Consider the following 42024-nt stretch of genomic DNA (forward strand, 5'->3'; position numbering starts at 1 on the left):
TCGTCAGGTCATTGTCAAGTTTCTGCGTGGTTATCTTCGCATAGATTTGAGTCGTGACAATGTTCGTGTGTCCCAGAACACGGCTCACGCTTTCAATGGGCATCCCCTTGCTAAGAGCCAGTGTTCCAAACGTATGACGTGCGCAATGGTAGGAGATATGCTTCTCTATTCCGCATTCCGCCATTACCTTTTTCAGCTGTTTGCACATCGTCCAATAGTTGATTTTCCCGAAAACCAGCTTGTCTTCCGACAGATACTTGTACCGTTCGATTATCTGCAAGGGAATATCCAGCAACTTCACTTGGAACGGGACATTTGTCTTGTGCCGTTTCGACAATATCCATTTCTCACCGTTCACCTCCACTATTTCATCCGTTGTGAGTTCTTTCATATCCACGAAAGACAAGGCGGTGAAGCAGGCGAAAATGAACAGGTCTCGCACCAATGCGAGGGTGGGGTTGTCAAACTCGTGCGCCATGATTCTTTTGATTTCGTCCTCTGTCAGATACTCCCGTTCCTTAACATTCGGGCTGATATGGAACTGCGCAAACGGATTTCTCGGTATCAGTCCGTTATAGTGCGCACGCATGACCACGCCTTTCAGCCACATGCAGTTCAGCCAGATGGTGGCGTTTTTCAGTCCCCGTTCAGCCGTAAGATAAGCCGCAAACTCCTTGATGAAGTCGGGTGTAAGTTCCAGCATGGACATGTCCGTCCGTCTGTAGAATGACTTGATAAAGGCTGCGACATAGTTCCTTGCCCTTACCATTACCTTGTATGTGCCGATGCTGCGGTCTTTGCCGACACGTTTCAGGAAGTTGGCGCAATCCTTGTCAAAAGCCTTTATCAGTGTCTCATACTCGCTTCCTACCCCTTGGTAGGCATTGCGCACCATTTCAGCCGTTACGTATGCCTCTCGGTCGGATATGCGCTGATAGTGCTTGATGATTTGCGCCTTGATGTTGTCCAATGCCAGATTGATGTTCCGTGCTTCGGCACTCTTGCCTTTGGCTCGGTTGCCTTTCGCATCCCAAAGGGTTTTCGGGATGGTCTGCTTGCAACTGAACTGCGCCACAGTACCGTTGATTGTCACTCGTCCCATGATGGGGACAATACCGTCTTTCTCCTTGCTGCCGTTCACGTAGAACAGCACTTTGAATGTACTTCTTGCCATACTCGTTTTTTGTTTGCAAAGTTAAATATCAACGAGTTAGACCTTGATACGCAAATCGGTGACAAACGGTGCAATAGCATCTCTCATATGTTAAATCTTACTCTTTCACGGGTAATGATTTGCAAACCATTCTTCTTCTTAAATCCGCTTTTCTTTGCGTTTTCCGATTTTTCGGCTTGTCATCATTTGACACCGTAACAACTCTGATATTAAGTCGTTTAGCGTCATTTCTCCCGCTTTTCGAGGTTATTCCAGAGATTTTGTGTAACTTTGTGAGCAAATTGCAACTATTAAATATAATGCTCTTAAAGAAATTGACTTTACCGGAACTCCTTTCTAACAGCTGTTCCAAATTCAAGAACAATTTATCTTTGAACTTTGTTCAAAGTGGCAAACGAACTTACCAGGACTTCTATAACGAAGTAACTTCGATAGCTAATTATCTTCTTTCATCCGGCATTCAAAAAGGTGATAAAATAGCAATTTTAAGTGCTAACATGCCGAATTGGGGTATTACTCAATTTGCTATTGCCCGGATCGGCGCTATTGCAGTACCGGTTCTTCCGGGTTTCAGCAGTATAGAAATACAAAATATTTTAGAACATTCGGAATCTAAAATCATCTTTGTATCTAAATTGCTTTATAAATTAGTCGCCGATATAAAGACGAGTTATCTGGAACAAAAGATTCTGATGAATACTTTCGCCCGGATTCCGGAAGACTATCCGGTAGAAGCGATCGACAAACTGGAGAACAATATCGGTCTGGATAACCTGACTCCCCTTCCTGCAATACAAGTAGAAGAAGAAGATACGGCTTCGATCATCTATACGTCAGGAACTACAGGTTTTTCCAAAGGGGTGGAATTAACTCACCGTAATCTGGTCTGGAATGCGCGGCAATGTGCTACGATCCAACCTGTAAGTATCCAAGACCGTTTTCTCAGCATTTTACCTTTGGCCCATACCTACGAAAATACCCTGGGCCTGTTACTACCGGTGATGTTCGGAGCTCAGATTTATTATCTGGACCGTGTACCGACACCTAAATTATTGGTACCTGCCATGCAGAAGATAAGGCCTACGGTTATGTTATCCGTACCTTTGATCATCGAAAAAATATATAAAACCCAGGTATTGCCTAAATTTACTTCGTCTGCCTTGATGAAGACCTTATACAATTTCGGGCCTACCCGGAAATTATTCAATCGGCTGGCCGGAAAAAAACTGATGCAGACTTTCGGGGGAAAAATCGTTTTCTTCGGTATCGGTGGTTCGAAAATAGATCCTGTAGTAGAACGTTTTCTCAGAGAGGCTAAATTCCCTTATGCCATCGGTTATGGTTTGACAGAGACTTCTCCGATGTCCGCAGGTTCTGCTCCCCGGGGAACCTTCTTACAGGGCGTAGGTCCTGCCATGGAAGGGGTGCAAATCAAAATCAACGAACCGGATAAAACCGGCCAGGGAGAGATCTGGATCAAAGGTCCCCATGTTATGAAAGGCTATTATAAAAAACCGGAATTAACTCAGGAAGTATTCAGCGAAGACGGCTGGTTTAAGACCGGAGATTTGGGTTCTTTCGACCGCAAAGGGCGGCTTTCGATCCGCGGACGAATCAAAACCATGATATTAGGTTCTTCCGGTGAAAACATCTATCCCGAAGAAATCGAATCGATCATCAATAATTTCCGTTTTGTCAATGAATCGCTGGTTGTAGAATCCAAAGGGAAATTAGTGGCTATGGTACATTTCAATATGGAAGAACTGGAAAAACAAGTCCAAAAAATAAAAAGCCAGGCCGGAAATTACAAAACCGCTATCAATGACTATATAGAAGAGCAGAAAAAAGAATTATTCGAATATGTAAATTCAAGGGTAAACAATTTTTCCAAGCTTCAATTAGTGCTGGTACAGCATGAACCCTTTGAAAAAACACCGACACATAAGATTAAACGTTTCCTCTACAATAACATCAATATCAAGTAAGGGTTTACGGTTAAAACAGTAATAACGGTGACAGCAGTTAAAACGGTTTAAGACTGTATTGTCACCGTTTCCTTTTGATTAATTTTGGGGGTTATTATTCATTCGGCTAAATACAAACTTAATCTAAAAAACGATCTATGAATCTTACATTCAAACTGGCATTAGTTTTTTTTCTATTGCTTACCTTATCTTGTAAAGAGCAGCATTTATTCTCGGATCAATCGGAATTGGCAACAGTGACCCGTGATTTCGAAGACAAACAAAAAGCCCTCCCCCACGGGGACCTGTTCCGGATATTTACGACCTCATTGACTACCGAAGAACGTGAAGCCCTGATGTTTCTCTATGCCTACATGCCCATCGGAGATATCACCGACTATAGCGGGGATTATTATCTGATGAATGTCAGATATGCATTGAAAACCAGACAGGAAATGCCTTGGGGTAACCGGATTCCTGAACGGGAATTCCGCCACTTTGTTTTACCGGTGCGGGTCAATAACGAAAACCTGGACGAATCGCGGAAAGTATTTTACGAGGAATTGAAAGAGCGGGTAAAAAATCTTTCACTTTACGATGCGATACTCGAAGTCAACCACTGGTGTCACGAGAAAGTGATCTATACTCCTTCTGATTCCCGCACCAGTTCGCCCTTAGCATCGGTTAAAACCGCCTATGGACGTTGTGGTGAAGAATCGACCTTTCTGGTTGCCGCTCTCCGTTCTGTAGGAATCCCGGCACGTCAGGTTTATACCCCCCGCTGGGCGCATACCGACGATAACCATGCCTGGGTAGAAGCCTGGGTAGACGGACAATGGCATTTTTTGGGAGCTTGCGAACCGGAACCGGTATTGGATTTAGGCTGGTTCAATGCACCGGCGAGCCGGGGGATGCTGATGCACACCAAAGTATTCGGTCGCTACAACGGCCCGGAAGAAGTCATGAGTCGAACCTCCGGTTATACCGAAATCAATGTTATCGGCAATTATGCCCCGACGACACAGGCAACAGTTACCGTCACAACGCCGGATAACCAACCGGTAAAAAATGCACAAGTCGATTTTAAACTATATAATTACGCAGAGTTTTACACCGTAGCATCTAAAACGACAAATGACCAAGGCAAAGCCTCTTTATCAGCCGGAAAAGGAGATATGCTGGTCTGGGCTACCGACGGCGAACGATTCGGATACGGCAAACTCTCTTTTGCAAAAGATGCTGCAATCACCATCATCCTGGATAAACAAGCCGGGGAGGTAAGTACCCTAGCACTCGACATCGTACCTCCGGCCGAGCATGTCAACCCGGTTACCGTTACCCCGGAACAACGGGCAGAGAACACCCGCCGGATGGCAATGGAAGATTCGATCCGCAATGCCTATACAGCCACTTTTATAAATGCCGGACAAGCTGACGACATCGCCGACGAGTTAGGTTTACCTTCAGCCCCTTTGACGAAACTTCTTATTGCCAGCCGGGGTAACCACGACCAGATACTCGGTTTCCTGCGCCATACACCGAAAGCTCAGCGAGTTCAGGCGTTGCAATTATTGCAAGTGATTTCTGACAAAGACCTGCGTGATACTCCCGAAGCCGTACTCAAAGACCACCTGCAACACACGCCGGTATCTGAAAATCCCTTATTCGACGCGTATATCCTGAATCCACGAATAGCCAATGAAATGCTTACAGCCTATAAAGACTTTTTTCAAAAAGCGATATCTCCCGGGTTAGCCGAAAAAATCAGGGAAAACCCTTCCTTCTGGACCCAATGGTGTATTAAAAATATTTCAATCCGGGACGAACTGAATCCGCAGCATATTCCGATGATGCCTCAAGGAGTCTGGAATTCCCGGATTGCCGACCAGCATTCCAGAGCTATTTTTTATGTAGCAGTTTTGAGGAGTCTGGGTATAGCCTCACGTATCGACGAAGTAACCGGTAAAACCCAATATGCCGGAACCGACAGTAAATGGCAGGACGTCGATTTCACTGCCACAACCGAAGCAAATATTCCACAAGGGAAATTGGTTGCCACTTACAAGCCTGTAAAAGCACTCACCAATCCCTTATATTATTCTCATTTCACCCTTTCGAAATATCATAACGGAACATTTCAACTATTGACTTTTCCCGAAGACAACAGTAGTAATTGGGAGAACCTCTTAAAGCACCCGATGTCCCTGGACACCGGATACTATATGCTGGTTACCGGTACCCGATTAGCCAGCGGCGGTGTACTGAGTAATACGACATTTTTCAATATCGAAGAAGGAAAAACGACCACAACCGAACTCATCATGCGGGAAAATCCGGATGAAGTGAAAGTGATCGGCAGTTTGAATTCGGAAGCTTTCTTCCTTCCGGCAAATAGCTCTACCCCTCAGAGTATCCTGCAAACCACCGGACGCGGATATTTCATTATCGGTATACTAGGGGCCGGTCAGGAACCGACGAACCACGCCTTACGGGATATAGCGGCTTTAAAACAGGATTTCGAGACATGGGGACGAGGCATGGTATTGCTTTTCCCGGATGAAAAACAGTTAAAAAGTTTTCATCCCACAGAATTTCCGAATCTCCCCGGTACTATTACTTTAGGAGTAGACCAAAATCAGACGATACAAAAAATGATTCAGGAAAATATGAAACTATCGCATGACAATCTGCCGATTTTCGTCATCGCCGATACGTTCAACCGGATCGTTTTTATCTCCCAAGGCTATACAATCGGATTAGGAGAACAATTGATGAAAACGATACATAAATTATAGTTAAAACACAGGTTTATATTTTTCTTTCTATTCGATTCCAGGTTTTATACCGTCAGACCGGTTCGCCTGGAACGATCCGGTAAGGCCTTCCTTCACTGACCGGCGGAACTCCTCGCAAACTCGTCAGACACCACCGGTCGGACGTTCGGAAAACCTAACCGGATCCTCGTTCCTGCTCCAATGGTCTTCCGGCATAAAACCCTTCATCTAACGGCAGAGCAAACCGGCAAAGAAAGGAGAAGGAAAAGATTAGCTTTCCACGCAGTGATAACGGGAGTCGGAGGTGTTCGTGTTCGGGGACCATTGGAGCTCTGGCGAGTGTCGTCTTGCTTTTTCTGACCGACCGGTGGTGTCTGACGGAAACGTAACGTAAAGTTTTTTGCGAAGTGAGGAGTTCCGCCGGTCAGTGAAAGAAAAAGCCAGATGACCGACAGAAGCGACCGGTCTCCGAACACGAACACCTCCGACGAATAAGTAACGAACCTACATTATCTCAGGCCTTCAAGTCGTCAGTACTCCAGCCTCCGGATCACTTCCTCCACCTTCTCGCTACTACTTACCTCACGTCCGTACTCATCCACTTGCACCGTACCTCCCATTGAAACAGCCGGATTGCGATAAACCATATCGCTCCCGAGGCGGATACGGGCAGAAAGATGGAATTCGAAGGCACCGGTGCTTTCGGCAATCTTCCGCACATTAGCCGCATTGACCCCGCACCCGGGCATAATAATTACGTTCCGGGCCCGGGCCACCAATTCTTTCAGCAAAGGCACTCCGGTTTCAGCAGAATTACTTTGTCCGGAAGTCAGAATTCGTGCACACCCGAGCTTTTCGATCGTCTGCAAAGCCTGAAAAGGATCACGGCACATATCGAAAGCCCGGTGAAACGTCACCGACATTTCTCCGCAAGCAGCCATTAATTTTCTCATAACGCCTTCGTCCACTTCTCCTTCACGGGTCAGACAACCCAAAACGACTCCATCGACACCCAGTTTTCGTGCCATTTCTATATCCCTGTACATCACTTCAAGTTCATCCTCCCGGTATAGGAAATCGCCCCCTCGTGGACGCACGATCACATGCATCCCTGCAGGCATCAACTCTCTTACTAAACAAATCTCACCATACGAAGGAGTCGTTCCTCCCTCCGGCATTCCGGCACAAAGCTCTATCCGATCCGCCCCACCTGCAAGAGCAGCTCTCACACTCTCCACAGAATTAGTACAAACCTCTATTTTAAAATCCTGACGTCGCATACAACTATCTGTCTATTATTTTATGGTCAATTCGATCACGTAATCCAGCTCGGCAGGCACTTCAGCCAACTCCAAAACTACCCCATTCTTATCTTGTGAGAACTTCACCGGTTTCCGGTCTTTAAATACGACAGCACTTTTCACTTTCCCTGTCGTCAAAGGCAAAAACAATCCTTTATCAGGCAAATTCAGAATATGTACATACAGCTTATCTCCTTTGCGGGTTGTTACCCCCCAATCTCTGGGACTGATATCTCCCCCCCGTGTTCCATAAATCGTCTCTCCATATTGCTTCGTCCACTCTCCGATTGCTTTCAGTCTTTCGAGTGCAGCAGCAGGCAATTCCCCGTTAGGCTGCGGTCCGATATTCATCAGGAGGTTTGCATTTCTACCGGCAGCTTTCACCAGATAATGGATCAAGGTTTTCACCGATTTATAATTCTGGTCTACAATTTTATACCCCCACATGCCATTCATCGTCTCGCAAGTCTCTAACGGCAAACGGCTGATGTCCTGTCCGGACAATCCGGCATTATTCTCTCCGGGCAAATCCCGTTCAAAAATCTGAATATCTTCACCGGCAAAAGGTACCTGGTGATGGTTATTACCGATCAGACAAGCCGGTTGTAACCGATGGATCATGGCATATTGCTCAGGCAACTGCCAATCGAATCCGGGATCCTGATCATGGTCCCACCAACCGTCGAACCATATGGCACCGATCGGTCCGTAATTGGTCAGTAACTCAGTAATCTGATCGTTCATAAACTGATAATACGTTTTCCATTCTCCATGGGTCGTACGTCCCGTACCACGTCCGGTCCGCCCCAACGGATAATAATCGTCCCGGTCCCAATCCAGATGAGAATAATAAAGATGCAATTTTATCCCTTGTTTATGACATTCTTCTGCCAATTCCTTCAAAACATCCCTGCCGAAAGGTGTCGCCTTGACGATGTTGTAATCCGTAAACCGGGAATCGAACATAGAAAACCCCTCATGATGCCGGGTAGTAAAACAAATATATTTCGCACCGGCCGCTTTTATTGCAGCCACCCATTCAGCCGCATCGAAACGGGAAGGATAAAAAGCAGAAGCCAACTTGCGATATTCCATGTGGTCCAGGTTCTGGTTCGTCATCACCCATTCTCCCTGAGCCAACATACTATACAACCCCCAATGTAAAAAAATACCGAATTTACTATCCTGAAATTCTTTCCGGGCTTCCAGATTTTCAGGAGACGGTACATAAGCATCCTGAGCCTTTCCACCCAAACAGAGCAGAAGTAATCCTAATACAACAAATCTTTTTTTCATAATTATGGTTATTTATTTAATTCTAAAATCCAGCATCGTCTTTCCATCCAATGTCATTTGCACTTTATCGCCCGGTCTGAGTCCCCGGAAACGGAAGGGGTGTCCGCAAAACAGATAATCACCGATTTTCAATGTATGAAACTCAGACGCAAAAGCAATCAATTTTTCAATACCCACCGGTAAATGCTGTCTATTCCCGAAAGTAACGGCTTCACCGTTGACCTTCATTTCATAGTTTGCCTCCCTGGCTTCCTCTATACCCAACAAAGCACTGATAGCACAAGAGCTGTCAAAAGAGGCTGCCATGATCCCGGGTAATTTTTTTGCAATCAGCTGTTCCTCCAGCGAATCGGCATAAAACCGGACTCCGACTCCGATCTCTTCAAAATAACGGCCGGCAAACCGTTCTCCCACACTTTTTCCCAACTTACAAATTCTGACAACCAACTGAGGCACACCGCTCACTTGTTGTGTATAATCCGGTATATAAAAATCCCCGTTATTCCTCAACAGCACATCATCCCCCACCGGTACGACAGCCACCTCTCCGGCGTCGTTATATTCCGCACACAGTATTTTCATACTTCAATCTTATAAATCAAACTACCGGCTTCCCGTTTAGGTACGTGATGGCCACCTTCAGCATCCCTCCAATACCGATAATCCTCCCCTTTCATTTGTTCCAGCACCACCTTTTCTTTCGGTTTTCCCAAAGCAATCACGTAGTTGATTTTCAGCTCTTCGGGTAAGTGAAACAGACGACGTAAATCTTCATTCCGGAAAGCCTTGATTATACAGCCTCCCCACCCCTTTTCTACCGCTCCCAATAAAATCGTCTGGGCCTGAATGCCGTCATCGCACAAACAATTTTCAACAATCCGGGTATCTAACAACTGGATCAGGTAAGCAGCCGGACGTTCTCCTTCTTCAGGTCCGTCCCAATCTTTCAGATATCCCGCCCAAGCCAGCTGAGGAAAAACCTCCGCACACTTTTCCTCCTCATGAACAATTACATATTTCAAGGCTTGTGCATTCCGGGCGGAAGCACACAAACAAGTCAAACCGACCAATTCTGTCAATTCTTCCTCTGAAATCCGTACCTCTTGCTCAAACCGCCGATAGCTACGATTTCTCAATAATAAATCTTTCAACATATCTGTTTACTTTCAGGTTTATCCTATTTTTGCTGTTTTAATCACTATAAATTGTAAATTTGCCGATATCAGTAGTCCCTACTGACTATTCAACAAAAATAACAACAAAATACAATAAGCCCAAATAACCCTTTAACTTTTAATTCGATATATGGCTTCTTTTCTTCAGTTACTGGCAAAGGATATTATCCGGAAATACGGTACGGATTTCGCCGATCTGACTATTATTTTTCCTAATAAAAGAGCCGGTCTCTTTTTGGCCGAAGAACTCTCCCGCCAAATCGACCGTCCGGTGTGGATGCCGGAGATCCTGACCTTGACAGAATACATCGAAAAGCATTCGGGTCTGAAAAAAGCCGAAACACTTTCTTTAATTATCAAACTCTACAAATCTTATACGGCCGTATCGGGCTCTTCCGAGAAATTCGAAGATTTCTATTTTTGGGGAAATATGCTACTGGCTGATTTCGACGATATCGACAAATACCTGGTAGATGCCAAAGATCTTTTTTCTAATCTGATAGCACTCAAAGAATTGGATTTGAACTTTCCGTATCTGACCGAAGAACAAATCAAGGCCATACACCGATTCTGGAAGAGCTTCAATCCGGAAAAATTCAGCCGGGAACAACAAGAATTCCTAAAAGTGTGGGATAAATTATATGCCACCTATACTCATTTCAAAACTCACCTGGCTGAAACCGGAATCTGCTATGAAGGAATGAACGAACGGTATTTTTGCGAACATATAGAAACCTATGCCCATCCTGCACATATATTAATCGCGGGTTTCAACGCTTTGAACTTATGCGAAAAAAAGATCTTTTCGTTTTGGCAAGATTTGGGAATAGCCCGCTTCTACTGGGATTACGATATTTATTATACTGCTGATGAACATCAGGAAGCAGGCCATTATATCCGGGAGAATCTAAAGCTGTTTCCGAACGAATTGGATATCGAACATTTCAATAACTTCAGATACAACGGCAAAACCATCGAATACCTGGCTGTCCCCTCGACGATCGGTCAGGCCAAGCTTCTTCCTGCCCTGACCGAAAGTCTCCGGGAAGAGAATCCGCGACAGACAGCCATCGTGTTATGTGAAGAACAGATGCTGATTCCCGTGATGCATTCGATTCCGGAGTATTTCTCAAAAATCAATGTTACGATGGGTTATCCGGCACGCAACACTTCGGTGGCGGCCCTCATTTCTATGTTATGCGATTTAAAAAATTATGCCAGGCAGGAAGGCGACACCACCTACTACTATTACAAACCGGTCATCGCTCTGCTGAATCACAAATTAATCAAAGACCTATGTTCTGAAGAGATTCAGCAAATCACCAACTATATCAATCAAAAGAACATCGTCTATGTTATAGAAAAAAGTTTACACTTTCATGAGCTCACCCGAGCTATTTTTTCCTCCGATCAGCACGAAAAGATACCTGTATATCTACTGAAAATCCTGAATTTGCTGACCCGGTCGGTATTGAAAGAAGAAGCCGATCCTATCGAAAAAGAATTTGTCTTTACGGTATATACCCAAATCCAAAACCTACAAAATACATTCGAAGAAGAAGGCATCGAGCCGGAGAACAAACTTTATATGCAAATCATCAATAAAGTGATCGGTAATCTCAGTATTCCTTTTTCGGGAGAACCTCTGGAAGGCTTACAACTGATGGGATTAATGGAAACCCGTATGCTGGATTTCAATCATCTGATCATCCTTTCGGCCAACGAAGGTATTTTACCCAAGACCACACTTCCCGCTTCGTTTATTCCTTATAACCTCCGATTCGGTTTCCGTTTGCCCACCCCCGAACACCAGGACGCTGTTTTCGCCTATTACTTTTACCGGCTTTTACAACGTTCCAGAGACATTCATATTTTATATACTTCAGGCGTAAAAGGGATGAACGGAGGGGAAATGAGTCGTTTTCTCTATCAAATCAAATATGAATCGGGACTTACCGTAGCGGAAAGGAATTTCCAAAACCCGATTTCTACCCAAAATCCCAAAGAAATCAGAATCGGTAAAACCCCGCCGATACTCCATATTCTGGAGCGGTATACCCGATCGGAGGATCAGACGATCTCTCCTTCGGCCCTAAACACTTATATGGAATGTTCCCTGAAATTTTATTTCAAATACATAGCACAAATAAAAGAGAAAGAAGAACTGGCCGAAGAACTGGATCACCGTCTTTTGGGAAATATCTTTCACGAATGCTCCGAATCACTGTATGCCACGATACCTGGAGGCGAAATCACGAAAGCGGCCATCGATACCATTCTGGCTAACGGATCTCTGATCGAAGCACACATCCGCCGTTCTTATCTAAAAGTATACGACCCGAAAATTTCCAGGCTGATCGATAGCGGCAGCAACGAACTGATCCTGGGAGTAATCAAAAAATACCTCCGGGAGATGTTTTCTTACGATAAAAAGATATGTCCTTTCCGGTTGCTGGCTATGGAGAACCGTTTTCACGTGCCTGTAAAAATCGGTATCGAAGGCCAGGAAAAGACAGTTTTCGTCGGAGGTTTCATCGATCGCATAGACCGTACCGATCAAGGCATCCGGGTAATAGACTACAAAACAGGAGCCGATACGACGGCTTTCAAAACTATCGCTTCGGTTTTCGATCCGGCAAATCCTACCCGGAATAAAGCAGCTTTTCAGACCATGGTGTATTGCCTGATGTACGATCATGTGCATCCCAGCGAACAGCCTCTGATCCCTGGAATTTACAGTACCAAACTGTTGTTCGGAAAAGATTATGATTTCCGGTTAAAATGTGATAAAGAGCTGATACAAAATTTCCGGTATTATCAGCAGGAATTTTCGGATCATCTCCGGCAGTTACTGGAAGAATTATTCTCCCCGGAACATCCTTTTTGCCAAACCGATAACGAAAAGAAATGCCGGACCTGCAGTTATGCCGGAATATGCCGCAGGTAAAAACGAGAAAGGCCACCGTTTAGCAGTGGTCTTTCATTTCGTAATTCATTGTTTCAGCTCATTCCAGCGTCTTTTGTATCAATACTCGTCCTCATTGAAGAAGAAATCATCTTTACTGGGATAGTCAGGCCAAATGTCTTCAATACTTTCGAAAATTTCTTCATCATCCTCTATATCCTGAAGATTTTCGATAACTTCCATAGGCGCTCCCGAACGAATTGCGTAATCGATTAATTCATCTTTAGATGCAGGCCATGGTGCATCTTCCAATTTTGAAGCAAGTTCCAGTGTCCAATACATAGCTATATAGTTTTTTTAGCGTTCCCATAAAATTTTCGCAAAAGTAAGTTTTTTTTGGTAATATACAAGTATAAAACAACTAAATTAATAGTAGCCCCCAATTTTAGATTTGCGATTTCCACATCTAATCTCCCCTGCTTCTCCTGACAGAACTGGTTAGCGGGTGATTTATAATCTAGTTTTACAACGATACGAAGGTTTATAAAGTTACATTTTCAAGGGTTCGATATGGATAGTCGCATCGATCTTCAATTCTGTTTTTATCTGCATTTCGATAAGGGTAGCTTTTCTATGAGCTTCCTCCACGGTCTCTTCCCCGGGCACTTTGATATGAAAAGTGAATTCGATATGGTCCCCATAATGATGAATGTGGTAATGATGCGGATAAGCCACATTTCCCATTTCAGCTTTCACGATCTGTTCTACTTTCCCGATCACTTCTTCCGAAGGTTCTTCTCCTAAGATTTTATTTACTGCTTCGCGAATAATCCCATAGGCGGCATAGAATAACATGAAAGATATCAACATACCCAATACACTGTCGATCCACCAGAAATAGGGGCTGAGAAAAAGTCCGGCCAAAACCATCAGTGACGATAAAGCATCGCTCCGGTGATGCCATCCGTCCGCTTTTACAGCAGCGTTACCGGTTTTACGGGCGATATAAAAAGCATAGCGGGCCAATCCTTCTTTTAAGACAATCGAAGCAACCGTAGCCAGATAAGCCAACCAGCCGAAATCAGCCGCCTCATGTCCCCTCAATTTTGCGATAGCGTCTTTCATAAACTCTACTCCGACCAAAGCCAACAGAATAGCGATAATCAATGCAGAGATTTGTTCCCAGCGGCCGTGTCCGAACGGATGCTCCTTATCCGGTTTCTTCGAGGATAATTTAATTCCAAGAATTACGACCAAAGAAGTCAGGGAATCCGAAAGGGTATGCCAGGCATCGGCAATCAAAGCAAGCGAGGCCGATGCAATACCGGCATAATATTTTAAAACAAACAAGAGTAGATTCAGAATAACGGAAACGAGTCCTTCCCGATACCCCAATTTTGAATGCTGATCCATATGATTCTATTATTCGTCGGAAAAATGTTGAAGCACCCTTCTGTAAGTGTTGAATATCTTTGCTTTCGAAACAAACCCGATATATCTTCCTTCCTCGATCACAGGTAAATTCCAGGCTCCTGTATCTTCAAATTTTTTCATAACCAGGTCCATCGAATCCGTCACATCGACAATCGTAGGTGGAGTTGTCATAAAGTCGCGGACAAAGGTGACATTGTACAAATCCTGATTGAACATGATCTTACGGATATCGTCCAGCAATACAATCCCCAGCAATGCTTCGTTTTCATCGATCACCGGGAAAATATTTCTACTGGAACGGGAAACTTTTTTCACCAGATCCCCCAAAGTAGCCTCTATGGATATCGTCTGTAAGTCGGTCTCGATGACTTTATTCAGCTTCATCAAAGTCAGCACGGCTTTATCTTTATTATGGGTAATCAGATCTCCTTTCATAGCCAGCCGACGTGCATAAATAGAGTAAGGCTCCATTCCCCGCCCCGTTAAATGGGCTGTCACCGAGGTTATCATCAAGGGCACCAGCAAACTATAGCCACTGGTAATCTCAGCGATCAGGAACATAGCTGTCAACGGAGAATTCATGACACCCGACATCACCCCGGCCATACCTGCCAATACAAAATAACTGACAGGAACCGTGATCACTCCGGTCATATTGATCAGGTAAGCAATCAGGAATCCGGTAACTCCCCCAGTGAACAAACTGGGAGCGAAAACACCTCCAACCCCCCCACTACCGTTGGTGAAAGCTGTAGCTACTACCTTGATAAATACCAAACCGATCACATACAAAACAACGACGAATGCATAGTTCCGGAAATCGAAAAAATAGGTATTGTTCAACAGTGCATCTGCATTATCGGTCAGCAAAGCTTCCAAAGAAGAGTATCCTTCACCGTAGAGAGGCGGAAAAATATAAATCAGCAAGCCCAATAATGCTCCTCCTACCAAAATTCTTTTGAATTGGTTCTTTATCCCGGTAATAAATTTCTCGATTCGGATATTCGTCCGGATAAAATATACAGAAACCAATCCACACAATATCCCCAGAATAATATAATACGGCACATTAGCCAAGGCAAAATGTTCGTGTACGGCGAATTCGAGGACCACCCCTTCGCCCATCAGAAAATATACAATAACGTAAGATGAAATGGCAGCAATCATCAAAGGCACCAAGGAAGCCATCGTCAGATCCAGCATCAGTACCTCCAGGGTAAATACGATACCGGCAATCGGAGCTTTGAAAATTCCGGCGATAGCCCCGGCTGCCCCACACCCGATCATCAAGGTCATCACCTTGTAGTTCATGTGGAAAAAACGGGCCATATTCGAACCGATGGAAGCACCGGTCAGTACAATCGTCGCTTCCGTTCCCACCGATCCTCCAAAGCCAATCGTAATCGTACTGGCAATCATGGAGGAGTAGTTATTATGAGGTTTGATCATACTATTACGCCGGGAAATCGCATATAATACCTTTGTCACCCCATGACTGATATCTTCCCTCACAAAATAACGAACAAACAGGGAGGTCAACCAAATCCCTATAAAAGGAAGAATAAAAAACAACAAACTTCCGCTATCTATCTGCAAACGTTCGGTCAGAAACTGGTGGGTATAATGGACGGAATTTTTCAGGAATACCCCGGCCAGTCCGGTGATAATACCAACCAGAAGACTCAGGATGACGATAAAATTCCTTTCTTTGATATGGCGTACCCGCCAACTCAAAAAACTCACATACCAGTTATTCCACCACGACATAATTCAAGTACTAATACTAATGCAGATAGCCTGTATCAGCGATTATTTTTTCCGAATACTTTTCAAGGATCCGAACTGCGGATAAAATTCCAGCATCAACCCTTCGCTACTAATCACATCCACAGGAAATTTCTTAATTTCTCCCAATTGAGGAACAATAGCAGGATAACTCATTATTTCTTCTTTCCCTTTCAGTAACTTCAACGTAGCTGTAGCAGGTACCCTATAATAAACAGCAGCCGCTTCACCTCCTCCACTCACCGGTGACGAAGCCGGAACCACAGCCTCTTCAATCTTCAGAAAATAAGCCTGAGCGGCAACATTTTTCGTATCTGTCACTCCGTTTTGTTCAGAAAACCGGAAAGCGACAACCGGTTCGTTAGCCTTTTCCGGAATACACTGGAATACCCGTTTTACCTTGACAGTTTCTCTTTTACCTAAGAAAAGACTCAGGTAGTTTTTTTCCATACGATCGAATTCTTTCAATATGATCTCTAAAGATTTTCCATCAGGAACATTATTTTCGGCTCCCAATAATTTTACTCTTTCCGAGCGAATCCGGAAAATCTCACTTACTGCTTCTTTTACATTGTCAGCATCGGTCTTAACAGCATAATGTACGATCGGATCCCAAATTCTCTTCATCTCACCGTCCACCTCCTGATAAGTATAATTGGTATCCAACACTTCTTTCAGCTGATTATAAGTATTCAGTTGCATGATATCGATCCTCTCTTCGTCCCCCAAGGCCTCGGCGATATACTTCATCTCTTTTTTTTCATTGAAAACTTCCCCTTTACCGGCAGCGATACCTGCCAGAAAACCTTCAGCACTAAGGCTCAGTGTCACCGGCCAATAATCCCCGTTGGCAGAAACAGAATACACCGCCTTTTCATCCGGAATATACTGTGGAAGAACATTTATTTTTTTTATGGCCCATTTTTCGGAGACTTGTGTCGCTTCAGGACGGATTCCCAATTCTTTCTCGGCATAATTCTGATAGGGTCCGGGAACAAAACGTTCGCATTCCAAGATGACCTCTACTTCATAGGCTACTTTAGGTAAAGTATAATTTACGTTCACTAACGTAGTCAGTTCTTTCTTTTTTTGAGCTGCGGCAGCCAGACAAACCACCAACATTAACGATACAATAAAAACTCTTTTCATAGTAATTGTTATTATTTTTCTAATCTTTTCCAGGCCTCTCCCATTCTCTCGGCTATCATTCCGGCACAACATCCTCTCCGGCCTTCTTTTTCCGCGACACAATCGCCGGCCAGCCCATGGGCAAAAACTCCTATCCGGAGCAAATCCAACAAATTCAATTTATTGGCAGCCAAAGCCAGCAGCACTCCTGTTAAAACATCCCCCGCCCCGCCTTTAGCCATTCCCGGATTACCACTCATATTGAAGAAAAGCCGGCGATCCGGAGTAGCGATAACGGAATGAGCTCCTTTCAACACGATATGCACCCGATATTGATTTGCAAAAATGCTTAATTTATTTAATCTCTCAAAATCATTTACACTTTTTCCTGCTAATCTTTCAAATTCTTTCATATGCGGAGTAAGAATACAGCCTTCATGGAGTAAATCCAATAACTCCCGGTGTTCCGCTATAATATTCAGCGCATCTGCATCCAGAATCGTCGTCCCTCTCCAGGTACGTAATAATTTTTCCAATCCACCGACAGTCTCCGGTCCTTGCCCTATAGCAGGTCCGACAGCAATCGCATCGTAATCTCTCAGTTTACAGACGGCAGAAAACCGTTCGGCCGATTCATCCGGATCAGGAATCGCTTCCGGCACAGTCGTCTGTATCACCTCGATTCCTTTACCCGGAATATGACAGTACAACAAACCGATACCCGAGCGTACAGCCGCTTTAGCCCCCAAAACAGCCGCCCCCATCATCCCATAACTGCCGGCGATCAACAGTCCTTTCCCATTAGTACCTTTATGAGCAAAAACCGGCGAAGGAGGTAAAATCGCTTTTACCGTATCTTCTGTCGTATAAAACCAATCGGTCGGTTGCCGAGCGATGATTTCAGGATGTAAGCCGATATCCAGCACTTCCCACCGGCCGACATACTTTTCATTCTCCGCCAGCATAAAGGCTAACTTCGGGAACTGAAAAGTAAAGGTATACTCTGCACAAACAATGGTTTCGGGATCGTTCCAGGTATTATCCTCCCCCGCTAACCCGGAAGGAATATCGACAGCCACCACCCGGTTAGCAGAAGCATTCATTTGCTTGATAATCCGGGCTGCCAAACCGGTTACCGGACGATTCAGCCCCGATCCGAAAATAGCATCGATCACGATTTCTCCCTTCTGTAACACCAAATCATCGGCCTGCTTTAATTCTTCCACCTTTCCCCTGGTCAACCAACGCCGATAATTCGCCTCACAATCGGGACTTCTATCCTGGGTTCCGGCAATCCGGAATACTCTGACCGGCACTCCCCGCCGATTCAATAATCTGGCAATCGCATATCCATCGCCACCATTATTCCCATTCCCGGCAATCACGACCACTCCTGCAACTTCAGTGAAAATTTTCAAAAAACGATCTGTCCAAATCCCGGCAGCCCGTTCCATCAAATCCAAAGAGCTTACCGGCTCATGCTCAATTGTATATTTATCAATCGCAGCCAGCTGAGCCGTTCGAAAAACTTTATTTAACTTTTCCATAACATTAACTCAATCGTTTTAAAGACGAAAAATACGGAAATATTCTTACATTTGCGACCGAAGTGGATTAATATTAACTTAAATACATTATCTATGTTTAAAAATCATCCTAAGGGGTTGCTCACTGCAGCTCTGAGTAATATGGGAGAACGCTTCGGCTACTATATCATGAATGCCGTATTGGTGTTGTTCCTGTGTTCTAAATTTGGTTTAAGCGAAGCCGCCAGTGGTACTATTTACTCATTCTTTTATGCTGGCATATATATTTTAAGTCTTGTCGGAGGGCTGATTGCTGACCGCACTCAAAATTACAAAGGAACTATTAAAACAGGTCTTGTTGTAATGGCTACCGGATACATTATTCTTTCCATTCCAATTCTTGCTACGGCAGCCAACACCACCTGGTTGCTGACCCTTACCTGTTTTGCACTTTTCCTGATTGCATTCGGAAACGGTTTGTTCAAAGGAAATCTGCAGGCAATTGTCGGCCAGATGTATGATAATTTCGAAGCCGAAGCTGCCAAGAAAGGCCCGGAGGCCCTCAAAATCGCAAAAGACAAACGGGACTCCGGATTCCAGATTTTTTATGTATTTATTAATGTGGGTGGATTGATCGCTCCATTCATTGCACCGGTATTACGCCAGTGGTGGTTGGGTGTAAACGGTTTCACTTACAATGCACAACTTCCGGCACTTTGCCATGAATATATTAACAACGCCGCTGCCATGGCTCCCGAAGCATTGGCGAACTTGCAACAATTAATAACTTCAGCCGGAGGTTCCATTGCTGACTTGACCGTTTCTTGCGCTCAATATTTACAGATTTTCAATGAAGGTATCCACTATTCATTCATTGCATCTGTTGCCGCGATGCTGATTTCTCTCATTATTTTCTTCGTCTCTCAAAAAACATTTCCTACTCCTGCAAAGAAAATTGCAGCTCAAAATGTAAGTTACACACCAGAAGAAAAAGCTGCTATGGCGAAAGAAATCAAACAAAGAATGTATGCGCTGTTCGCTGTATTGGGTATCGTTATCTTTTTCTGGTTCTCGTTTCACCAGAATGGTATGTCCTTATCATTCTTTGCCCGTGATTTCGTAGATTCGTCGGCCGTTGCACCAGAAGTATGGCAAGCGATCAATCCGTTCTTCGTAATTGCGCTGACACCTGTCATCATGGCCATTTTCGGAGGATTAGCAAAACGCGGTAAAGAAATTTCAACTCCCCGCAAAATTGCAATCGGTATGTTCATTGCAGGAACGGCATTCTTGTTCCTTGCCGTTTTTTCTCTGATAAAGGGTTATCCCTCCGCAAACGACTTCAAATTATTACCCATTGCAGAACAAATGGCAAACAAAGCTCATTGGTGGGTTTTGATTGCAACCTATTTCTTCCTGACGGTTGCTGAATTGTTTATCTCTCCGCTGGGACTGTCTTTCGTATCGAAAGTAGCACCTAAAAGTATGCTAGGTCTGTGTCAGGGTCTGTGGTTGGCGGCTACGGCTCTTGGTAACCTGTTGCTTTGGATTGGCCCGCTCATGTATAATGCATGGCCGATCTGGCAATGCTGGACAGTATTCTTTATTGTATGTCTCGTGTCCATGGGAGTCATGTTGGGTATGGTTAAATGGCTTGAAAGAGTCACAAAATAATAACAACGCTCTAAAACAACAAAGTCCTCTAAGCATTCATTGCCCCGGGGACTTTTGCTTTTAACCTACTAATTTAATTTATAATATTATGTTTCAAAACCAACCTAAAGGATTGTATGCCCTGGCTCTTGCAAACACAGGAGAACGTTTCGGGTATTACACGATGCTTGCTATCTTTACACTTTTCCTGCAAGCAAAATTTGGCTTCAGTTCAGCAGCTACATCAAACATTTTTGCGGGTTTCTTAGCCTTAGTTTATTTTTTACCCATCTTAGGGGGTATCCTGGCCGATAAATTCGGTTATGGTAAAATGGTAACAGCAGGTATCATCGTCATGTTTGCCGGTTATACCTGTCTTGCTATTCCTACCGGAGGGGATGCTTTTGGAGTTGCCGCTATGTTCGGGGCCCTTTTCCTGATCGCATTAGGTACCGGATTATTCAAAGGTAATCTCCAGGTAATGGTAGGAAACCTTTACGACGATCCTAAATATTCAGACAAACGGGACACAGCATTCAGTTTATTTTATATGGCGATCAATATCGGTGCTCTTTTTGCTCCGACAGCCGCTTCAAAAATCACAGAAAATTTCATGGCGAAAGCAGGCCTTAAATACCAAGGTGATATACCTGCACTTTGCCACGAATATCTGGAAAAAGGCCAGCAAATGGCAGCTAATTCCCTGGACACCCTGACTCATTTCGCACAGTCACAAGCTTCCGCATTCAACGGAGATCTGGCAACATTCGCTCATAAATACATCGACGAATTATCACTTTCTTACCACTATGGTTTCGCAGTGGCTTGTATATCTCTGATTGTATCTATGTTGATCTATCAGGTATTCAAGAGTACCTTCAAACATGCAGATATCAATACCAAACAAGCTGCAGCAAGCGGAAAACAAGAAAATATTGTCGAATTAACTCCGGAACAAACCAGATCCCGCATTACCGCTCTCGTACTGGTATTCGCCGTAGTGATCTTCTTCTGGATGGCTTTCCACCAAAACGGCCTTACCCTTACTTTCTTTGCCCGTGATTATACGGCCAGAACCGCCGATGGCGCTATAGGTATGAGCTTTAATGTTTTCAACCTGGTATTCGTGATTACTTTGATCTATAGTTTGTTCTCTCTGTTCCAGTCCAAAGAAGCGAAATCCAAACTGATATCGGCAGTTGTCGCAGTTATTTCTGTCAGCATATTAGTCTACAAATATTTGTCGTTAGCACCAGGTTCTTTCATTGAAGTTCTTCCTCAGATGTTCCAGCACTTCAATCCGTTCTTCGTTGTTGCTTTAACCCCTGTATCTCTTGCTGTATTCGGAGCTTTGGCCAAGCGAGGCAGCGAACCTTCGGCACCCCGTAAAATCGGTATCGGTATGTTTATCGCAGCTTTAGGATTTACCGTGATGGCTCTGTCTTCTATGGGACTTCCCACTCCCAATCCTGACGGAGCGACTGTTGTAGCTAATGATTTACTCGTATCTCCTTCTGTTTTGATCAATACCTACCTGGTATTAACCTTTGCCGAATTGTTCCTTTCACCTATGGGTATTTCATTCGTATCGAAAGTAGCCCCTCCAAAATACAAAGGTTTGATGATGGGTTTATGGTTCGGAGCAACTGCAGTCGGTAACTATCTGGTTTCTATCATCGGTATGCTTTGGGGTCACATGCCATTATGGGCATTATGGTCTATCCTCATCGTTTTGTGTCTGATCTCTGCATTATTCATCTTTATGATGATGAAACGTTTGGAGAATGCCACGAAATAATAAAATTTCTTTTAGCATTAAAAGAAGTCTAAAAAACAATAATTAAATAACAAAAGCTGCTCTGTTCCGGGCAGCTTTTGTTATGATTATAATTATATTTGCAGGCAAAAGAAAGGTAAATATGTTTAAACAGATCAACCATTCCTTTGCAGCGAAACTCAATATATACCTTATTTCGTCGGCATTTCTATTATGGGGAATCGGTTTTTGCTTATTCTATCACTATTCCTCCAGAGCTATCGAGCACCAAGCTTACCTGAAAATCGACGAATCGGCGGAAAAAATCAATCTTAAAGTGACTCGTTTATTGAGGACGATAGAAAAGATCCCTGAAAATCTCAGCTGGATTATCCCTTCCTATGTTACTCATGCCGATTCGATTTATGCGATTACCCGGCAGGTCGTTTTGAACAATTATGAGATCTTCGGATGTGCTATAGCTTTCGAACCCTATTATTTTCCGGATAAAGGGTATTATTTCGCTCCTTATTCATACATGAGTGGCGATAGTGTCGTCACCACACAAATCGACCCGAAATACGATTACTATCAAAAAAATTGGTACCGGATCTCAAAAGAAAGGAATGTCTCCCGCTGGAGTCGTCCTTACCACGAGCTTTCGTCCAACGATATTCTGACCTCCACCTATTCGGTACCGCTCCGGGACCCCAAAAATAATGTAATCGGTATTTTTTCGGTCGACCTCTCTTTGAATTGGCTGACCGAGCTGATCGACTCGGTCAAACCCTATGAAGACAGTTATAGCATTATAGTCAATCGGGAAGGAAGGTATATACTTCATCCGGGAAACGACTTTTTCACGGATCTGGATAAAGATATCCTTCATGAAGCGGAAATCCTTCAGGACACCAATGCTTCAAAGTTGGCGCATCTCATGATGCAGGGGCAAAAAGGGAAAGGAGTATTTGTCAACAATCATGTAAAATATTACATCTATTTTACTCCCATCCTCGGCACAGAGTGGAATATGGCTACCTTGTTTCCTTATTCTCATATTTTCGACAAATTACACCGATTCACTTGGATCATCATTCTTTCTTCGGTATTATTTCTGGCTCTCCTGGTGATTATCTGTACTACAACCGTTCGTAAAATTACGAGACCTTTAAAAATATTCGCAGCTTCCACGCATTCCATTGCGGAGGGAAATTTCAACATAACTCTACCGGTCATCCACACCCAAGATGAAATGCTGGATCTTTATAATGCTTTCAGTGAAATGCAGGAAAAGCTTTCAAAATATATGAAAAACCTGGAAACGACTATAGCAGCTAAAGAGAAAATAGAAAGTGAACTACGCATAGCACATGATATTCAAATGAGTATGCTTCCCAAAAATTTTCCTCCTTTTCCCGGTCATGAAATAGACCTTTATGCAGTACTCTATCCGGCCCGTCAAGTCGGTGGTGATTTATACGACTTCTTTATCCATGAGAACACCCTCTTTTTTGCTATCGGCGATGTATCGGGAAAAGGGATTCCTGCTTCGCTTCTGATGGCCTCTACCATCAGTCTGCTACGTACGCTTTCCTCAGGCAGCAATTCTCCGTCACAGATTGCTTATTCGTTAAATAATAGTATTGCTGAAAGGAATGAAGCCGATATGTTTGTGACCTTCTTCATCGGAATGCTGGATCTCCGAACCGGAGTAATGAAATATTGCAATGCAGGTCACACTCCTCCAGTACTGACAAGTCCGGATCGGACAGTAGCTTTCTTTGAAATGCAATCCGATCTTCCTTTAGGTATCCTAAAAAATCATGATTATCAGGAGTACACCTACCGATTCGTGAGCGGCTCGGGTATATTACTATATACCGACGGCGTTACGGATGCAGAAAATGAAAAGAACGAATTTTATACCCGGGAACGTCTTTTGGAGATAGTGACTCAAAATCAGGAACTACACCCCCGCGAATTTATCCGTTCGATAATCAATGATATTCAGTCACATATCAAATCACACGAACTATCCGACGATCTCAGTATGCTCACTTTCATTTACGGTAGTGAATGGAATATCAAAAAATCATAAAATATACCGGTTTTTCTTTGTGATATTTAAATAAAGTATTACTTTTGTGCCGTCATAAAAAACAACACTGTCCAATGGTGTAATGGCAGCACAACAGATTCTGGTCCTGTTTGTCCAAGTTCGAATCTTGGTTGGACAACTTCGAAAACCTGATTTCACATCAGGTTTTTTATTTATATGGATCAATCCTAAATTCTTGTTGTTTCACACCAAAATATCACCTAAAAAAGAGGGCTTTCCGGTTCATAAAAAGTGGAAAGCCCCAGGTACTTGAAAAGTACAGATTATTATTCAAACACAAGTATGTCCATAAGGGTTCCCTGCGTTTTCACAACCGGAGCGGAACTACATTGATCTGTTTTACGATTATAGGTGAAAATTCCCGTTCCATTTTGTTCCGTTGCCAAACCAAAAAGGATATCATCCCCGTATTTATTTATAGCACAACTATATCCATTCGTACGAGGAAGATTCAACGCTTTCATCGTACAATGATACAAATCGGCTTTCAAACAATAGTTTGTCTTTTCGTTGATGTAATCAGGACTGGCACTGGCAAATGCCGGACAATAAGCCAGGACGTACAATTCTCCATTCCCGGCATAAAAGTTAGAAATAGAATACTGCAATTTGCCCCCTTGAACTCCTTCCACGTTCATGTCAGTCATGTTAAAACAGTAGTCCGGATCAAATTCCGTCGCACCCTTTTTAATCCGTAATAATCCGAATTTCTGATCCGGAACATACCCATAAGATCCCCAACAAGTCACATAAAGATCCCCTTTCTCATCTATAAACATACCGCAATCAAAAATAGATGCCGCGGAAAGTCTCGTGTCATGAATGATCTTTTCCGGAGTATCGGTAGCCTCATCAATGATCAGGACATGCGCACCACTTTTACAAATAGGCATCTGGTCAAATTCTCCACATCCGACATAGAGTTTCCCATCCCGCAGGATCAACCCCAGCGGGTTCGGAGTACTACTTCCGTCAAGTCCGTATTCAGGCCTGGCAACATTAATTTCCCCTGTTTTTACCATGGTCGTCGGGTTAAATATAATGATCTTGTTATCGTTCGGAGCCGATGCATAAGCTTTCGTGGCCGAAACGAAAGCAATAGAAGCACACATGGGAGCAGCCGTCGCCACTTCCAAACGTCCTTCCACTTTCAAAGTTCCATCATCTTGCCGGGAGTATTTTACAATCGTTCCCTCCGAAGTTCCAGGCACGTAGAATACCCAATCACGATAAGACATCAGATAAGGAGTAATTTTGGTTTCAACCGCATTCGCGAAAGACATCGTTCCGGCCTTCATATCCTGTATAGGTACGATATATCCCATGTCCGCCTGCGGTTGCATGTTAATACCTACGATAATCGATGCTTTACCCTCATTTTCATCATCATCTTTGTTGTCATCCGTACATGACGTTACAAATAAGGCTGTACATAGAAAAGCCCCCAGAATAAAGAGATTGTTTTTCATTGTGATTTACTTTATTTATATACTTCAAATTAAAATGATCAGGCAAATTACCATTTTAACGTCGTGAACCGAATCTTCGCCATGACTGTCCGGCCCGCCAGCGGGTAATTGAAATTAGTCATCTCATCCGTATCAAACAGATTATGGCATTCCACGCCAAACAAAACTTTCCGGTTCATGATCCCGTACTCCAGCCCCACCGTGTGCAGGCAAGCAGAAGGTATCTTATAATCCTGATGGCGGCTAAGCTCATATCCATAATAGTATTTATCCGTGTAGCCGCCCTCGTAATACGCCCTGGCATACTGTCCTTTACCCCCAAAGGGATTATCCTTCCGGTAATCCAGCATCCAGTTGAAAAAGAGAATCGGGATATGAGGCAATTGCATTTTATAGGTCTCACTCTCGGTGTTTGTTCCCGCTATATATTTCGAATAATCCAAAGATTTCTGCCAGGTAGCATTAAATGATACAAACCAGTTACGGTCAATATCCCATTTGATTTCACCGTCCACTCCGTACAACAGAGCCTCACCCAGATTCTGGTATTTGGAATACCCCACAACAGAGGTCAGATACATCATGTTCTTCACTTGCATGATATACCCGTTCGACTCGAATTGTAAACGGGAATTTGCATTATAGTAACGGTCGAACATGATACCCAGATTATAATTATTAGCTTGTTCGGCTTTTAGTTCCGTACTTGTCAGCGTCGTTACACGATCCCCCAAAGCCTCCTCGTAACGGGGAAGGCGGAAATTATGTTCCAAGGCAAATTTCACCAGCCAATGAGAAGATAAATCGTATTTCAAAGCAAGACTATACCCCCAATACTGATCGGATTTATGCGTCTCTGCCGGAACGGCATCCCCCGGATAAGCCAGGTTCACTGTTTTCCCTCCTAAACGATAATAATAATGCCGTCCCGTCAGCACCGATGTCAAACGTCCTTGAAACCACTTGTTCTGTAAAGCGACGGAACTGATCATTCCCGATATATTCGATTTCAAGCCACTATAATCCTTTTTCAGAAAACGGTCGGCAACAGTGTCCCGGGTTTTATTGCTCACGTAACGGAAATCATTATTTATATTGACCAGCATTCTGTCCGGGATCATATGATATTGCAAGTTCAGATTATAACGATAATCCATCATCCCGTCATCCGACAAATTCGGGACATATCCCACTTCTCCGCCATACGTATTGGGAACACGGCCACCATAAAAATCATAAAGGAAAGACGAGGTGTCGATCAAAGCAGTATGCGTATAAGTAACCATCCCATTGAATTTCAAATCCAGCTTCCCGAACAAAAAATGTTTTTTCTCCAGCTTGGGGTTTATACCGGCCGTCCAGATTTTTGTCCGGGCATGACGGATATTCGTTTGTATACCCTGGGTTTCTTTATAACTGTAATACCCGACAAATTCCAATTCGGCCTTGTCAAAGTAATGATCCGGAAACTTAAGCGTCGCCCCGAATTCTCCCATTTTCAACCGGTCATGATCCCGTTTGATTTTCAAATCATTGACATAAGGAGAAGTGATTGTATAATCATTTCTGGCCAAGGTTCCTCCCGCAAAAAGAGTAAAAGCCATATTTGCTTTATCAAAATAATGAGAAATACAAGCCGTAGGATTATGCACGCCGTAAGACTGGTAGCTATACGACAAATCATAATATCCGTGTTCGGCATCTATCGTCACCACATTAATCGCACTTCCTAATCCATCTCCCCCGAATTCAGGCGGAACAATCCCCTTGTATATCTCGATACGGTCGATGAATTGCAAAGGAATATCATTAATGGAAAAACTACCATCCGGGGTATTCAGGGCATAACCGTCCATATAGATCTGAACCCGGTTTCCTTCCAATCCCCGGATATTAACTTTTGTTTGGTTACCGACACCACCTGTTTGCCGTAGTTTTACCCCTGTCTGGTGATTCAACACCTCCGTGATCGTAGTCCCGCGTCCTGCCAATTGTTTCCCATCAATAACGGCAACCGGGGTCCCCTGGCGTTTCACGTCATGGATCTCTTTCCTCTCCCCTTTAGCTGCAACGACCACCTGGTCAAGGGATTTCATATCCATCTGCATATAAACCTCCAGCTTCAGGTCTTTGTTTGCCTCGACCTTCACTTTCCTGATGACATCTTTCATACCCACAAACGAAAAATGAAGTTCGTATTCCCCGGCAGGAACATTTTTAAAAAAGAATTCGCCCCGGGCATTTGTCCCCGTCCCTTTTTTTAGAGAAGGCATTACGATATTTACTCCCGCGACAGGCGTATCATCAGAAGAATCTTTCACAATCCCGGAAATTGTCTGCCCGTTAGAGAAAAGAATATTGCCAACCATAAAATAGACCCCAATATAAAAACACTTCATAACCCACATAAATTAATTAATAATTAGCACCCTAAAGCAAGTTTTAACAAATAAACACTAAAAACATCAAATAATTGTGCAAACATAGACGGTAAATCCATTTGCAACAATCCCTATTAATAGGGATTATTATTGCAAACTACCTACTAATAGTATTTCAGTAGTCTCCTATCGCCATTATCAGCACTTTCCAACACACTCATCTGAAGGATGGCTATTTGATCGATTTCACCGGGCCGCCTCTTCTATTATACCGATATAGTGATTTGTATGACTCACCCTCAGAAAGCCAGTCTTTCGGCACTATTTTTTTCAGATTTATTTGGGAGAAGACAAAAAAAGACGTAGTTTTGTGCCGTCAAAATACTGTCCAATGGTGTAATGGCAGCACAACAGATTCTGGTCCTGTTTGTCCAAGTTCGAATCTTGGTTGGACAACTTTGAAAACCTGACGTAAAGTCAGGTTTTATTTTTATTCGTCTCCCGATTATTTCAATATTCGGGTATCAATCCGAAATACTTATCGGTCAAGTATTCTCTAATAATTCAAAAGATAAATTTTCCGCTATTTGTGATCTTTATTCGAAGAAGTATAAAAAAGAAAAGAACAAAAGGAAGATTACTGTTCGACAATCATGTTGTTGTGTATGTACAAATAAGGGATGTATGAGTGTATGAATTATCTCCTATTGCGACGCTCCTTGCGGATTCTAAAGGAAAGATATCAAACCAGTAATCTTACCCTCTGTTCTCCCTTTCCGATGTTACAAATATAAGAGATCAGTCCCATTTCTAACTTATATAAAAAATATTATCTTTTACACATTCAATTTCAACGCAGATTTTTTTTCAGAATAAAGGTTTGTCTCACTTCAGAAGGAGTCATTCCGAACCAAATTTTACAAAACTTATTCAAATGTACGGATGAGGCAAAGTTAAGTTCGTCAGCCAATTCCTTTAGGTTTACCTCACTGGTCATCAGGCGGTGTTTAATATATTCGGCTTTCTGTCGCTGCATCCACTGATAAACCGTCTCGCCGAAAACATCTTTAAATTTCTTTTGAAACACTCCCTGGCTATATCCACATAGTTCTGCAAATTCACCGGCACTCTTTACATGTAGATAATAGTCGACGACCAGTTTTTTGAACTCCATATTTTTCCCCAATAGAGGATAAAAAAGCATAGCCAATTCATCCGAAGTATAGTAAGCATGCAAAATAATAAACAATTCCTGAATTTTTTTTGAAGCCAAATCAGCCATAGGAACCTGATTTTGTTCATAATTCTGCATTAATTGCAGAAAACGGTCGAGTGATTCACGAATCTCCAATTCCCGGAATTCATATTTTATCAAAGAGAAAAAAGGAGTCAGATTTTGAAAGATATATTTATCACAACTATGATTCAAAGTGCCGAACCCCAAAATAATGAGTTCGACCGTCGATACGGCTTTACATACACATCGGGAAAGGGGAGTCAGCAAGATCATGTTTCCATCGGAAATAAGCCTGGGATACAAATCTCCATAGATCACTTCCATTTCTCCATGAAGAATAAAAACCAGATTATTATTTTTATCTGCCTTATTTCTTTGAAAAACAGTATCTTTTTCAAACTTAAAATAAGAGAATTTATTCTTCAGATCAGATTTGATATAACAAACAGTATCACTTCCCATTTTCAACTTATAGATCAATGTGTTCTCCCGTCATTTTTTGTTCTTCTATAAATTTTGTCGGGGTCATTCCCAACCATTTTTTACAGAATTTTGTAAAGTGAGCCGGTGAAGAAAAACCAAATTCATAAATAATCTCTTTGAGGTTTACCTCCTCTCCACTCAAACGTTCTTTAAGCCGATCGGCCTTTTTGCCCAATATCCATTGGTATATCGGTTCATCGAAGATTTCTTTGAATGCCCGTTTGAAACTACTGACCGAATAACCACAGATCTGAGCCAATTCTGCCACAGACTTCACATGTAAACAATTATCTTCGATCAATTTTTTCAAATCTCCCTCTTTGTGCAAAGAAAGGGTATAAAAAAAATAAGACAATTGTTCTTTAGAGTAACAAGACTTCATCAAAACAAATAGTTCTTCCTGTTTTTCTTCGAACAAATACCTGCAATCCACCCCATCTTCCAGGTACACCGTCAACATTTCCACAAATCCTTTCAGCAGCTGGTTTAAAGGTAAGATTTCCAATAATTCCCCTCTCCCCTCCAAACATCCAAGCTCCGAAACTGTTTTCAAGCAATATTCAGTGGGACGGTCAGAAATAAAGTACAAAAATTCAAGTGGAGTAAAAGCTTTCAATTTACCTTTCAAAGCAGGCAACAAAAACATCTCTCCGGCTTCAACGAATACCACCTCGTCTTCAATAGACACACCAGCTTCACCACTTAATAAAAATATCCAGCAAATGCCCGAAGTTTTCCATTTTTCCCATACAAAACCTTTCTCAAATTTCACCTGTTCAAAAAAGACCAACTCACTCCGTTCATAATTATTACAGGTTGCCTCTTTATTACAACAGTAAACACGATCGTTACTCATAATTTAACTATATACATGAATACTAAGAGCTAACAAACATAAAATAAAACTTTCAGTCAAGTTAAATTTAATTATAAGTTACAAACAAGAGGCATGAAACATTCACGTATTCTGTGTTTTACATAACTTCACTCACTCCTTTTCAACAAAGGTAAGATTAAAAAAAACAAATCAAAAGATGTTCTGATTTAATTTCATTCTTTTTCCGGCAAATAAATCTTTCCATGAAAGTGTGCAGAAAAGTCACTGAAACGTGTTCAGACTTATAATTAGTTCTTAAAGTTGCTCCTTCGTCGCTCAAAGTCCATAAAATCGACGGACTTTATAAACCAATTAATTCGGCTTATAAACAACAAAGCATCCGAAGTTTCGAATAAAAAAACATTATTTCTTTTGGAATAAAAATATTAAAGCGTATATTTGCACCGCCAAACCGTAAAAGTGTTGGTTCAGTAGCTCAGCTGGATAGAGCAACGGCCTTCTAAGCCGTAGGTCGTGGGTTCGAATCCCGCCTGAATCACAAAAGCAGCAATTTGAAATTGCTGCTTTTTTCATTTCATTGTTGGCCATTTACCTTCGGCTCAACCGTATCTGACTTTCAAGAGCCTGTCTGATGACCCAAAAGCCAGATAGCCTCCTTTTTCTGTTGCCCTCCCCCAAATCTCTCATCACCGTAAATATGCGGTGATGAGAGAAAAATAAAACCACACACTGTTTTTCCTGTTTCTCAACGGACCTCTTTATAACGCACATCTTTAATTTTAGCGAACCCGGAATACTCCCAGCCCGGTTTCAGGGTCAACTTCATACCCGATCCGCTCACATCATAGAAACGCAGCATTCCTCCATTATTATCCGTAACGGCATTTTTGTAAGAACAGACGATCAGTTGATTTTCACGGTCTCGGTATATATTTTTGATTTCATCGTCATATTTCGAACACAAGTCATCGATGCCCCACGGATAATCATAGCGGTTGAACTTCAAACAGGTAATCTCTTCGCCTTCTAAAGTAATCACCGGTTCGGAAACCCCTGATCCCACATTGTAAGCATAGACTTTATTTCCATAAGCGTAATAAATCACATAATACTGGGAACTGGCGGCAAAACAAGTGGCATTGGCAAAATTTTCCGCCATAACATCCAAATGGCAGGCCCCTTGTTTAAATTCCCCGCTTCCCAAATTCACCTCATAAATATGCCGCTTGCCATCTTCCTGCATAATGCAATACACCATTCCTTCGGAAAAAGAGGTGTTAAGCATACACACCAAATCCATATTTCCCGTATTGTAACTAAAATTTTTATTCTCCGGATCTTCCAACGGATGCAACACCTGCTTTTTTCCAGCGACATCGCTACCTGTAGCGCCTTCACCACTCCAGTAAACAAAACGATGATTATCCGTATCAAACAACAAGGCGATACCAAAGTCGGATGACAACGGTCTTTTCAGCGTAGTCCCGACATAAGGCGCCACCTTGTATTCAGGCGTTCCTCCCCGGACGGAAGTATTAATCGGATACTCGAATCCCGTTTCTACTTCCACCGTATTCCAGGCATAGACATTTCCTTCCCGGGATACGCAGATAACAGCATCGTGCTCTGGTTTATAGAGTCCTTTATAAGGCACTGACACAAAATTTACAATATGATCGTCAGTAGCGGCCAGAAACATTGCCGATTTCAATTCATGATAACTCTCTACATCAAGAAATTCTCCGCCACCTTTAGAATCTGTTGTCTCCAGCCAGTAAGCCGCATCTTCGGACATTGCAATAATCCGGTTACCGGTAGCACTTCCAGTGGCATAGAATCCTATATTCGCAGCGTGATACTGTTCCGGTACTCCATCCTTTCGCCGGATTACATCATAAGCCGGAACAATCCGGTCCACAGAAATCTGCGCCAGCATATCTAAACGCATCCGTTCTTCCGATCCTTCATCGCAAAGCAACATCCATCCCTCCGAGGTAATGGTCGTTGCATTGACATAAAACAATTTCAGGGTCTTTACTTCCGTCCGTTTATCGGTTACCGAGAACAAAAATGCATGCCTGCCGGACTCCAATGCAGCTAACATATGAAGGTCTTTCGTATTGGCAACTTCTTCCCATTCACCTTCCGAATTTTTCCTTTGGTAAGCAAATTCGAAGTTCGTATTCCGCTCATCAATAATTCCTTCCAAATTGGAAGTAACCACCGGTTTTAAATCGATATATTCCGCATTGGCCAATACCGACAGCATTGATGAAATGCTATCTATCGTAATGACCGCTTTATCTTCATACGTATAATTTCCTTTGTCTTCCGCACAGGCTATTGCCAACAGGCAAAACCACAACATGCTCAGACGCGAAATTTTCAATATATTCATTTTTTCTATATTTTAAGGTTTTAACACGACATTCGAGTAATCCACACGATAAGCATCCGGCAATTGCATATAAGAGCCGTCTTCATCGTATACCGGATCACCTTCATCTGCTCTCCGTTGCAATTCCGACTGCAATTCCCGGGCGTAAAAAGGCATCCGTCCTTTGCTGACTTTGCCGGTGGCCCAAGTCCAATCCGTTGTCGTAAAGCCAAAGAAGCCATTGATATAGGCATATCGGACCGGATTCCACTTTCCGAAATACTGATCGGCAGCAACATCCCCCCACCGACTCGGCTGCGTATAAATTTCACTGATCAGAAATGTATAGCGGGTTCCGTCTATCGTATCTGCCGTCGTATTACTCCACACATTGCTGGATTTATAAGCATTGAGTACCTCAAAATATTGGTTGGCCTCTAATTTCAAGACCAATGTATCCACCTGTTTTTTGATGGAAGCATTCCGCATGAAACGGACTCCAACAGTTCCCTCGTTGCTTCCGGCCTTGATTTTCAGCGTATCGAAATCCATCATATATCCTCCATCGGGATTCGTTACAGCATCATAAGAAGTCATCGTCGTTTGCTCTTCGTCGACAACGACTTTCAGGGCCCGGTCGTAATCTTTTACCTCGCCCAGCAACTTCACTTTGGCATTGAATACTACTGAGGTATAAGCTGCCGCATAATCGACAAACGAAAAATTAGTCCTCGTGGTATATCCTTCGGCGCCGTTACTTCCTGAAAAATTCTGTACCTGAAAATATACCATACTGTCACCACGGTTGTACAAACCGACGTTTTCTTTTTGGCAGGCGATACTTATTCCTGCCATGGCGGCAACCCATATCCATTTGTTTATTCTATTCATATGTCTGTATTTAACGGTTATCCAATTCACTTTTCGGCAACGGAAGTACAAAGCGTTCTTCCTTTTCTTCATCAGTTGCTTTATCTTTATAATCGTATGTCGGAGGTATTCCAAACATTGGTATGCCGGGATTAGTCATCACCTTTACTTCTTTTCGTCCGTTGTAATCATTATCGAATCCCATATTCCGACGCTTGAAATAGAAGAACTTCTGACCTTCTCCGACAAATTCACGGATATACTCCAAGGTCAGCCAATCCTGTAAAAAGCTCTCTCCGTTTCCTGTTCCCCAGTTATTGGTACCCCGGTCAACGAACATCCGGTTCAAATAGGTCCATGCAGTCGGCAGATCGTACACCTCGGAACCGGTCGTACCGAGACATTCCGCTGCAATATAATACGCTTCGCTAAGCTTGATCAGCGAACAAAAGGTTCCGTAAAATTTCTGAGCCTGCAATAACTGGTTTTCATCTTTATTATTGGTCACCTCATCCCGTTTTTGATCCGCAATTTCTTTGAATTTTACCATTTGGTAGCTCGCATTTCCTTCCAAAGTGGTTCCGCTGGCCCATTGCGACTGGAAACGCCAGTCTCCGACCCAATATCCCCCGTATTTGTAAAACAAAATACCATCTACATATCCGGTACGGGGTATCAGCAAAGCTTTTCCGGTATTACCTCCTCCAAAAGAATAGTCATAAATCAATCCTCTGTTTTTATTGTAATACCCGAATAAACACTCGGTCGAAAACATCCGGTCGGGGTCGGAACTGTTCCCTAACAACTTACCCGACTCAACCACCGGGAAGAACTTCCTGACCTGAGGATCATCGGTCAGTTTGCGTGCTTCGGTCAAGGCATTGCCGTAATCTCCCCCCCACAGATAAGCCCGGGCCGTCAACAAGACCGTCGCATAGTAATTCAGACGCAATTGCCGATAGCGCATGGAGTTATCCTGACTCACCTCATCGTATTCTGCACGGGGTCCCTCGGTAAGTACCGGATCAGAGGCCAGCAGTAAAGCTTCGGCTTCTGTAAGATCGCGGATAATATAGTCCTTCAGTACCGTACCGGCCGGCATAATGGACAGGATTTGCGGATCGGTGCTTTCATTGTAAGGGATACCGCGTCCATCCGGATTTTTCGCCATAATCGGCCCGAACAAACGCAACATATCCAAATGCAGCATTGCACGGACAGCCAGCATCTCGCCCTTGAGCATTTTATATTCCCGCTCCGGTAATACCTTGTCCTTTACAGCATCATCCTCGATGTTCTTCAATACCACATTGGTATTCATAATCGTCGAATAGGCTTCGTTCCATATACTGCTCAGTACGCCTGTAACCGACTCGTTCGAATAATCCCACTCGGTCAGGGCCCGCAAGTATTTATAATAATCACTTTCATCCGACTGCTCCACAGCGTAATATTGCCCCAGAATATCGATCATGTCATAACTCAGATATTTCCCGTAAAGCGAGTTCCCGGACATTCGGTTATAAACCCCGTTAACAGCAGCATAAAATCCATCTTTGGAAGAAAATTGCTGTTCCTCACTCTGTTTATCACTCGGTTTATAATCCAGCCAGTCGGTGCAGCTGTACCATAAAATACAGCTTAACAGAAGCGGAAAAACGATTCTATATTTTTTCATGATATCGGATTTATAAAGTTAATGAAATGGCAAAAGACACACTGCGTGCGAAAGGATAGGAAGTACCCCGTTCCATCTTGATGGTCGACAGGCGGAATATATCGTTCATATAGGCATTCAAACGTAACGAGCCAAGCCCCCATTTATGAACCAACTCAGGAGAAAATTCATATCCTATCCTCAAAGCCTCCAGACTCAATGAATTGTCTTTCTGTACAAAACGGGAAGACATCGGAGTGGATGTCGAATTGGCGATATTCTTGAACTGAGCCTTATCGCCCGGCTTTTGCCAACGGTCATAAAGAGCACGCTTATCCTGATTATATATCAGCGAATTCGTACTGATGTTTTCTACTTTATTAAATAAAACGGAATTAAACGAATGACCGCCCACCCGATAGCGGAAATCCAGGTTACAAGAAAAACCTTTCCAGGAAAAATTGGTACCCAGTACCCCTTCCACCTTCGGACGACTGTTGGCCACCACCACTTCATCGTCATATGAAAAATCATAAGTCAATTCCCCGTTTTTCTTAATAAACAGTTCCCGTCCGGTGGAGGGATCGATTCCTGCCGAACGTACAGCCCAGATATCATCGGGGTCTGCGCCGTCATAGTACCGTTTTGTCGACCTGTTATCACCTTCACGTTCCTGCGAATTATACATTTCCAGACGATTGCCGATACCGGACAGCTCATTGGAACCATGCCGCAGATTACCCCGAACCGACCACCAGATCCGCTCGCTCATCCGGCGAATAATGTAATACGTAGCCGATGCCGTAAAACCTTTGGAGGTTTGTTTGCCGAAATTTTTATAAGTCATATTGTCGGTCGCTCCCGAAGAAGGCGGCATAGAGATAGCGATCAGCAAAGGATCGGTTGTCTTATAATAATAGTCTCCGGTCAGGGTCAGACGGTTATTCAGAATCGTAATATCGAACCCGATATTTTTATCGAGGGTTGTCTGCCATTCCAGATCAGGATTTCCCAGCTGAGCCAGCGAAGTGGTCATTCCGAAATAATTAAAGGAATTGAAATTATAACGGAACGTAGTAATGGTTGCCGAAGAAGAAAAATTCTGATTCCCCGGATTACCGATGGAAGCTCTCAGCTTCAACATGGAAATTCCGTCAAAATGGTCGGCAATAAATTTTTCATGGTGCAAATTCCATCCCAGACCGACAGCCCACGTACCGATATAATGCTTATTAGTCCCGAATACCGACGAACCGTTGACACGATAACTGAAATCGAGCAAATAACGGTTATCATAAGCATAATTTCCAATCACATACCCGCTCACCGAACGTGTCGTACTTTCGTTATAAGCCGGGGAACCTCCGTCCGGATAACTGTTGGCAAAAGAAGGAAGTGTGAAATCTCCTACCGGAAAACCGATAGCCGAATATCCTTGCGATTTCGCCTCTAAAGCAGAAAGGTACCCCCCCAATACGATATTGAATTGGTGTACTTCTTTCAATACTTTGGCATAAGTAAGCGTAAATTCTCCTTCATACTTATTGCTCTGTGTTTCCGTATTGCCATACGAACCGCGTTCTGAGAAATCCGTTTCGGCAAAACGGGTATCCAGAGGAGAATAAAAAGCTTCCGCCTGAGTACTCTGGTGTGTAAAACCGAACCGAGCCCGTAATTTCAAGGTCGGGACAGGAGTATATTCTACAATAAACTTATCCGACCACGACAAATTGTTTCCCTTGTTATAACTGTTCTGCTTAGCATTGTAAAGCGGATTGGCAGCTTTAATATAATCCGTATATTCCAGCCACCTTTCCACTTCGCCGTTCTCATTGTATTTCGTATAATAAGGATTAGCGTCGGCATATTGGGAAAAAGCGACAATCGGATCCTTGCTGTCCGTATTGTTCATATCAAACTTATTCATAAACTGAAATTTCTTCAGCCGGTAAGTCAGGTCGATATTTCCGCTGATATTATCCCGTTTGGATTCTTTCATTACACCGGTAATCCCATTATATGCCAGTCCGATACCGAACATAAATGCACCTTCACCGCCGTCTACATAGAGGGAATGCCGGTGATTCAGGCCAACCCGCAGAGGTTCCGACAGCCAATAAGTATTTACTCCGCGGGCAATATCGGCCAATTTATCATAATAAGACTTTTTCAATTCAACATCTTTCACAACATCATTCGATGCATCATACCTGCCGACCAAATTTTCAAAACGCAATTTTTCACTGGCATCCATCAAATTATAACTGCTCAGATCAGCCCATGAAACATTGGCATTTCCGTTGTAAGCCAGATTTAACTTACCCGATTTGGGACGGATGGTTTCCACTACCACCACTCCATTTGAAGCCTTCGAACCGTAAATGGCCGTTGAAGCAGCATCTTTCAAAATAGTAATCGAAGCAACCCGGCTCATATCCAAATTATAAATAGCTTCCAGCGAAGACTCGAAACCATCCAGAATAAACAAGGGCTGATTCGGGTCCTCGCTCAATTCATCCCGGGTACTGATCAGACTTGATTTTCCCCGGATTTCAATATCCGGTAATTTATTCGGGTCGGAACCGAACTCATTATTCTCAAGTACATTAAATGAAGGATCCAGTGTTTTTAAACTGGCGATAACGTTTTGGGTACCCACCGATCTCAGCTGTTCCCCGTCGAAAGTTGCAGAAGCTCCGGTAAAACTGTCTTTTTTACGGTTAAAAATACCGGTAACGACCACTTCATCTATTTCTTTTGCATCTTCCTGCATCACCACTTTTAAAGGTTTGTCATCTTTCAGCACTATTTCCTGTGTTTTCATTCCGATAAATGAAAATACCAGCACCACATCTTTCTTTTGCGGCAAAGCGATCTTAAAAATCCCTTCGGTATCTGTTACTGTTCCCAGGGAGGTACCCTTGATTAAAATAGTTACTCCGGGAAGCGGACTACCCGAACGGTCAGTCACTTTACCTGTCACTTCCGATGTTTTACTCTGAGGCAAAGCAGCATTTACCTTCCCTTTACGCAACACGACCGTATTATGGGTAACCTCATAAGTGATACCGGTATTTTTCAACACCTCACTCAGAATTTCGTCCAAAGTTTTATTCTCTGCCACGACATCAATTCCGGTCACCTGTTCGATATCCTTAACACTATAGAAAAAAACCATTTCGCTTTTCTTTTCAAGTGCCCATAAAATAGTTTTCAGGGAGGCATCATGCATCTTGAAATTCATTCTTTCATTTTGTGCAGTGACACGGGCCGACACCTGAAACACTGTACACAACAAAAAGCACACACCTAATTTCATTGTCATCAGAATTTTTCTTCTCCACACCAACCAAGGGTGGATTGTTTGCATTTTGTTCATCGTTTGTTTGGTTTAAAAATTATTGTTTTGCACTAAATACAATTGTTTTACCTCTTGTATTTACATTTATTTTATGAGTCGAGCGAATGACATCCAATATCGGTTCGATAGAAGCACTACGATTCAATTTACCCGCAAATTCAACTTCTTTGATCCAATCCGCCTGATAACAAACCTCGAAATCATACCATCTTTCTAAAACAGTCATGATCTCTGTCAGACGTTGTCCACGAAACACAAACTGTCCGTTTTTCCACGCAATATAAAGATCGAGCTCTACTGTTTTCACGTCCAGTTTTCCTTTTTCGATATCCCACTCAGCCTGTTGTTCAGGCTTCAACGTATTCCGGACAGACTTATCCATCCCCGTAAATACAGCCACTTCTCCCCGTACCAAAGTAGCCTGTACCCATTTTTCATCGGCATAAGCCTTTAAATTAAACTCGGTACCCAATACCCTCACATCCATATTTTCAGTCTTTACTACAAAAGGCTGTTTCTCATTTTTCGCTACCTTAAAATAAGCTTCTCCCTCCAGCCAAACTTCCCGGTTCTGTCCGGAAAACTGTACCGGATACCTCATTTTCGTTTCTGAATTCAACCAAACAACCGTTCCGTCCTGCAAAGTCATTATATATTCTCCCCCTTTAGAAACTTCCAGGGTATGCCAGTCTGCTACCGGCATTTCTATTTGGCCGTTGTATTTCAAACCGCAAGAATCGTTACTGATAAGCATACCGTCACAATCGATCAATTGGGTATCTCCATTTCTTTTCTCCAACTCGACAGTTTTCCCATCGGCCAATACCAGACGGGCCTTTGAAATACCGGGATGAATTTGTTGCGTCACATCAACAGGAACATTTTCTTCCCGCTGCATAAACCATCCCAACACTCCTCCTCCCAATAACAACATGATAATTGCTGCATATTTCCAATACCGACCGGATAAGCCCTTATTGCTTTTACTCTCAGTCAAACGATTACGAACTATTCGCCAATGTTTTTCCACATCAACCGAATTCCTCTTCTCTTCCTGCCGGATAAGGTAATGAGGATCAGTAAGCCGGGAATGCAAAAGCCTGTTTTCTTCCGATTCTTTCAGCCAACATTCCAATTCTTCTTCTTCAGCAGGATTTAAACCGAAGCTGATCTGCCTGGCAATCAATTCATATATGCGCCGATATGCTGCGATATTCACCATAAAAAGGTTCGTAAAGTTTAAAAAGCTATTGCCCCCTGAGGGCACTTAGTTAATTGACAATTGTCGCATGACAATTGACCACATATTTCCAAACCGGTGGTTTCTTCTTTATTTGTTTGATAATCAATGATTCTATTCTTCGTTCTCTTTTTCATTTTTCTTTTCTTATTATTTTCTAATGGAAGCAAAGCTTCCAGACAATTGTCAATTGTCAATTATCATCTGGCAATTATTCTTTTTGCGGATTCCCGCAAAAAGAATCGAACTTTATAAACTTTCAACTAATTTAATCGAACATTTTTCAAGTCTAATAACAACTGAAAAGAAAAAAAAGACGAATGGAGGTTAAAAAAAATTCATTTTTAACATTAGAGGTAACAAATAGAAATGCTCTTTCAGAATGCCTCTTAACTTTTTATAAGCACTTTGTTTCAGGGTACGGACAGAATTGATGGATATATTCAATTGATCTGCAATCTCCTGATTCGAATACCCTTGCAGGCTTAATTGTATTATTTTACAAGATTGCTTGGGCAGCTGTTCAACTGCTTTATGGACAAGCTGATAAGTTTCTTCTTCAATAATCTGGTTCCGGAAAAAGAGTACAGAATCTTTCTCCTGTAGTCTTAAATGTTCGTCTACAATCTGATTGTGTTTAATGTGATTCAGTGCCAGATTCCGGGCCGTCGTATACAAAAACCCCTTTACCTTCTCTGGCGATACGAATTCCCCTTTAAAGCGCCATAATTGGATAAAAGCCTCCTGAGCAATATCCGCAGCCATATCCATATCATTGACATACTTATCTGCAAACATGACAAGAAAGGGGAAATTTTCTTTGAAAAATGCCCCGAATAATTTGTAATCTTTCTTATTTACAGCAGCGATCAAATCCATTCCGGAGCAAATATAGTGTAAATTCACTTAAATAGTACCTGTAAAAGAGAGTAAAAGTGATACAAAATTTGCAAATTATCACGCCCGGACATCCATCAGTTTCCCCACAACAGTCTGAACAATTCCTAAGCACCGTTTCATTCCGCCTGACAATCGGTTGGCCCATGAAAACAAGTTCGTCCGCGTCCCCGCAGCCTGTTATATACGACCGCTTCCCTCCTTTATCAGAATGGTCACTGTGTCGGCCCATACACCGGTACAGGCCGTCAGGAATACCATCAACAATAAAGCACTTTTTACGTTATCTGTTTTAATCGCGATTCTTCATTTTCCAGCATCTTTTTCAATTCCGGGGAAGAAGGACGGGGAACATCCACCGACACGATATTTCCTTTTTTGTCAAAAACCATAAACTGCGGGATTCCCGTAATCTTTGGTAATCTTGCTCCAACCGCCGGCCAATAACTGCCCCTCCTTTCAGTCCCTCCGTTTTAATGAAGTCCAGCCATTTCTGTTTATCCTTGAATACATTTGCCGTATTTCTCGGTCCACTCTCCCAGTTCCCGCAGGAGCATTTTCTCTTCAGGACGGAAGTCGCCGTCGGCCTGCGGCCCAAAATTCACAGCCATATTTTCCCCATGGATACGGCATGTACGATGTACCCGATACTCTCTACAGTTTTTTTCACATAGCTCAGCGACCAGTCTTTGTGATAGCCCCACTGATTTTCCGGTATAGTCATACACACTTCCCAGTCCCTCCGGGGAACCTGTAGATCCTTTACCGCATCGGGCAACCGTCTTTCATAGCCCGATTCATAGCCGCCCATCAGGTGACCGTTACTGTCGAAATGCCGTTTGCCATACTCGTCCGACCGCAGTCTGCTATTTACCGTCACCCCCGGGACCAGCTCTTTCAGCATCTGCTCGGCATATACCGTCCACCAGGCATTTTTCTTTATGCTGCTGTCCCATGTCCTGTCGAACCAAAAGTCCTTTACGCTTGGATAGCGGGTAGCCAGTTCTTTCAACTGATTGTCCATGAAAGCGAGAAAACGGCGGAAAGCGATGCTGTCCTCCCGACTTCCGATGTCATACCGCCAGTCGGGATGACTCCAGTCCATGACCGAAAAATAGAAATGAATATCCATTCCCTCCTCCCCGCAGGCTTGCACCAATTCGACCAGGATATCCTTCCCATAAGGCGTACGGGCTACGTTGTATGGACTATATTCGCTCGGCC

General features: G+C 43.1%; 26 protein-coding genes, 3 tRNA genes and 1 pseudogene. 9 read left to right on the plus strand and 21 right to left on the minus strand.

The features are described 5' to 3' along the window. Positions 1 to 1174 (minus strand): site-specific integrase (locus WS42_RS06740; RefSeq protein ID WP_046450889.1); only part of this gene is annotated, 1174 nt, incomplete at its 3' end. 299 nt (positions 1175 to 1473) lie between these two features. Here WS42_RS06740 and WS42_RS06745 point away from each other — a divergent pair. After that, a complete protein-coding gene (locus WS42_RS06745; RefSeq protein WP_022159312.1) occupies positions 1474 to 3159 on the plus strand; it encodes an AMP-binding protein in 1686 nt (561 codons plus the stop codon). Positions 3160 to 3296: 137 nt separating this feature from the next. Then, complete coding sequence (locus WS42_RS06750; RefSeq protein ID WP_046450890.1) at positions 3297 to 5933, plus strand: transglutaminase-like domain-containing protein; 2637 nt, start codon at positions 3297 to 3299, stop codon at positions 5931 to 5933. Positions 5934 to 6442: 509 nt separating this feature from the next. On the opposite strand, the gene WS42_RS06755 is transcribed toward WS42_RS06750, so the two are convergent. From WS42_RS06755 to WS42_RS06770, 4 genes are read right to left on the minus strand one after another with little or no spacing between them, the layout of a single operon-like run. Beyond that, positions 6443 to 7192 (minus strand): copper homeostasis protein CutC, encoded by a 750-nt coding sequence (locus tag WS42_RS06755; RefSeq protein ID WP_046404578.1) that lies wholly within the window; start codon positions 7190 to 7192, stop codon positions 6443 to 6445. 15 nt (positions 7193 to 7207) lie between these two features. Then, entirely contained in the window at positions 7208 to 8509 is a 1302-nt protein-coding gene (locus WS42_RS06760; protein ID WP_013611287.1) for an alpha-L-fucosidase, read from the minus strand. Positions 8510 to 8521: 12 nt separating this feature from the next. After that, complete coding sequence (locus tag WS42_RS06765) at positions 8522 to 9091, minus strand: fumarylacetoacetate hydrolase family protein (RefSeq protein ID WP_046450891.1); 570 nt, start codon at positions 9089 to 9091, stop codon at positions 8522 to 8524. Beyond that, on the minus strand, positions 9088 to 9663 hold the full coding sequence (locus WS42_RS06770) for a nitroreductase family protein (protein WP_013611289.1): 576 nt from the start codon (positions 9661 to 9663) through the stop codon (positions 9088 to 9090). Before WS42_RS06770 ends, WS42_RS06765 begins: the two co-directional genes overlap by 4 nt. 151 nt (positions 9664 to 9814) lie before the next feature. Here WS42_RS06770 and WS42_RS06775 point away from each other — a divergent pair, with 151 nt between their 5' ends. Next, a complete protein-coding gene (locus WS42_RS06775) occupies positions 9815 to 12631 on the plus strand; it encodes a PD-(D/E)XK nuclease family protein (RefSeq protein WP_046450892.1) in 2817 nt (938 codons plus the stop codon). Between the two features lie 78 nt (positions 12632 to 12709). Here WS42_RS06775 and WS42_RS06780 read toward each other — a convergent pair whose 3' ends face one another. From WS42_RS06780 to WS42_RS06800, 5 genes are all read right to left on the minus strand, one after another. Then, positions 12710 to 12931, minus strand: coding sequence for a DUF2795 domain-containing protein (locus WS42_RS06780; RefSeq protein ID WP_009135471.1), 222 nt, complete (start codon positions 12929 to 12931; stop codon positions 12710 to 12712). A 207-nt stretch (positions 12932 to 13138) separates the two neighbouring features. Continuing rightward, complete coding sequence (locus tag WS42_RS06785; RefSeq protein WP_046404041.1) at positions 13139 to 14002, minus strand: cation diffusion facilitator family transporter; 864 nt, start codon at positions 14000 to 14002, stop codon at positions 13139 to 13141. Between the two features lie 9 nt (positions 14003 to 14011). Beyond that, the gene (locus WS42_RS06790; protein WP_013611301.1) at positions 14012 to 15790 is read right to left on the minus strand and encodes a chloride channel protein; all 1779 of its coding nucleotides are present in this window, start codon (positions 15788 to 15790) and stop codon (positions 14012 to 14014) included. A gap of 42 nt (positions 15791 to 15832) precedes the next feature. Continuing rightward, complete coding sequence (locus tag WS42_RS06795; RefSeq protein ID WP_022159608.1) at positions 15833 to 16957, minus strand: DUF4831 family protein; 1125 nt, start codon at positions 16955 to 16957, stop codon at positions 15833 to 15835. A gap of 11 nt (positions 16958 to 16968) precedes the next feature. Further along, on the minus strand, positions 16969 to 18483 hold the full coding sequence (locus WS42_RS06800; protein ID WP_022159609.1) for a bifunctional ADP-dependent NAD(P)H-hydrate dehydratase/NAD(P)H-hydrate epimerase: 1515 nt from the start codon (positions 18481 to 18483) through the stop codon (positions 16969 to 16971). Positions 18484 to 18576: 93 nt separating this feature from the next. Between WS42_RS06800 and WS42_RS06805 the strand changes: the two genes are divergently transcribed. The 4 genes from WS42_RS06805 to WS42_RS06820 all read left to right on the plus strand — a co-directional run bounded on the left by WS42_RS06805 (position 18577) and on the right by WS42_RS06820 (position 24108). Then, entirely contained in the window at positions 18577 to 20136 is a 1560-nt protein-coding gene (locus tag WS42_RS06805; protein WP_022159610.1) for a peptide MFS transporter, read from the plus strand. Positions 20137 to 20224: 88 nt separating this feature from the next. Then, entirely contained in the window at positions 20225 to 21913 is a 1689-nt protein-coding gene (locus tag WS42_RS06810) for a peptide MFS transporter (RefSeq protein ID WP_022159611.1), read from the plus strand. Between the two features lie 121 nt (positions 21914 to 22034). Next, positions 22035 to 23969, plus strand: coding sequence for a SpoIIE family protein phosphatase (locus WS42_RS06815; RefSeq protein ID WP_046404047.1), 1935 nt, complete (start codon positions 22035 to 22037; stop codon positions 23967 to 23969). A 68-nt stretch (positions 23970 to 24037) separates the two neighbouring features. After that, a tRNA-Gln gene (locus WS42_RS06820) sits at positions 24038 to 24108 on the plus strand. Positions 24109 to 24256: 148 nt separating this feature from the next. Here the strand turns inward: WS42_RS06820 and WS42_RS06825 are convergent. Next, on the minus strand, positions 24257 to 25459 hold the full coding sequence (locus WS42_RS06825) for a YncE family protein (RefSeq protein WP_022159613.1): 1203 nt from the start codon (positions 25457 to 25459) through the stop codon (positions 24257 to 24259). 47 nt (positions 25460 to 25506) lie between these two features. After that, complete coding sequence (locus WS42_RS06830; protein WP_217799626.1) at positions 25507 to 27858, minus strand: TonB-dependent receptor; 2352 nt, start codon at positions 27856 to 27858, stop codon at positions 25507 to 25509. Between the two features lie 367 nt (positions 27859 to 28225). Between WS42_RS06830 and WS42_RS06835 the strand changes: the two genes are divergently transcribed. Continuing rightward, positions 28226 to 28296 (plus strand) — tRNA-Gln (locus WS42_RS06835). 394 nt (positions 28297 to 28690) lie between these two features. Here the strand turns inward: WS42_RS06835 and WS42_RS06840 are convergent. Both WS42_RS06840 and WS42_RS15395 read right to left on the minus strand, forming a co-directional pair. Then, positions 28691 to 29539 carry a helix-turn-helix domain-containing protein gene (locus tag WS42_RS06840; RefSeq protein ID WP_046450894.1) on the minus strand — a complete coding sequence of 283 codons (849 nt, stop codon included), beginning with the start codon at positions 29537 to 29539 and terminating at the stop codon, positions 28691 to 28693. 7 nt (positions 29540 to 29546) lie between these two features. Next, positions 29547 to 30416: an AraC family transcriptional regulator gene (locus WS42_RS15395; protein ID WP_013611310.1), complete on the minus strand. Its 870-nt coding sequence runs from the start codon at positions 30414 to 30416 to the stop codon at positions 29547 to 29549. A 446-nt stretch (positions 30417 to 30862) separates the two neighbouring features. On the opposite strand from WS42_RS15395, the gene WS42_RS06850 reads away from it, so the two are divergent. Next, positions 30863 to 30936, plus strand: a tRNA-Arg gene (locus tag WS42_RS06850). Between the two features lie 207 nt (positions 30937 to 31143). Here the strand turns inward: WS42_RS06850 and WS42_RS06855 are convergent. The 7 genes and pseudogenes from WS42_RS06855 to WS42_RS06885 form a co-directional block, all read right to left on the minus strand. Next, positions 31144 to 32796 carry a PKD-like family lipoprotein gene (locus WS42_RS06855; RefSeq protein WP_046404566.1) on the minus strand — a complete coding sequence of 551 codons (1653 nt, stop codon included), beginning with the start codon at positions 32794 to 32796 and terminating at the stop codon, positions 31144 to 31146. Positions 32797 to 32808: 12 nt separating this feature from the next. Continuing rightward, the gene (locus WS42_RS06860) at positions 32809 to 33666 is read right to left on the minus strand and encodes a DUF4843 domain-containing protein (RefSeq protein WP_013611312.1); all 858 of its coding nucleotides are present in this window, start codon (positions 33664 to 33666) and stop codon (positions 32809 to 32811) included. A 10-nt stretch (positions 33667 to 33676) separates the two neighbouring features. Continuing rightward, positions 33677 to 35323, minus strand: coding sequence for a RagB/SusD family nutrient uptake outer membrane protein (locus tag WS42_RS06865; protein WP_046404563.1), 1647 nt, complete (start codon positions 35321 to 35323; stop codon positions 33677 to 33679). 10 nt (positions 35324 to 35333) lie between these two features. Next, positions 35334 to 38681 (minus strand): SusC/RagA family TonB-linked outer membrane protein, encoded by a 3348-nt coding sequence (locus WS42_RS06870; protein WP_022160456.1) that lies wholly within the window; start codon positions 38679 to 38681, stop codon positions 35334 to 35336. A 19-nt stretch (positions 38682 to 38700) separates the two neighbouring features. Beyond that, on the minus strand, positions 38701 to 39885 hold the full coding sequence (locus tag WS42_RS06875; RefSeq protein WP_022160457.1) for a FecR family protein: 1185 nt from the start codon (positions 39883 to 39885) through the stop codon (positions 38701 to 38703). Between the two features lie 345 nt (positions 39886 to 40230). Next, a complete protein-coding gene (locus tag WS42_RS06880) occupies positions 40231 to 40782 on the minus strand; it encodes an RNA polymerase sigma factor (protein WP_022160458.1) in 552 nt (183 codons plus the stop codon). Between the two features lie 518 nt (positions 40783 to 41300). Beyond that, positions 41301 to 42024 (minus strand): annotated as a pseudogene (locus WS42_RS06885) (alpha-L-fucosidase); the annotation flags it as partial.

The sequence above is a fragment of the Odoribacter sp. N54.MGS-14 genome, assembly GCF_000980295.1.
Lineage (GTDB): Bacteria > Bacteroidota > Bacteroidia > Bacteroidales > Marinifilaceae > Odoribacter > Odoribacter splanchnicus.

Bases quoted from the DNA above. Each gene is read 5' to 3' on its own strand.
- WS42_RS06745 (WP_022159312.1), top strand. From the start codon at position 1,474: ATGCTCTTAAAGAAATTGACTTTACCGGAACTCCTTTCTAACAGCTGT.
- WS42_RS06750 (WP_046450890.1), top strand. From the start codon at position 3,297: ATGAATCTTACATTCAAACTGGCATTAGTTTTTTTTCTATTGCTTACC.
- WS42_RS06755 (WP_046404578.1), bottom strand. From the start codon at position 7,192: ATGCGACGTCAGGATTTTAAAATAGAGGTTTGTACTAATTCTGTGGAG.
- WS42_RS06760 (WP_013611287.1), bottom strand. From the start codon at position 8,509: ATGAAAAAAAGATTTGTTGTATTAGGATTACTTCTGCTCTGTTTGGGT.
- WS42_RS06765 (WP_046450891.1), bottom strand. From the start codon at position 9,091: ATGAAAATACTGTGTGCGGAATATAACGACGCCGGAGAGGTGGCTGTC.
- WS42_RS06770 (WP_013611289.1), bottom strand. From the start codon at position 9,663: ATGTTGAAAGATTTATTATTGAGAAATCGTAGCTATCGGCGGTTTGAG.
- WS42_RS06775 (WP_046450892.1), top strand. From the start codon at position 9,815: ATGGCTTCTTTTCTTCAGTTACTGGCAAAGGATATTATCCGGAAATAC.
- WS42_RS06780 (WP_009135471.1), bottom strand. From the start codon at position 12,931: ATGTATTGGACACTGGAACTTGCTTCAAAATTGGAAGATGCACCATGG.
- WS42_RS06785 (WP_046404041.1), bottom strand. From the start codon at position 14,002: ATGGATCAGCATTCAAAATTGGGGTATCGGGAAGGACTCGTTTCCGTT.
- WS42_RS06790 (WP_013611301.1), bottom strand. From the start codon at position 15,790: ATGTCGTGGTGGAATAACTGGTATGTGAGTTTTTTGAGTTGGCGGGTA.
- WS42_RS06795 (WP_022159608.1), bottom strand. From the start codon at position 16,957: ATGAAAAGAGTTTTTATTGTATCGTTAATGTTGGTGGTTTGTCTGGCT.
- WS42_RS06800 (WP_022159609.1), bottom strand. From the start codon at position 18,483: ATGGAAAAGTTAAATAAAGTTTTTCGAACGGCTCAGCTGGCTGCGATT.
- WS42_RS06805 (WP_022159610.1), top strand. From the start codon at position 18,577: ATGTTTAAAAATCATCCTAAGGGGTTGCTCACTGCAGCTCTGAGTAAT.
- WS42_RS06810 (WP_022159611.1), top strand. From the start codon at position 20,225: ATGTTTCAAAACCAACCTAAAGGATTGTATGCCCTGGCTCTTGCAAAC.
- WS42_RS06815 (WP_046404047.1), top strand. From the start codon at position 22,035: ATGTTTAAACAGATCAACCATTCCTTTGCAGCGAAACTCAATATATAC.
- WS42_RS06825 (WP_022159613.1), bottom strand. From the start codon at position 25,459: ATGAAAAACAATCTCTTTATTCTGGGGGCTTTTCTATGTACAGCCTTA.
- WS42_RS06830 (WP_217799626.1), bottom strand. From the start codon at position 27,858: ATGAAGTGTTTTTATATTGGGGTCTATTTTATGGTTGGCAATATTCTT.
- WS42_RS06840 (WP_046450894.1), bottom strand. From the start codon at position 29,539: ATGGGAAGTGATACTGTTTGTTATATCAAATCTGATCTGAAGAATAAA.
- WS42_RS15395 (WP_013611310.1), bottom strand. From the start codon at position 30,416: ATGAGTAACGATCGTGTTTACTGTTGTAATAAAGAGGCAACCTGTAAT.
- WS42_RS06855 (WP_046404566.1), bottom strand. From the start codon at position 32,796: ATGAATATATTGAAAATTTCGCGTCTGAGCATGTTGTGGTTTTGCCTG.
- WS42_RS06860 (WP_013611312.1), bottom strand. From the start codon at position 33,666: ATGAATAGAATAAACAAATGGATATGGGTTGCCGCCATGGCAGGAATA.
- WS42_RS06865 (WP_046404563.1), bottom strand. From the start codon at position 35,323: ATGAAAAAATATAGAATCGTTTTTCCGCTTCTGTTAAGCTGTATTTTA.
- WS42_RS06870 (WP_022160456.1), bottom strand. From the start codon at position 38,681: ATGAACAAAATGCAAACAATCCACCCTTGGTTGGTGTGGAGAAGAAAA.
- WS42_RS06875 (WP_022160457.1), bottom strand. From the start codon at position 39,885: ATGGTGAATATCGCAGCATATCGGCGCATATATGAATTGATTGCCAGG.
- WS42_RS06880 (WP_022160458.1), bottom strand. From the start codon at position 40,782: ATGGATTTGATCGCTGCTGTAAATAAGAAAGATTACAAATTATTCGGG.